At 37.5% G+C, this 49,645-nt stretch carries 46 protein-coding genes; 14 read left to right on the forward strand and 32 right to left on the reverse strand.

The annotated features are described in order from the left end of the window. Window positions 1–87: 87 nt before the first annotated feature. Genes ACR65M_RS13725 through ACR65M_RS13745 form a run of 5 tightly spaced genes read right to left on the reverse strand, consistent with a single transcriptional unit; the run spans window position 88 to window position 4,009 of the window. On the reverse strand, window positions 88–336 hold the full coding sequence (locus tag ACR65M_RS13725) for a DUF2573 family protein (protein ID WP_121446237.1): 249 nt from the start codon (window positions 334–336) through the stop codon (window positions 88–90). Further along, window positions 308–1,114 carry an IucA/IucC family C-terminal-domain containing protein gene (locus tag ACR65M_RS13730; RefSeq protein ID WP_440273595.1) on the reverse strand — a complete coding sequence of 269 codons (807 nt, stop codon included), beginning with the start codon at window positions 1,112–1,114 and terminating at the stop codon, window positions 308–310. Before ACR65M_RS13730 ends, ACR65M_RS13725 begins: the two co-directional genes overlap by 29 nt. A 1-nt stretch (window position 1,115) precedes the next feature. Next, window positions 1,116–1,925: an ABC transporter ATP-binding protein gene (locus tag ACR65M_RS13735; RefSeq protein WP_121446238.1), complete on the reverse strand. Its 810-nt coding sequence runs from the start codon at window positions 1,923–1,925 to the stop codon at window positions 1,116–1,118. A 24-nt stretch (window positions 1,926–1,949) separates the two neighbouring features. Next, window positions 1,950–3,008, reverse strand: coding sequence for a FecCD family ABC transporter permease (locus tag ACR65M_RS13740; protein WP_341330476.1), 1,059 nt, complete (start codon window positions 3,006–3,008; stop codon window positions 1,950–1,952). Beyond that, the gene (locus ACR65M_RS13745) at window positions 3,005–4,009 is read right to left on the reverse strand and encodes a FecCD family ABC transporter permease (protein ID WP_341330475.1); all 1,005 of its coding nucleotides are present in this window, start codon (window positions 4,007–4,009) and stop codon (window positions 3,005–3,007) included. The genes ACR65M_RS13740 and ACR65M_RS13745 overlap by 4 nt, the downstream gene beginning before the upstream one ends. A 400-nt stretch (window positions 4,010–4,409) precedes the next feature. Between ACR65M_RS13745 and ACR65M_RS13750 the strand changes: the two genes are divergently transcribed. After that, window positions 4,410–5,384, forward strand: coding sequence for an ABC transporter substrate-binding protein (locus ACR65M_RS13750; RefSeq protein ID WP_440273596.1), 975 nt, complete (start codon window positions 4,410–4,412; stop codon window positions 5,382–5,384). A gap of 225 nt (window positions 5,385–5,609) precedes the next feature. Here ACR65M_RS13750 and ACR65M_RS13755 read toward each other — a convergent pair whose 3' ends face one another. The 5 genes from ACR65M_RS13755 to ACR65M_RS13775 form a co-directional block, all read right to left on the reverse strand. After that, window positions 5,610–6,560, reverse strand: coding sequence for a Gfo/Idh/MocA family protein (locus ACR65M_RS13755; RefSeq protein ID WP_440273597.1), 951 nt, complete (start codon window positions 6,558–6,560; stop codon window positions 5,610–5,612). Between the two features lie 103 nt (window positions 6,561–6,663). Further along, window positions 6,664–7,419, reverse strand: a complete 756-nt coding sequence (locus tag ACR65M_RS13760) for a (S)-benzoin forming benzil reductase (protein WP_341330472.1) — start codon at window positions 7,417–7,419, stop codon at window positions 6,664–6,666. Window positions 7,420–7,521: 102 nt separating this feature from the next. Next, entirely contained in the window at window positions 7,522–8,604 is a 1,083-nt protein-coding gene (locus tag ACR65M_RS13765) for a Ger(x)C family spore germination protein (RefSeq protein WP_440273598.1), read from the reverse strand. After that, window positions 8,601–9,689: a GerAB/ArcD/ProY family transporter gene (locus tag ACR65M_RS13770; RefSeq protein WP_341330470.1), complete on the reverse strand. Its 1,089-nt coding sequence runs from the start codon at window positions 9,687–9,689 to the stop codon at window positions 8,601–8,603. The genes ACR65M_RS13765 and ACR65M_RS13770 overlap by 4 nt, the downstream gene beginning before the upstream one ends. Before the next feature lie 43 nt (window positions 9,690–9,732). Further along, on the reverse strand, window positions 9,733–11,217 hold the full coding sequence (locus ACR65M_RS13775; RefSeq protein ID WP_341330469.1) for a spore germination protein: 1,485 nt from the start codon (window positions 11,215–11,217) through the stop codon (window positions 9,733–9,735). A gap of 314 nt (window positions 11,218–11,531) precedes the next feature. Here ACR65M_RS13775 and ACR65M_RS13780 point away from each other — a divergent pair, with 314 nt between their 5' ends. From ACR65M_RS13780 to ACR65M_RS13795, 4 genes are all read left to right on the forward strand, one after another. Continuing rightward, window positions 11,532–12,902, forward strand: a complete 1,371-nt coding sequence (locus ACR65M_RS13780) for a S8 family peptidase (RefSeq protein WP_341330468.1) — start codon at window positions 11,532–11,534, stop codon at window positions 12,900–12,902. A gap of 138 nt (window positions 12,903–13,040) precedes the next feature. After that, on the forward strand, window positions 13,041–14,732 hold the full coding sequence (locus tag ACR65M_RS13785) for a DUF6044 family protein (RefSeq protein WP_440273599.1): 1,692 nt from the start codon (window positions 13,041–13,043) through the stop codon (window positions 14,730–14,732). 506 nt (window positions 14,733–15,238) lie between these two features. Then, a complete protein-coding gene (locus ACR65M_RS13790) occupies window positions 15,239–16,270 on the forward strand; it encodes a glycosyltransferase family 2 protein (RefSeq protein ID WP_341330466.1) in 1,032 nt (343 codons plus the stop codon). Then, window positions 16,239–16,685 (forward strand): GtrA family protein, encoded by a 447-nt coding sequence (locus ACR65M_RS13795; protein WP_341330465.1) that lies wholly within the window; start codon window positions 16,239–16,241, stop codon window positions 16,683–16,685. The genes ACR65M_RS13790 and ACR65M_RS13795 overlap by 32 nt, the downstream gene beginning before the upstream one ends. Here the strand turns inward: ACR65M_RS13795 and ACR65M_RS13800 are convergent. Together ACR65M_RS13800 and ACR65M_RS13805 are read right to left on the reverse strand one after the other, a co-directional pair. Then, on the reverse strand, window positions 16,682–17,857 hold the full coding sequence (locus ACR65M_RS13800) for a D-alanyl-D-alanine carboxypeptidase family protein (RefSeq protein WP_440273600.1): 1,176 nt from the start codon (window positions 17,855–17,857) through the stop codon (window positions 16,682–16,684). The two genes, ACR65M_RS13795 and ACR65M_RS13800, sit on opposite strands and share 4 nt — an antisense overlap. Window positions 17,858–18,050: 193 nt before the next feature. After that, a complete protein-coding gene (locus tag ACR65M_RS13805) occupies window positions 18,051–18,764 on the reverse strand; it encodes an ASCH domain-containing protein (RefSeq protein WP_440273601.1) in 714 nt (237 codons plus the stop codon). Between the two features lie 722 nt (window positions 18,765–19,486). On the opposite strand from ACR65M_RS13805, the gene ACR65M_RS13810 reads away from it, so the two are divergent. The 3 genes from ACR65M_RS13810 to ACR65M_RS13820 all read left to right on the forward strand — a co-directional run bounded on the left by ACR65M_RS13810 (window position 19,487) and on the right by ACR65M_RS13820 (window position 21,199). Continuing rightward, window positions 19,487–19,834, forward strand: a complete 348-nt coding sequence (locus ACR65M_RS13810) for a gamma-type small acid-soluble spore protein (RefSeq protein WP_246006388.1) — start codon at window positions 19,487–19,489, stop codon at window positions 19,832–19,834. 144 nt (window positions 19,835–19,978) lie between these two features. Then, on the forward strand, window positions 19,979–20,128 hold the full coding sequence (gene ypzF, locus ACR65M_RS13815; RefSeq protein ID WP_165918145.1) for a protein YpzF: 150 nt from the start codon (window positions 19,979–19,981) through the stop codon (window positions 20,126–20,128). Window positions 20,129–20,233: 105 nt separating this feature from the next. Continuing rightward, window positions 20,234–21,199 carry a ring-cleaving dioxygenase gene (locus ACR65M_RS13820; RefSeq protein ID WP_341330462.1) on the forward strand — a complete coding sequence of 322 codons (966 nt, stop codon included), beginning with the start codon at window positions 20,234–20,236 and terminating at the stop codon, window positions 21,197–21,199. Window positions 21,200–21,248: 49 nt separating this feature from the next. On the opposite strand, the gene ACR65M_RS13825 is transcribed toward ACR65M_RS13820, so the two are convergent. The 5 genes from ACR65M_RS13825 to ACR65M_RS13845 form a co-directional block, all read right to left on the reverse strand. Further along, a complete protein-coding gene (locus ACR65M_RS13825; RefSeq protein ID WP_440273602.1) occupies window positions 21,249–21,452 on the reverse strand; it encodes a CLC_0170 family protein in 204 nt (67 codons plus the stop codon). 25 nt (window positions 21,453–21,477) lie between these two features. After that, window positions 21,478–22,710, reverse strand: a complete 1,233-nt coding sequence (locus ACR65M_RS13830) for a Ger(x)C family spore germination protein (RefSeq protein WP_341330461.1) — start codon at window positions 22,708–22,710, stop codon at window positions 21,478–21,480. Beyond that, entirely contained in the window at window positions 22,691–23,797 is a 1,107-nt protein-coding gene (locus ACR65M_RS13835) for a GerAB/ArcD/ProY family transporter (protein WP_341330460.1), read from the reverse strand. Before ACR65M_RS13835 ends, ACR65M_RS13830 begins: the two co-directional genes overlap by 20 nt. Then, window positions 23,745–25,472 carry a spore germination protein gene (locus ACR65M_RS13840; protein ID WP_341330459.1) on the reverse strand — a complete coding sequence of 576 codons (1,728 nt, stop codon included), beginning with the start codon at window positions 25,470–25,472 and terminating at the stop codon, window positions 23,745–23,747. The genes ACR65M_RS13835 and ACR65M_RS13840 overlap by 53 nt, the downstream gene beginning before the upstream one ends. 514 nt (window positions 25,473–25,986) lie before the next feature. Beyond that, window positions 25,987–26,592, reverse strand: a complete 606-nt coding sequence (locus ACR65M_RS13845) for an alpha/beta hydrolase (RefSeq protein WP_440273603.1) — start codon at window positions 26,590–26,592, stop codon at window positions 25,987–25,989. Between the two features lie 170 nt (window positions 26,593–26,762). Here ACR65M_RS13845 and ACR65M_RS13850 point away from each other — a divergent pair, with 170 nt between their 5' ends. Both ACR65M_RS13850 and ACR65M_RS13855 read left to right on the forward strand, forming a co-directional pair. Continuing rightward, the gene (locus ACR65M_RS13850) at window positions 26,763–27,251 is read left to right on the forward strand and encodes a hypothetical protein (protein ID WP_440273604.1); all 489 of its coding nucleotides are present in this window, start codon (window positions 26,763–26,765) and stop codon (window positions 27,249–27,251) included. 69 nt (window positions 27,252–27,320) lie between these two features. Next, window positions 27,321–28,328 carry a DUF3231 family protein gene (locus ACR65M_RS13855; RefSeq protein ID WP_341330456.1) on the forward strand — a complete coding sequence of 336 codons (1,008 nt, stop codon included), beginning with the start codon at window positions 27,321–27,323 and terminating at the stop codon, window positions 28,326–28,328. A gap of 30 nt (window positions 28,329–28,358) precedes the next feature. On the opposite strand, the gene ACR65M_RS13860 is transcribed toward ACR65M_RS13855, so the two are convergent. The 4 genes from ACR65M_RS13860 to ACR65M_RS13875 all read right to left on the reverse strand — a co-directional run bounded on the left by ACR65M_RS13860 (window position 28,359) and on the right by ACR65M_RS13875 (window position 34,040). Further along, entirely contained in the window at window positions 28,359–29,207 is an 849-nt protein-coding gene (locus tag ACR65M_RS13860) for a MurR/RpiR family transcriptional regulator (protein WP_341330455.1), read from the reverse strand. A gap of 1 nt (window position 29,208) precedes the next feature. After that, a complete protein-coding gene (locus tag ACR65M_RS13865) occupies window positions 29,209–30,597 on the reverse strand; it encodes an aspartate aminotransferase family protein (protein WP_341330454.1) in 1,389 nt (462 codons plus the stop codon). A 170-nt stretch (window positions 30,598–30,767) separates the two neighbouring features. Continuing rightward, complete coding sequence (locus ACR65M_RS13870; RefSeq protein ID WP_341330453.1) at window positions 30,768–32,774, reverse strand: TRAP transporter permease; 2,007 nt, start codon at window positions 32,772–32,774, stop codon at window positions 30,768–30,770. Between the two features lie 258 nt (window positions 32,775–33,032). Further along, a complete protein-coding gene (locus tag ACR65M_RS13875; RefSeq protein WP_341330452.1) occupies window positions 33,033–34,040 on the reverse strand; it encodes a TAXI family TRAP transporter solute-binding subunit in 1,008 nt (335 codons plus the stop codon). Window positions 34,041–34,420: 380 nt separating this feature from the next. Here ACR65M_RS13875 and ACR65M_RS13880 point away from each other — a divergent pair, with 380 nt between their 5' ends. Continuing rightward, window positions 34,421–34,849 (forward strand): DUF4064 domain-containing protein, encoded by a 429-nt coding sequence (locus ACR65M_RS13880; protein WP_121446265.1) that lies wholly within the window; start codon window positions 34,421–34,423, stop codon window positions 34,847–34,849. Window positions 34,850–34,931: 82 nt separating this feature from the next. Here ACR65M_RS13880 and ACR65M_RS13885 read toward each other — a convergent pair whose 3' ends face one another. The 5 genes from ACR65M_RS13885 to ACR65M_RS13905 form a co-directional block, all read right to left on the reverse strand. After that, window positions 34,932–35,903, reverse strand: a complete 972-nt coding sequence (locus ACR65M_RS13885) for a pectinesterase family protein (RefSeq protein WP_341330451.1) — start codon at window positions 35,901–35,903, stop codon at window positions 34,932–34,934. A 34-nt stretch (window positions 35,904–35,937) separates the two neighbouring features. Next, entirely contained in the window at window positions 35,938–37,443 is a 1,506-nt protein-coding gene (locus tag ACR65M_RS13890) for an extracellular solute-binding protein (protein WP_341330450.1), read from the reverse strand. A gap of 205 nt (window positions 37,444–37,648) precedes the next feature. Next, window positions 37,649–38,827 (reverse strand): MalY/PatB family protein, encoded by a 1,179-nt coding sequence (locus tag ACR65M_RS13895; protein WP_341330449.1) that lies wholly within the window; start codon window positions 38,825–38,827, stop codon window positions 37,649–37,651. 37 nt (window positions 38,828–38,864) lie between these two features. Continuing rightward, complete coding sequence (gene def, locus ACR65M_RS13900; RefSeq protein ID WP_341330448.1) at window positions 38,865–39,446, reverse strand: peptide deformylase; 582 nt, start codon at window positions 39,444–39,446, stop codon at window positions 38,865–38,867. 150 nt (window positions 39,447–39,596) lie between these two features. Continuing rightward, window positions 39,597–40,268 carry an SGNH/GDSL hydrolase family protein gene (locus ACR65M_RS13905; protein ID WP_341330447.1) on the reverse strand — a complete coding sequence of 224 codons (672 nt, stop codon included), beginning with the start codon at window positions 40,266–40,268 and terminating at the stop codon, window positions 39,597–39,599. Window positions 40,269–40,436: 168 nt separating this feature from the next. On the opposite strand from ACR65M_RS13905, the gene ACR65M_RS13910 reads away from it, so the two are divergent. Continuing rightward, window positions 40,437–40,997, forward strand: a complete 561-nt coding sequence (locus tag ACR65M_RS13910) for a DUF1836 domain-containing protein (protein ID WP_341330446.1) — start codon at window positions 40,437–40,439, stop codon at window positions 40,995–40,997. 18 nt (window positions 40,998–41,015) lie between these two features. On the opposite strand, the gene ACR65M_RS13915 is transcribed toward ACR65M_RS13910, so the two are convergent. The 6 genes from ACR65M_RS13915 to ACR65M_RS13940 form a co-directional block, all read right to left on the reverse strand. Continuing rightward, window positions 41,016–42,074, reverse strand: a complete 1,059-nt coding sequence (locus tag ACR65M_RS13915) for a peroxiredoxin family protein (protein ID WP_341330445.1) — start codon at window positions 42,072–42,074, stop codon at window positions 41,016–41,018. Window positions 42,075–42,197: 123 nt separating this feature from the next. Beyond that, entirely contained in the window at window positions 42,198–45,335 is a 3,138-nt protein-coding gene (locus tag ACR65M_RS13920; RefSeq protein ID WP_440273605.1) for an MMPL family transporter, read from the reverse strand. 2 nt (window positions 45,336–45,337) lie between these two features. Beyond that, the gene (locus tag ACR65M_RS13925) at window positions 45,338–45,799 is read right to left on the reverse strand and encodes a MarR family winged helix-turn-helix transcriptional regulator (protein ID WP_341330443.1); all 462 of its coding nucleotides are present in this window, start codon (window positions 45,797–45,799) and stop codon (window positions 45,338–45,340) included. A gap of 147 nt (window positions 45,800–45,946) precedes the next feature. Continuing rightward, window positions 45,947–46,687, reverse strand: a complete 741-nt coding sequence (locus tag ACR65M_RS13930; protein WP_341330441.1) for a YfjL-like protein — start codon at window positions 46,685–46,687, stop codon at window positions 45,947–45,949. After that, entirely contained in the window at window positions 46,684–47,265 is a 582-nt protein-coding gene (locus ACR65M_RS13935) for a hypothetical protein (protein WP_341330440.1), read from the reverse strand. Before ACR65M_RS13935 ends, ACR65M_RS13930 begins: the two co-directional genes overlap by 4 nt. Beyond that, entirely contained in the window at window positions 47,258–47,749 is a 492-nt protein-coding gene (locus ACR65M_RS13940) for an RNA polymerase sigma factor (RefSeq protein ID WP_341330439.1), read from the reverse strand. The genes ACR65M_RS13935 and ACR65M_RS13940 overlap by 8 nt, the downstream gene beginning before the upstream one ends. Window positions 47,750–47,993: 244 nt before the next feature. Between ACR65M_RS13940 and ACR65M_RS13945 the strand changes: the two genes are divergently transcribed. Together ACR65M_RS13945 and ACR65M_RS13950 are read left to right on the forward strand one after the other, a co-directional pair. Then, window positions 47,994–49,010: a DUF1646 family protein gene (locus ACR65M_RS13945; protein WP_341330438.1), complete on the forward strand. Its 1,017-nt coding sequence runs from the start codon at window positions 47,994–47,996 to the stop codon at window positions 49,008–49,010. A gap of 345 nt (window positions 49,011–49,355) precedes the next feature. Next, window positions 49,356–49,535 carry a hypothetical protein gene (locus ACR65M_RS13950; protein ID WP_440273606.1) on the forward strand — a complete coding sequence of 60 codons (180 nt, stop codon included), beginning with the start codon at window positions 49,356–49,358 and terminating at the stop codon, window positions 49,533–49,535. Window positions 49,536–49,645 lie beyond the last annotated feature (110 nt).

A 49,645-nucleotide genomic window follows, 5' to 3' on the forward strand; every position in this document is an offset into this window, starting at 1 on the left:
ATCAAATTAATGAAAAAGTGTTAAATTTAATATGGATAGGTGTTTTATATATGTCTCATTTGGCTAGGTCAGTTCATGCCTCATCTCTTATTTATTTTTTAAGCGGTGTTCTTCATTTAGTTTTTTGATTTCAGCGATGATTTCCTTAATGCCTTCTTTTGCATCTGGGTAGGTTTCGTTCCAGTGCTTTGCAAGAGGCGGCATTGACTTTGAAATATGCATGTATAAGGACCATAGCTTTACTTTTTCCTTTAGTTCTGGGGAACTTTCTCCAAGTAAAAGCTCTGTGTATTTTTCTAGTAATCCATCAACTTGTTCTTCTATTTTTTGATCCATTTTTATTAACTCCTATTTTGCAGTTTAGGGGACATGTTTTGCAACGGTCTCCGGTACTTTTGGTTTTATAGTAAAGACAACATGTTGTTCTTGTTCGAATGTTCTGTTCGTATTCTGGACGATACACCTTTATACCGTAGTATCGTGACAATGGGTTAAAATCTACTGGACCAAATAGTTCCCCTTCCGCATACTTTACAAGATACTTAAAATCATCCCCAATTGTCTCTCGTTTTTCATCAAACTTCGGTTTTGCTAGTACAGATTCATAGAGCCAATACACATAAATCGCGATATTTTCCCAAAGTACTTTTTTCGAGAGGCCGGAATACTCAGAAAGAGCAATTAAGACTTTATGGATATTCTCATGAAAAATAGCCCGAATTGTTTCGTTACGCCATTGCTCTCTAGATTCAGAAGGACCAGATACAGTATGCAGGTTAAAAAAGTAGAACTTCGGATTCCAATACCAGATTTCCTCTTCATTACTTGTCTCTAATGAAATATTAGTCAATGAAACATCTAATCGCTTATTAAAAACTGTCATTGCATACAAATTCAGGACAGCAAAAAATCCATAACGTTTCATGAACATGGATGCCGCTACTCGCTTATCTGGCGCAGATATCTTCTGCTGGACATTCTCCAAATATTGTTTAATCTTCTCTTCCTTTAAAAGCTCTATCACAGGACTTGATAGGTTTGATCGAAATTGTTGACTACTAAAACGAAATTCCTTTAATTGTTCGATTTCTGTTTCCAAAAGGAGGTTTGACATATTAAACTCCTACCTTTTTTAGTATACGTCTTCCTTTGCCGTGAGGAATGCATAGAGGCGTTCCAAACAATGGATCAGTGGCAACATCACAATCCATGCCAAACACATCTTTGACCAGACTCTTATTGACAACAAATTCAGGCTTGCCCTGTCCATAAATTTGTTTGTTTTTAATCGCGACAATATGATGGGCATAGCGGCATGCTAAATTCAAATCATGCAATACCATGATGATAGTTCGTTGTTCTGTTTCATTAAGTTCAAATAACAGGTCTAAAATTTCGATTTGGTGTGTCATATCGAGATATGTTGTTGGTTCATCAAGTAGGATAATATCGGTTTCCTGTGCAAGTGTCATTGCAATCCAAGCACGTTGACGTTGACCACCCGAGAGAGAGTCGACCGTGCGTTCTGCGAAATCCTGCATATTGGTAGCTTCTAGTGCGTGATTAACCATTCTTTCATCTTCTTCTGTCCATTGCTTAAGCCAATTTTGGTATGGATAACGACCTTGTTTTACTAACTGGAGGACGGTTAATCCTTCTGGTGCAGTTGGTCCTTGGGGAAGGATGGCAAGCTTTCTAGCTATTTCTTTTGTCGGAAGCTTAGCGATTCTTTCCCCTTCAAGGAGAACAGCCCCATGTTTTGGTTTTAGTAATCTTGCTAAAGAACGTAACAAGGTTGATTTACCACATCCATTTCCACCAATGAAAACGGTGATCTCCCCTTTTGGAATTTCAAGATGCAAGTCTTCTATGATAATGGAATCTCCGTACGATAGTGTTAAGCTTTCCGTTTCAAGTGCATTCATCCCAAACGCCCCCTTTTACTTTTTCTAGCTGTTCCGAGTCTTGTATAGCAAGTAGATAAAATAAGGTGCTCCGATGGCAGCGGTAAACACGCCTGCTGGTACTTCGGTTGGAGAGAAAGCAGTTCTACCAATTAAATCCGCTAGCATGACAAGAATCCCCCCTAAAAGGGCAGCTGTGGGGAGCAATGCTCCAAATGCTGAACCGACTAATCTCCGTGCCATATGTGGTGCCATTAATCCAACGAAACCAATCCCTCCGGCAAACGCAACTGCACTACCTGTTAATGCAGTACTTACTAACAATAAAAGAAATCTATGTTTTTGTACCGCACTTCCCACTCCGGTTGCTAACTCTTCACCTAGTTCTTGAATGTTTAGGTGTCGTGCAAGCATGAAGCAGATAATCAATAAAATAATGACAACAGGACTAAGTATTTGTACATTTGCCCATGTTGACCCATTAACAGTACCTGTAATCCAAATATTCGCCTGGCTAGCTTGATAGATTGGTCCCATTACCATAAGTGTTGTTGTCAATGCTTGTGTGAGTGCAGAAACACCAATTCCGATCAGCACAAGGCGTATGGGCGAAACACCATTCTTCCAAGCCAACACATAGACCAAAAATGCGACAACAGTTGCACCAATAAATGCAGCCACAGGCATCCATTTTATACTGACGGTTAGTGCATTACTGGAATTAGAAAAAATGGTTAAGAAGGCAACGACGGCAACAGACGCACCACCTGTAATTCCTAAAATATCTGGTGAGGCTAATGGGTTTCGAATAATTCCTTGTAGAATACTCCCAGCAGCTGCAAGGGCCATTCCCACTAAGAATGCAATGATAATCCTTGGTAAACGAAAGGATGTGACAACCAACTGTTCCATTTTTGAGCCATATCCAAACAATGTTTTTACAACAGTAACGGGGTCTATCTTCATTTCACCTAACCCTGTACTGACTAAAAATAAAATAATTGTTATTACTATTAGAACGAATACCGTTATTAGTGATTTATGATCGATTAGATAAGAGATGTTTCCCTTTTTTCCAAATCGAATGGATCGATATTTATTCACGCTTTATGAAACCCCTTTCTTGCCACATAAATAAAGAAAGGTGTTCCAATTAAAGCTGTCATAACACCGACTGGCACCTCTTCTGGCATGACAATATATCTGGCAGCTATATCAGCCAGTAGAAGTAAAACACCACCAAGGATTCCGCAGTATGGCAGGATCCATCGATGATCAATTCCAACTAAACTCCTAGCAAGGTGTGGAATAACTATCCCAATAAATCCAATTGGTCCGGCAACTGCCACTGCACCACCAGCTAGTAGAATAATCGTAAAGGCTGTTAATAGCTTGACAGTTCCAGTTCGCTGTCCTAAGCCTTTTGCAACATCCTCTCCCATTGTAAGAACGTTGATTTTATTGGCTAATAAAAGGGATGCTACCCATGCCACTGCTAAATAAGGAAGAACACTCGTTAACATTTCAAGCTTTCGTCCTTGAATAGAGCCCGCAAGCCAAAATAATACTTGATCTAATGCCATTTCATCAATAACTAGTAATCCTTGTGTAAAGGATGAGAACATCGCAGCCATTGCAGCACCTGCTAATGTTAACTTCATTGGAGTAAGGCCTTCTCTACCTAGTGAACCAATAAAATAAACGATAAACGCAGCAATCGCTGCTCCTAAAAAAGCAACCCAAGTAAATGCTTGTAAGGAGTTTATCGAGAATATTGAGACACCTGCTACTAAAAAAAATCCCGCTCCTGCATTTACGCCGAAGATACCTGGTGATGCCAATGGATTTTTCGTTAAAGCTTGCATGAGTGCCCCTGCTATTCCTAAACTTGCTCCTACAGCTGTAGCAATAAGTGCGCGAGGTAAGCGAATTGTTTCAATGATAATATGTTCATTTGAACCATCAAATGCCGTGAATGTTTGATAGGCCATTTTCCAAGATGTATCGGTATATCCATACACAATACTTGCACACATTGAAAAAAGTAATAGTAAAATTCCGATTATAAGGCCTGCAGATTTAGCTTGATTTGATTTCAAAACCATTATAGTAAGACTCCTTGAATGATTAGAAAAGCGCAAGGTGCACAGTATTAGGCGACAAGCATAAGACGACCCCAACCTTATGAAGCGATTGACTTATGGCCTCGAGCCGATGGCTTCTTGGGCTAGACGTTGTGAAAAAGTCATGTATGACTTTAGTTAAACATGTTTATGTTATATATTAGGTCGTTTTTTGTTAGGCTTTACTATTCATATGTCTTCTTATTCATCTTAATAAGAAAGCGAAATTAGTAAGTTAGTTCTCTTTTAGTCTATTTGAATTGAGAATGATTGTCAATGGGATGAAAACCATTCTCAATTTTATATTGACTAAAGATTTAATTCATTTTATCATCATAAGTGAATAATTGAAAATCATTATCAATTAATAGGAGGGTACATAATGAACTTTAGAAAGAAAGCTTATCTAGGATTCCTAACATTGGCTGTATTATCACTTCTTTTAGCTGCTTGTGGTGAAGCAGATAATACAGACAAAGGCAATAACGAAACTGAGGGAGCTAATACATACACGGTTGAACATGCCATGGGTACAACTCCAATCAGCAAAAATCCTGAAAGAATTGTCATTTTAACAAACGAAGGGACAGAAGCCCTATTAGCAATGGGAGTTAAACCAGTTGGCGCTGTTCGTTCTTGGATTGGCGACCCATGGTACGACCATATCGAGGACCAAATGGAAGGTGTCGAGGTTGTCGGTGAAGAAAGCAATGTAAATATCGAAGCTATTGCTGCACTAGAGCCAGATTTAATTATCGGTAATAAAATGCGCCAGGAAAATATTTATGAGCAACTAAAAGCGATTGCTCCAACTGTTTTTGCTGAGGATTTACGTGGAGATTGGCAAAAGAACTTTACCCTTTACTCAAAAGCCATCAATAAAGAAGAAGAAGGTAAAAAAGTCCTTGCTGAATTTGAAGACCATTTAAATCAGGTTAAAGAAAATATCAATACCGATGCTGAAGTGTCAGTCGTACGCTTTATGGAAGGAAGAACACGGATTTATTATACTGATTCCTTTTCAGGTGTGATTTTCGAACAATTAGGCTTGAAACGTCCACAGCATCAGGTTGATTTATTTGCTGAAAATCCTGAAGATCAGTTTGCAAGAGAAGTGGACCAAGAAAAAATCCCATTAATGGATGCTGATGAAATCTTTTATTTCACATACGAAACCGGTAATGGGGAAGCTACAAAGGTCGAGGAAGACTGGATTAACAATCCGTTATGGCAAGGTTTAAATGCCGTGAAGGAAGGCAAAGTGCACAAAGTAAGTGACCCTATTTGGAATACTGCAGGTGGCGTTCTAGCAGCAAACCTCATGCTAGATGACATTGAAAAATACTTAGCAAAGTAAAAACACAAAGTGTAAGTGCCTTGAATGCGGAACATTGACTAACTGCTGCCACGTCCTGTGGCAAACGTCAATGTCAGCACTTCCTGTGTTAGTCCGACCAGCATAACAAAAGACAGCGAGAAGGATGCATTTTATCATTCTTTTGGATTGGCTAGACCAGATAGGCGCTAGGCGCTGGAACTGGACATTAGAAAAGCTCCCACCTTTTTGGCGGGAGCTTTTCTTTTAGTTATGTCTTAGCTTTTCTAAAATAACTTGCGCCTCATATCCATCCTTAAAGGTATAGAGTCGGTTTTCTTTACCTTCAATAGCGGAAAAGAGATTGTCAATGAGTGTGGCTGTTTCAGTCGTTTCAATCTCAATCTGTTGAATTTCTTCTCCTAGCTTGCCGCCCTCAAGCTTTGCCCAATCTATTAGTTTTAGTGTTCCTTCTGTACCATATGCAGTATAAGAGATTCGTTCAGCTCCAGCAATTTGGCTGATTCCATTTATTAAAAATGGGGTACCACCCTCTAGTTCTAATGAAGCAATGATCCCTGTTTCACACTTTGTCTTATCTTCAGGAAGTTCCAATATACTATTTTGATAAGTAATTGAACCAAAAATTCGTTGGGTTAATTGAATAAAATGAACCCCTACCTCCAGTACAAATCCACCTTGTTCTCGACCTGCAACCCAATCATTCTGTTGCCATAAACGTGGCCAGTTTGGAAAATTCATTGAAAGTTCAAGCTTTCTTAATTTACCTATGTACCCTTCCTTAATCAACCGATCAAAGCTATTAGCAGGGTTGCTATAATTTAGCGGGAAATTCATAGCATGAATGATTCCTTCTTGCTCTGCTTTTTCTAACATTTCCCTCGCCTCTTCAACTGAATTTGCTAGAGGCTTCTCACATAAGATATGTATTCCTTTTTCAATGACATCCATTGTAACAGCATGGTGATATTTAGGCGGGACCGCTACATAGACAAGGTCCAAATCCTCATTAACTAGCATATCGTTGTGGTTATCATACCAATTGATATCACCTGATTTTTCAGCCATTTCTACAGCTCGTTCTTTTTCCTTATCAACGACTGCTGTTACTGTTGTATGTTTGTTCGCATTAAAACCCTGGATTAATCTTTCTCCAATTGCACCAAGGCCAACTACTCCTACTCTTACATGTTTCATCATATCTCTCCTCCCCTTTCCCCATTATAATTCTAGCCAGTAAAATCGTCTATCACGACAAAAAAATCCCCCCTGAAATTCACTCAGGAAGGTAGGAGTCCTCTTATAAAAATGATTTTATATCATAGATATGACCATTGATTAATTCTTGGTTAACAATGAGGTCTAGGATAACACCTGCAATAAAGTCTGGTGATCGTAGCATCCCTTTTTCATTATATTCGATGAATTGGTCAACCTCAATAAAGTCCTCTTTGTTTGTCTTTCTGATTATCTCCTGCATCTCTGTATCCATAACGCCTGGTGAGAATGAGATCATAGTTACTGGATTTTCAGTGGTTTCCTGCTCAAAGCCAACTGATTTTGTGAACATATCGATTCCTGCTTTTGATGAAGAGTATGCAGTCCATCCATGTCTAGCCCGGTTTGCAGCACCTGAAGAAATATTCACAATTACCTTTTTAGTTGAAAACGATGCCGTATGGCGAATGAAGTATGAACTTAACAACATTGGTGCCAACAGATTCACATGCATATTTGCGGTTAGTTCTTTTGGACTTGCCTTTCCAATTGGTTTAATTGGATCAATCATACCAGCATTGTTTACTAAGTAAATTCCTTCAGCATTTGAGAAGTCAATAGATGAAAAAATTCGCTCCATCACTTTTTCGATTTCTTCACTCTTTTGGAGGTCACAAGAAAAATAATAAAGATTGATGCCCTTTTCAAACGCTAATTCTTTTAACTCATTATTTTGCTTTCTAGAGATACAAAATAAAGTATGATCCTTGTCCAAGATCTGCTTAACAATGGATTCTCCTAATCCCCTAGATGTCCCAGTTATAATAAAATATTTCAAATAAGACACTCCTATTACCTTTATCTTTGCCACTATTTACTAGTAAGTATATCATACACTACCGAAAACTGGTTGCTATAAAAGAAGCTCTTTGTCACAAATTTATTGCGTAATACCAGTCTCAGTAATCGTTACCTCTGAATGAACCTCTATATTTATATTTGGGTAATTTAGTTCCCATTTTTCAAAGTCTAAACCACGAGTTGAGTGTCTAGCCATATATCCAATCCCAACTGGGTCAATATTTTTTTCTTGAAAATCTTTTAACATTGCTTCGGATTTATCTTTTATTGTGCCTTCGAGTTCTTCTACTATCTTTTGAATCAATTTGGGATTTGTTGTTTGTCCAGAAAATTCACTCAATATCCCTTGAAATTTAATGGTAATGTTTACCTTTGGCTCCCCATTTATTTCCTCGATCTTTATTTTTCTTTTTGATTTAATGCGCCTGATAGATGCATACTCATCTGTACCTTTTAATCGTATAGTATATGCACCTTCACCATAATCTTCGACCAGCGCCTTAAAAAAGAACAAATCAGGCTCATCGATTTTAGCCACCATTTTACCATGCTGAAACAGTCCAAGCCCTGTTATCTCCATCTTATTAGAAAGCAGTTTCATAGTTGGGAGATAGGGATCCATACCCTCCATATAATGTCTATACATAAAAGTATGAAGATCAGACCTAGGTAAATCTCGTTTCTCGATATTATGTTGTAACATGATTGATAAATATTCCCCAGTTCCCCTGTTTCCTAAACTCTTTTCTAATACGTCACTTGTCTTTCCTTCAACAATCGCTAGATTGATTTTCGATCCGATGCTTGCATCACGTTGAAGGGCGTCAATATATCGTAGTATTCCGTTTTTTGCAAGCTCATTTTCATACAAAACAACGCGGACAGCACCTGTCACTAATGGATCCGCTGACTTTTTTTGTAGCACATTAATAATTTCTTTGGCTAACACTGATTCCCCAGTGAAGCTAGCATTGTCGATGCTTTTGTCTGCTTTAAAAACAGGGATAACAGCCGTACCTTTAATTTTTTGACCCTCAGCTCTATCAAATCCAACTGCTGCCACCATATTAATTTCGTCTATTATTTCTTCAGATATTCTTCCATATAAGATTGTTATTAATGTAATGGTACAGAGCGCAATTCCTGTAAGTACTTTTTTCATTTTTTCTCCCTCATTTTACGAACAACTAGTGTAATTATGAAGAGGATTGGAATATAAGCAAAAATATAATAAAGTCCAAAATTTGCCATATATCCACTGAGCATGTCTATTTGTTGACGAGATTTAATAAGACTGCTAGCAACTAATACGATTGGTAAAATCCAAAGTAACGATTTTCGTTGTTGCACCGAAAATACTTTTTTGATTCCTCTGCCAGCTCCCCACAATGCAATACAAATATTGGGTAGGATTACAAGAAACCATGATGCGATTCCAACATACTCAAATCGCTCTACGAACGGCATGTTGATACTTTTAAACATGGTTAGAGTTGCCCAGATTATTTTATCTATTTGGTCAGCGCTAAAATACATGGTTGCTGTAACGCTAGCAATTAGATATAAACTCGTTGTTGCTAAGACACCTAGGTGGGCCCATTTTTGGGACTTTGGCGGATTTTTAATAAATGGATAAAATAGCAAAAGCGCTTCAAAACCCATGATGCTTAGGGACATATCCTTTGTTCCTCTTGCAATTTCTGTTACCGAATGATTCATAATTGGTAACAAATTGCGCACATGGCCATAATCCAAAGGAAAGAAAACTAAAAGAAGTATATATAATGGGAGGACAATACTAAAAAAACTAATGCCCGTTACCGTTCTAAAACCACCTAAGATAATATAGTACGCTAGCACAATAGTGAAAAAACCAAAAACCCAACTATTGAATTCTGGGAACATCCATACCTGAATGACCTCAATATAACTTCGTAAAACGGTTACCGCTAATGCCATAAGGTAGAGAATAAATAATAGGCTAAGAAGGCCCCCTATCCACTTTCCAAAAATCTCTTTATGAACATCAACAACGTCTCCCCCTGAATAATCTAAGATTTTATAAATAATCCATACAATGATGTGTACAGCCACCCCGGCTAGTATGACGGAGATCCAACTGTCATACCCTGCTGATTTCGCTATGATCCGTTGGAAACCGAGCATTCCTACCCCTACTTGCATGGAATGAATTAAGAAAAAGACAAAAATAGGAGAAACTAAAAATGATTCTTTGATCCTTTCCATCGTTGCAACTCCTTGGAATCAAATACGCATGAATACGGTGAAGCTATTCATCAATATCTTTTTTTGTTTCTGCTTTCTTTTGATTAAAACGTTTTTTATCTTCCGGACGTAAATAACCCGGACGTTTTGCAAGCTGAGAATATGGTAGCCGAATAAATGCATCCTTTAAATCTCCAACACGTAGTGGGTAAATTGGTTCTAAGAATGGCCGACCTAAAGATGTTAATCGTATTAAATGGGCTAATAGAAAACAAAAACATAGAACAATTCCGATTAATCCCCATAACTGAGAGAAGATAAGAAATGGAAAACGAATGATACGAATTGTATTACCCATCGTATAAACGGGTGTTGTAAAAGATGCTAATGCAGCCAGTGCAACCATAATCAACAATACATTACTCGTAAGACCTGCTTCAACAGAAGCAGTTCCTATAACGATACCGCCCACGATACCGATTGTTTGACCAACTTTTGCAGGAAGCCTTGCTCCTGCTTCCCGAAGGAGTTCTATGACGATTTCTAAAAACAATGCCTCTAGAATCGGTGGCAAAGGAACTTCACGCCTTGAGATAACTAAAGTGGCCAGTAGATCCCTAGGAATTAATTCATGATGATATGTTAGTACAGCGACATAAATCGGCGTTATTAATATTGAAAAGATGACCGAAAAAAGGCGAAGTAACCTAACAAAGGAAGCGATGTACCAGTTCAAGAAATAGTCTTCAAATGATGAGAAAAACTCAACAAGTGTAGTTGGAGTAATGATGGCTTGTGGTGATCCTTCTGAAAGCACCACTACCTTCCCCTCAACTAATACAGACGCAACCCTGTCAGGCCGTTCCGTTTCAAGCATTTGTGGGAAGGGTGAATTCGTATTATCAACAATCATTTGTGATATATAAGAGCTATCACTTATTTGGTCAAAGTCAATATCGCTAATTCGTTGTAATACAGTTTGTACATTTTCCTTCTCAACAATATCTTCAATATAAACCACTGCTACCTTAGTTTTTGATAATTTACCAACAGTCAGTTCCTTTACCCGTAATTCAGGCACAGGTAGTCGCTTTCGGATTAGGTTTAAATTGGTATCAAGTGATTCAACAAATGCCTCTTTTGGTCCAGTAACACTAAATTCCACTTCAGGGGAGTTGACTGATCTTTTTTCAAATTTCACTGCATCTACAAGTGCACAATAACCGTCACTTTTGTGAAATTGAATCATAATACTACCTTGTAAAATCTTATCTTCAATTTCCCTAGGATTTTTTGAAATCACAATTTCCTTATTTGGAATAATTGCTTTAAGGTCTCGAATTGAATAGACTTTCGCATAAAGTAAATAAGGTAGTATTTGTTCGTTAATGGTTTTTGTATCAATAATATTTCGTTGATAACAAATCCAATACGGGCGAATTGCTTGTTTATTGAATTGGCAAATGAAATCTTCTGATTTTCGAAAGGTTTGATATATTTCCTCCGTTAACCTTGGTTTCTTATCTTCCTTTTTGAACCAATTTGCCATTGCTATCACCCTTTTGCTTTTAACATGTTTCTTGAATTTCTACTTCTTTCCCTCCTGTTAGTTATTCCATGAAATGTATGGAAATTATGCATACTATTTCTTCTTACTTTCAATTTATTGGAATGAAAGTAAGGCATGAAAGTATGTTGTAAGCAAGATACTAAGAGGAAAGTGCAAGTGCCTGCTTATTGGCGACAAGCATAAGACAAGCCACTGACAGAAGGTGCTTTTACCTTCCGAAGAGACTCGAATGAACCTGAGAGCCAATGCGGCCAGGAACTAGACAAGAAAAGTGTGGTTGAGGTGATATATCAATGTGGAATAAAAAGAGACTTGCAATAGTAGCATTAATAATTGCTGTTGGGTTATCGATTTTCGTTTCTTTTAGATTATTTGACAATAATGGGGATCAAGCTAATTCAAAAACATCTTCAACTCATAGCGCTCTCCACCCATTAAAAAATGAAACAATCGATACGTCCCCACAGGTGATGAATGTAGACTCCATTCAACTGTACAACAATGTGCAAAAGCAATTAGATAACCATGAAGAAATCGATGTAATTGACCATAACGGCAAAGAGAAAAGCCATTACCATCATCACCAAGTTATTGTTGATTTTAAACATCTTTTAAAGAAGGATGAAATTAATCAAATCGAAAAAGATATCGAAGGAAAGCTACTTCGCAAACTAGATTCTTCTTATATTTTTGAATCAAATAACATGAAAACACCTGAGATGATTTCTTATTTCGATAGAAGGAAGGACGTTGAGTTTGCCGAGCCTAACTATATAATGATGCAAAATCAGCAAGCACCAAATGACCTCCTTTATAACGATTTCCAATGGAATCTACGTATGATTGATTCCGAAAATGGCTGGGGTATAACACAGGGATCAGATAAAGTTAAAATAGCCATAATTGATACAGGGGTAGATTTGGATCATCCCGACTTAGTGAACCGAATTACGGAGGGTTACAACATCCTAAAAGACAATAATGTCCCAGATGATGACAACGGGCATGGTACACATGTTGCCGGAATCATTGCTTCGCAAACAAATAATCACGAAGGAACTGCAGGAGTCACGTGGTTTAACCCTATTATGCCAATAAAAGTAATGGGCTCAGATGGATATGGATCAACCTTTGACATTGCTCGTGGTATCATTTGGGCAACTGATCATGGGGCTGATGTAATTAATCTTAGTCTTGGTAATTACCAAGGATCAAAATTGCTGAAACAAGCAGTTGATTATGCATATAGACATGACGTTGTGATGGTGGCTGCTTCTGGCAACGATAATTCAAGCCAACCGAGCTACCCATCTGCGTACCCACAAGTATTAAGTGTTGCAGCTGTTGATTTAAACGGTGATAAAGCAGAATTCTCCAATTATGGAGATTATATCGATGTCTCAGCACCAGGAGTGACAATACCGAGCACTTATATTGATGAGCAATATGCTGCATTGTCTGGAACTTCAATGGCAGCACCACATGTTGCTGCGCTGGCTGCCTTAATGCGCTCCATTAATCCAAACCTTTCTAATAAAGAAATCATGGAGATGATCAAGGGAACAAGCCTAGATCTTGGTAAAGCGGGGAAAGATATTTATTTTGGCGAGGGATTAATCGATATTGTTCAAGCTCTCGAAAAAGCAAAAGTAGGAACCAGTTAATTGTTGATCAGTAGTAAATAACCGTGAAAAAGTGGGGCTTCCCCACTTTTTTCTTTTCACATTCATATTACATCCGATTATGGATACGATAAAAAATGGAAATCCAATAATGGAAATTTTGTTAATGGAGGGAGGACATTGTCGCAAACTAGAACTCAACAACGAAGTGAGTTTCGTCTCATCATAGCTGCCTTCCTACTTATCGTCATTTTTGTATCTCCTTATTTTATCCTTGGTGAGAATGCTCATCTACGAGTTCACGACAACTTAGATTCGAATCTTGCATGGTATAAGGTTCTTTCAGAAAGCAATCAAATGCTCGGGTCAGTTGATGCCACAATCCCTCAAATTATTAATGGTAATCTTCAACGAGGTGCATTTGGAACCGAATTTAGCGGAATTGTATGGCTACATGCCGTTTTTCCACCAATGATTGCCTATGGACTGAGCCAGTTTATCACGAGAATCTTTGCGTTTTTAGGCATGTATTTATTACTAAGAAAGCATTTTCTCACTCGTCATGAATGGTCTTGGATTCGTGTTGGGGTTTCACTAGCCTTTGCCTTAACACCTTTTTGGCCGTCTGGAATGCTGAGTACACTCGGGATGCCACTTGCCTTATGGGCACTCCTAAATATCCGAGCTGGGGAGAAATCATGGGTAAACTGGTTGACACTGACCTTACTTCCCTTTTATGCGAGCATTGTTCTTGGATTTTTCTTTTTTATAAGCGCAATGGGGATTTTATGGCTGATCGATTGCTTCCGCGGCAAGGGTTTGAACCTTCGCTTTTTATGGGCACTCATCTATTTCACATTCATTTTTATGGTAGTTGAATATCGTCTTGTATACTCCTTTTTATTTATGGATGAACCAAATAGTCGGGATGAATATTTTCATGCACGATTATCATTTTTACGTGCTCTCCGTCTATCTCTAAAAAATTATGTACTTGGTCATACCCATGTAATGAGTGTTCATGGCTTGGTTATTTTGCCAGTTACCATACTTGCATTGAATGTTGTTATCATGAAGAAAAAATGGAAACAAGAGAAAGTTTTCCTTTTCTTACATGTTCTTAATGCTGTATTGTCCGTTTGGTATGCCTTTTGGTTTTATAAGGGGTGGGTTCCTTTAACGGAACGATTTCACTTTTTAGACACCTTTAATTTTGCAAGATACCATTTTCTAAGGCCTTTGGTTATTTATGTTTTGTTTGCTATTTCGTTAAAAATTTTATGGGAATACCGGAGTGGATGGAAGCGTGCTAGTTTGTTATTCTTGGCAGCACAGCTAGTAATTGTGGCTTCTTTTAATGAAGAAATTGTTTATAATAACAAGCCTTCTTTTCAGCAATTTTTTGCGGAGAAACAATTCGAGGATATCAAGGACTATATTGGCTTGCCACAAGAGGATTATCGTGTAGCCAGTATCGGTCTTCATCCCGCTATCGCTCAATTTAACGGGTTTTATACACTCGATACATACAATAATTTTTATCCCCTTTCTTATAAACATCAGTTTCGGGAAATTATCGCCAAGGAGTTGAAAAAGGACAAGAAACTGCGACAATATTTTGATGAATGGGGTGGCCGGTGCTACATCTTTTTAGATGAACTTGGCAAGCACTATATGTTTAAAAAAACGTCGAAAAAAGAGATTAAGAAAATGGAACTAAACATGCAAGCATTTTATGACATGGGTGGTCGGTTTATCATTTCATCTCTGCCTATTCAAAACGCAGACAAAAATCATTTAGTCCTTGAAGAGACTTTCGATTCTTCAGAATCTGCATGGAGGGTTTATTTATATCGAGTTTCGATTGATTAAGGAATATCCCGTATAGAAGGGTTTTCTGCAAATTGGTCAAGGAAAGTATTGGGACACAAGTGTTCTTTAATTAAAAGTTTGTGTCGGAATCATGGGCTGATTTGGACTTATTAGGATCGGTTGGCTATTGCCTGTGTCGCAATCAGGGGTTCATTCCGACACAAAGGGAACGGCGTGACATGCTCTGTGTCGCAACCAAGGGCTCTTTCCGACACTAGGCGAACGGAAGGACATACTCACTGTCGCAATTAGGGGCTCTTTCCGACACAAGCGAATGGAGTGACATGCTCTGTGTCGCAATCAAGGGCTTATTCTAACACAAAGCGAACGGGGGGACATGCTTTGTGTCGCAATCTTACAATCATTTCAATAACACAATTGATCTGGTTGGACAGGACTCTTAAATATCAACCAATTACTACCGTTTAACCTCTCAATTTAGATTTTTGCCAATAACAAGGTTTCAATAAACATTATAACCAAACTTTTCTTAAGGGGGATTCATCATGAACATACCTTTACTTACAATTGTTGTCCCTTGCTATAACGAAGAGGAAGTTCTTCCTGAATCAATGAAACAACTTAGAGCCCTTCTGGATGATCTTATCGAGGACAAGTTAATTTCCGAAAAAAGTAGACTCTTATTTGTTGATGACGGAAGCAAGGATCAAACATGGTCAATCATTTATAAACAAGGCCTTGTAGATAATAAAATAAAAGGGTTAAAGTTATCCAGAAATGTTGGCCACCAAAATGCCCTACTAGCAGGATTGTTTTCCGCAAAGCGTCAGTCAGATTGTCTCGTCTCCATAGATGCCGATTTACAGGATGATATTGAGGTCATACGTCAATTTCTACATCGCTTCTCGGAAGGCTATGAAGTTGTTTATGGTGTACGTAAAGAACGAAAGACTGATACTTTCTTTAAGAAGCATTCTGCACAAGGGTTTTACAAGTTAATGAAATTCATGGGTGTTAACCTTGTCTATAATCATGCCGATTTCCGCTTACTGAGCAGGCGGGCCGTGGATGCGCTCGAACAATTCGATGAAAGTAACCTATTTTTACGAGGAGTGGTTCCTCTAATCGGCTTTCAATCTACATCTGTCTTCTATGACCGTAAAGAACGAATGGCTGGGGAAACAAAGTATCCATTACAAAAAATGCTCTCCTTTGCTCTCGATGGGATTACATCGTTTAGTGTAACTCCGATTCGCTTAATTTCATTAATGGGGCTGCTTTCATTCTTTGTTAGCTTATTTTTTGGGGGTTACTTTTTTTACTTGAAATTTAGTGGACAAACCCAGACAGGCTGGACTTCCCTTATTACCTCGATTTGGTTAATTGGTGGATTGCAGTTAATTGCTTTAGGCTTTATCGGAGAATATATCGGAAAAATCTATAAGGAAACAAAGCGTCGGCCAAAGTTCGTTGTCGATATCGACACGTTCAATCTAGCAATACCTGAGGAAGAACCAGAAGCTCCGAAAGAGGGTGGACACTTGATTGATTACAGCCCATTATCTGAAACCAACTAACACATTCATCCGCTTTCTCCTAGTTGGACTTATGAATACCATTGTTGGACTATCAAGTATTTTTTTATTTTTGCATGCGGTAGGTCTCTCTTACTGGCTTTCAACTTTCCTAGGAAATTCAGTTGGTGCGATCGTCAGTTATCTCTTAAACCGACGCTTTACATTTAACAGCAATGCCACATTTGGAAGAAGCATCCCTTTATTTATTTTAGTCATTCTGAGCTGCTATTTTCTTTCCTATTCAGCAAGTAAATTCATAGTAGGTTTCATTTTACTACCCTACACAAACGAAATAGCTGTCTTGCTTGGAACAGGACTTTACACAATGCTAAACTACTTCGGACAAAAGCATATTGTGTTTGCGGGACAGAGGGACAAGTCCCTCGTCCCACAAAAAAAAAGCACTTTTGATTAAGTGCTCTTTTTTATGTTTTTTATTGTTTTTCGTAGATAGACAAGGCTAACGCCAAAAAACAGGACCATTAGGATGGCTGGTACTGGAACCTTAGGATTGATATTTGCTGGATTGATTTCAGCGCGGGTATTTAACGCTTCCTTTGGGATATCCATTTTCATCTGTTTTGTTGCAAGAAGTCGGCCATCATCCCCAAGTACCTGTAATACACCTTGGTCGTTCATCGCAAGTTGAACTTTTTCATTTTTCATTTGTTTAAATTTCAGTGGCTTGTTCAAATGATAGCTTTCTTTTTTGTCACCGATAAAGGATTTATCTGCAGCTACTTCTTTTATCTCAAAATTTTCAAAGCCGTAATCTAAAAGCTCAATTGTATCCTCATAAGCAATTTCATTTCGATCTGCTTTTAATACAATCGCTATTAAAGACATTTCACCTTTTTCCGCAGTAGTTGAAAGAGTGAATCGCGATTCCTGGACAAAGCCTGTTTTTCCACCTGTGATTCCTTCATATGGGATTTCACCTCTAAGCATTAAATGGTGGCTATAGAGAGTTGTATCCCAGCTTTCACCATTCCAGGCTAATTCCTTCGTTCCAAAAATCTCACGGAAAAGTGGATTTTCCAAAGCATATTTCGTTATTAAAGCAAGGTCATATGCAGTTGTATAGTGATTTTCATCAAATAGACCATGTGGATTAGTAAAATGGGTCTGTTTGACACCCACTTTCGTTTGCAGGTATGAGTTTAAGGATTTAGCAAATTTCTCCACACTTCCATCAAGATGCTCCGCAATTGCAACACCAGCATCGTTGCCGGAATTAATCAGCAGCCCTTGGATAAGATGTTTTAGGGTAACCTTTTCCCCTTCTTCCAGGTAGACGCGAGTTCCACCCGTTTCATAGGCATTTTCAGTAACTGTGACAATATCGTCTAAATTTCCTGTTTCAATTGCATAAACAGCAGTTGCTATTTTCGTTAAACTTGCAGGATATAATTTCGTATCACTATTTTTCTGATATAGAATTGAACCTGTATTTGCATCTAGTAAAATGACTGAATCACTCTTTATCGTTGGTGCATCAATTTGTTGAGACATTTGAGCAAAAGCTTGAAAAGGCGCAACAAAAGCCATCACAACTACTAGAACCAAAATCATATAAAGCTGCTTCATTTCATTTCTCCCTTTTGGACTTAATGGACATATTTCGTTGCCCCAATATTGTATTATCTATTAAATAGGACAAGAAGTGAGTCACCTCGTCCCACGATTTTACATTTACAGGTATTCGAAAGTCAAATTGATTTTTTGGCGGCATCTAAAAAAGACACTCTGCGTATATTACGCAAAGCGTCTTTTTGTATTCTTATTTATGATAGGTGTAAATGGAGCTCCATTCATGAATCAACTGGGTTGCCAATAGGTTATCTTTGGCGTACTTTTCAGCTTTAATCAAGAGTTCTTTTTCGTCCACTTTCCCTTCAAAGTCGGGATTTACTTTGTAGTATATAAATGTGATTTCTTCATTTTGTCGAAAACGAACAAATGCCACAAAATCTTTCTCTTTATATACGGAATAAAAGTAATCACTAGCTATCCCAAACAACTCAAAATCTGTCCAATTGGCGACCTTAAACCGTTCCGCCTCGGACATTGGGACAAAGTGTAAATCTATCTTAACATCTATAAAAACGTCCTTAAGTGTAAAATGTTCAACGACTATCACCGTATCTTCATTCAGTTCGTAACCATCCATTTGTAGTGGTTTCTCCCAGCTGAAAATATGATCCTCTATAAATTCATCAAGCGTGGAATTTTCGCCCTGCGCGATTCTTCTACCCACATCACCTTGAATTTCACCAAATCGTATTTCATAAAAATCGGTAATTTGGATGTTTGCCACATGTTCATTCCGCTTCGTAAAAGCTTGTATGATATCGCCTTTTTCGCTTTTTTCTTCATCTGGCAATTGATCATACCAAACCTTTGGGGTACAGGTGACTGTCTTCACACCACGTAGTACTTCTTCAAGAAGTCTTTCATCATATTCATCTCTACCCCAAAAATCGATTCGTTTCATTCAAATCACCTCTTCCATTACTTGAATTATATAATGGATGGTTTGAAATGAACAACAAAAAACTCGGTAAGCCTACTATAGATGTTTTAAAAAAGGCTTTTTCTAACAGATTGTTGTTTTTAAATGTAGGGTGATTTCCGCTCCTGGCACTCGCTTTCCGCGGGCGATCCACAAGCCTCCTCAACGAAATGTGAAGGCGGCTTGCACAGAAACGAGAAAATTGGCCGACTAAAGCGCCACGTCCTGTGGCGAAGTCGGCACTAGCACGTCCTGTGCGTCGGAGACTCCGACAAAGAGGCGTATTTTGCCTCTGAAGGAGGAGTTGAAATTTCTCGAGTTTCTAGCCGCTGCAACTGGACAAGTCGTTATGTCGCAGCGGGGTCTCTTCTTTCTCGCTATTCCCGCAGGACGTTGAATTTGCTTCCTTGAACATACATCTAACGAAGAAAATGCCAGCATTTTCGAGGATCTCGTACCATCAATGAAATCAGTGAATGGACAATAATAACCCCTTGCATAATCGGATCAAAAAGCAACAAAGTTTATGATAACAGCCTTAAAAAATGAGAACAAACAAATCTCCTTATATTCACTGAAAAATGTCACTCTTTTAACATTCTTTTCAATACATTAAAAAGGTTAGTAAGACACAAATTAAGAAAGGATTTTTGAAAGGGAAGGCCTTTTGAGAATCCACAAAAATTCGTCTGGGAGGGTTCCGAATGCAAAACAACAACAATCAACAAATTCCAGCACAGGCTCAAGCTGCACTTAATCAAATCAAACAAACAGCTAAGCAGTTGGCTCAAACAGAGCAAATGAATGCACAGCAGTTCCAACAAAGCTCACCACAAGTGCAACAATCTGCCCCTGGATTTGCTGGACGTGAATTGAATGCTGCTCAGCAGTTAAATCAGATAGAGCAGTCCGCACAGCAGCTCCAACAATCTGTTGGGCAACAACAATTCACTTCAACCGGTTCCTCTTTCAGTACCGAATTTGCTAGCGAAACGGATGTTGCTGAAGTTCGTAAACAGAACCAGCAGTCCCAGGCTAATAAAAATCGCTAGTACACCTACCAATAAAAATACCCTCACACCTGTGAGGGTATTTTTAGCAAGTTAACTGGCTAAATTTCCTACTTCAGGCCTTACATTATAAGAGGCAAACTACTCATACTACAAAATGAAATATTAAGAATGGAGATGAACGAATTGGGAAGGACAAAGCGTGGAAATGCAAATGCACAACGAAATAATAATGCAAAAAAAGGAAATAGAATTAGTGAAGAGCTTGTTGAATTCGCATCCTATACGGAAGTAGAGGCAGAAAAACAAAACGTTCAAAAGAAGAAAAAGAAATAATCAACTTAGGCCAGGGGTTTCCTTTCCTTGGCCTTTTCTATATCATCTATTCTGTGATATAATTACCTTGAATTCAAGATAATTTATTTTATTGGGGGAATGGGCATGCAATTACTAGGCTTACATCATGTTTCGTTACTTACTGGCAAAGCGGAGCGAAACTTTGAATTTTATACAAAAGTATTAGGAATGCGCCTAATCAAGAAAACAGTTAACCAAGATAATACGCAATCCTACCATCTTTTCTATGGAGATGCAAAAGGAAATCCGGGGACCGAAATTACATTCTTCGATATACCTGGGCTTGGACGAACACACCCTGGAGTTTCAAGCATTTCTTCTACTTCACTACGTGTGAAGTCATCTGAATCCTTGCAATTTTGGAAAAAGCGTTTAGCAGAGTATCACATTTCAACTGAAGAAATCACGAAGCGAGCTAGTCGTGATACTATGGCATTTCAAGACTACGAAGGCTCAAGAATCATTCTTGTTGCAGATAATAGCGAAGCGGGAGTTCCTGCAGGTGAACCATGGGAAATAAGCGGTATCCCAGCTGAACATGCGATAATTGGGCTTGGACCAGTCACATTAACCGTTGCCAACGCTGCACCTACCGTGGAAATTTTGACAGATGTAATGGGCTTTCGGAAGGTTGGCAGCTACCCATCGCTTGCAGGTGATTATCCTGAAATCCTAGTCTTTGCAACTGGTGAGGGTGGATCTGGAGCCGAACTCCATATTGAAACACGACCTGATCTACCAAAAGAACGTTTGGGTCGTGGTGGTGTGCACCATGTGGCCTTCCGCATTCCGAACGATGAGGAATATGAAGATTGGGTTACAAAAATAAAACAAACACGCCTTCCCAACTCCGGTAAGGTAGACCGCTATTACTTCAAAGCATTGTACTTCAGAGAACCAAATGGTATTTTATTTGAGCTCTCAACTGACACTCCTGGGTTTGATATAGATGAACCATTGGAAACGTTAGGAGAAAAACTTGCACTTCCTGCATTTTTAGAACCAAAGCGAAGTGAAATTGAATCAAATTTACGACCGTTGGAAATCTAAATGAAGATAGCCCCTAAAATATTTAAAGACTAGGGGCTTGTTTTGATTTTCACCAGAAAATCTGCTGATACGCCCAATTTATTAAAAAGGCAAATATCCCAGCAGTTATATTGAACCATCCTAGAAACGTGCTTATCTTCTTTTCTTTTTGCATGTTCTTAGTTTTATATCCCTTCACATCAAACATGAGTATAAAGACCCCAGTCATGACACATAGTACAACTACGTAATTTAAATACCCAATAAAGATCATATAGTACTCCTTCGGTACGATTAGGCTATTTTGCCTTTGTACCCACTCTTCGAATTTTTGTTGTACAATGAATATCAAAGGTTAAATCCTTGTATACTTCACGCCATTTCTCTTTTGTTTGAATCTTTTTATTCCAGTAAGCAGGTTGTTTTGCTCGGAAGTATTCACCAAATCCAAAAATATCTGATTGTTCATCCTGCATTTTCTTAATTAACCTATTGGTTCCTTCAATTACTCCCTTTGTAGCCTCTTCCTCGATTTTTCGAACAATTTCCGCATTGTTTAAATCGATTCCAACCGCTCCTTCGGCGATTGTACTTTCATAATGAATCTTGATGACAAAATGAGGTTTCCCGTTTCGTAGGGTTGGTATTATTGATGTCCTGCGATGTTCTGCCCGCACAATCACCTTAACATCTGTATCAGGTACTTTAACAAAGACCTCATAACCACCTCTTTTCTCTCCTGTTACAGCCATAAATAAGCCTATTTCAACTGGTTCTGTACGACCTATCATTCGATCATCTTTAAAATACGCTAAACCGGAAATTTGTATATTATCCTCTTTTTTCAATTCAAGATATGGAAGAAACGTATCTTGCCCTTTGCTTTGTAGCCTTGTCCAAAACAAACCGATAAAATCTTCCGGAAATGTACCTAATCTAACAGCATTTTCGACCATTGCAGATAAATATAGAGTAGGGACCCGCTCTAGTTTTGGTGCCACCTCCATAAATTTTTTCGCTTCCCCTTTCGATACCACCATCCAAGCAGTCCTTCTAATCTCAGGATTTCTTCGAAGATAATCGTTAAACCTTTTTACCCCATCCTTCGCAACTTCTTCACTAATGACAATGGTCCGTAGGTGGCCAAAAAAAAGCCGGTCAGCCACTTCTTGTTGAAGCACAGCTATCGTGTCATCTAAGGTATATCCCACTACACTGATTACCCAAAGTGGATTTTGATCTACTCCAGCCCCACCCGTTTGCGGTCCCAGTGGAATTCTTCCTGGAACAGCAATTTGAGCACTTAATCTAATTAGTCCTTCTTTCGGCTTTGGAAATTGATTTCCTAAACCTGTTATTTGAGCAAGGTCTGCACCGTCTGCATCATCAACCTTATCAATTGAAATACCTAAAACCGTCGCTCGTTGTTCAATGTCATCACTATCCCAGCAACCTGTTAAGAATAGACCAGGCACCAAAGCGATAAGTATAATTTTTAAACAAGTTTTCCAACTATGCTTTGATACTCCCACTTTTTTTCACCTTTTTCTTTACAAGGTCTACACTAACTAACAACAAAGGATAACCCACTGTTAGAATCAGTCCTAATCTACCAAATATTTCAATTACATCGTATAAATGCAATATATTTTGTGGAATCATCGCAATCACGAAAACAATCGGCAAAATAAAAAAGGAAAGCATTTTATGATCACGTAATCCAGCCATCTGGCTAATCGAATGAACCGTGAACATATAACTAGAAAACAATGTAGTGAATACAGCTATTACCCACACAGATAAAAAAACAATATCTAATCTCTGAAGAATATTACCTGGTATTGAGGTCGTACGAGCTAATTCAAGGGTCGGCCATAGAAGGTTCGTTATTTCAACAGGGCCAAACACCGCAACAGTTGCAATTACAATTAACAAGTATAAACCACCAGCAATAACCATTCCCCAAATACTAGCCTTGAACGCTTTTCGTGGATGCCGCATAAAGGGAATAATCATTGTAAAAATAAATGAACCCTGAAATAATGCCGCAATGGTAAGGCCTCCAACTAAGTAACTTCCAGGTTCATTTCCTACTACCGGAAGTAAATATAAGCTATTTGCGTTTTTTAAAGACAAAGCAACGATGATTAAAGCAGGTGCCAAAATAAACGGGACATAAAAATTATGGATATAAGCAAAGACATTCATGTCATTCCTTGTAGACAGTGCCGCGAGTATCAGCATCACAATTACAGTCACTTCTAGCGGAGTTTGCTTTAAAATGGCAGTAATAACTACAGCTCCAAACTCCCTCGAAGTTAATCCAGTTAATATTGCAAAAAAGAGAATGATAACAATGTTCGGCACCCTACTTAACCACTTCCCCAGGATGTCTTCTCCATACAAAATAATAGATTTCCTCGGGTGACGAATTCCAAGAAATGTAATCAATCCAAGCCCAGTAGATGCTATCGCTATACCAAATAATGTTACAAGCGGGGCACCTGTATCCGCTGTCCGAACTGCAAAGAGTGGAAGTGCCAATAATCCCACTCCAATTATGGTACTAATTAGAATCGTTGTTGCTTGAATGACTGTTATCTCGCGTGGATATTCCACTAGACTTGTCCTCCTCCCATTTTTCATTCCCAACCATTACTGGATCCAAAGTGTTACTTGTTCCCTTTTTAGATTCTCCCTTTGTTTTTCCTAAACGATCAGAGTTTTGAGAATGTAGCATTTGTGGCCTTTTTGGCATCCACCAGAATGGTGCTCTAATAATGACATCCTTTAAACCCTGGAAATTACCAGGAGTTACTGGGCTCATGTAAGGGACTCCGAAGGATTTTAACGAAAGCATATGATTAAAAATGAAAATTACGCCAATAACAACTCCATAAAGTCCAAAAAAGCCCGCCATTATGACAATTGGAAATCTAAGCATGCGTAGAGCAAACGCTGCATCATATGCGGGAGTAGCAAATGAACCAATCGTAGTCATCGCAATTACAACAACTGTTATTGGACTTGCAATTCCCGCTTCAACCGCGGCTTGCCCGATAACAAGTACCCCTACAATGGAAAGAGCCCCGCCTACCTGCTTAGGTAGGCGAACAGTTGCTTCACGGAGGATCTCCATCGCGACTTCAATGATTAATACTTCTACCACTGCAGGAAATGGTACACCTGCACGTCCACCCGCAACGGCTACAGCAAACTCTGTAGGAAGCAACTCTGGATTAAACGAGATAAACGACACATATAGAGATGGAAAAATTAAAGAAAAAACTAATGCAATCATACGTGCAATTCGTACAAAACTACCCATTAAAAATCGAGAAGAGTAATCCTCAAAGGTTTGATAAAATTGATTAAATACAACCGGAGCAATGATCGAGAACGGTGATCCATCAACTAGAATAGCCACTCTTCCTTCTAGAATACTACCTACTGTCTTATCTGGGCGTTCTGTACTTTGAATCTGTGGAAAGGGAGACATATGATTATCTTCTATAAATTGTTCGATATAGCCTACATCCAAAATGGCATCAATATCAATTTTCCCTAAACGATCCTTCACTTCTTTTACTAAGTCATCAGTTGCAATCCCTTCAAGATAACAAATGGCTGTGGTAGATTTTGATATGCGACCTATTTCCATAATTTCAACGCGAAAGTCAGCAGTTTTTAATCGATTTCGCAATAATGCTATGTTCGTTTGTAATGATTCAATAAAACCCTCTCGCGGTCCTAATATAACCTGTTCTGTTTCTGGCTGAGAGATTGATCGTTTTTCAATATTCTTTACAGCAAATTGAATACCAGAATTAACCCCATCGATAAAAATAAAAGTTTCTCCGCGTAATAGCGCGTTTATGATATTTTCAATACTATCTTCTTTTTTTATTTCAGTATGAAACATGGCCTCATTCAAAATGAAATCCAACACATTTGTTACTGTAAGCTTTTCAAGGTCTGTTTGAACTGGAACATACATTAGTGGCTTCATAATGCCACTGTTAATTGCGTTTTTATCAACAATACTAGAGAAATAAATAATCGCCGCATTAAATTTACCGTACATTTGAAACTTTCGACAAAAGAAATCAGCGTTTTTCCCTAATAGATTTTTCAGTAATTCAATCGTGGTATCAAGGTTTCTACCCAGCTGATCTGTTGGCAGTTCTTCAACCAATTTATGGGGAATCATATTGTCATTTGCTGTCGCAGCTGGTTGTTTTGAAAGTTTTGTACTTCTTCGTTTCGGACTTCTCTTTATAGTAGACCAAGACATTTCGATACCTCTTTCTATCAAATACGCCTTGGCGTATTTGCGCCCGATTTTTTTTAGGCCCACACGATGTGTATCACAAAGACGTTGCCCCAGGACGTAGCGTTCTTAGTCTTTTGATCCTACACTTGAAAAATATCCTTCGAAAAATCGTGACATCCGCCGGAGGCTTTAACTTTATACAGCACTTGGATAAACTCCAAAACATTTTTATTACTCTTTTTTCAATAAAACCCCACTTAGAGAAGTAGAACATGCTGTTTAAAGTTAAAAGAGACATTTTTATATATAATCCTCCATAAATGGTATTTTATTCTTGTAGGAATATTTTGTATGGGATAAGGGAGTAAGGGGCGAGATAGTTTGGCGAAAGTGCGTTGCTATAGGCAATACAATAAATAAGATTTTAAACGCAAATAACCCAAGATTGGTGTCTTCGCAACACAATCTTGGGTCTTAGATCTGTTATTACGCAATTACATACATTAACACGCAATCAAAAAGAAACTACCCAATCTTAGATTTGTTTCTTATACCACTTTGCTGCTGCAGCAACCTCTGTGCCAGTCAGCATATGTCCATTATTTTCCCAATGTACCTCAACGTCTGCGTTTGCTTTCTGTAAAAGGTCTTGTAGGTCAATGGTTTCCTGTGCTGGACAAATTGGGTCATTTTTACCTGCTGTTATGAAGACAGGTGTACCAGTAAGGTCGGGTAACTCTATCCCTCTTCTTGGTACCATTGGATGGTGCAGAATGGCCCCTTTTATGGCATTTTTGTAATGGAACAGTAGGCTTCCAGCAATATTTGCTCCATTTGAATACCCTATTGCAACAATATTATTTCGATCGAATGAGTAAGTTGCTGCAGCCTCGTCGAGGAACTCATTTAATTCTTTCGTACGGAAAATTAGGTCTTCCATATCAAAAACCCCTTCGGCTAAGCGACGGAAAAAACGTGGCATGCCATTTTCAGATACATTTCCTCGTACACTTAATACGGATGCATCTTCATCAATATGTGGTGCTAATGGCAATAAATCTGACTCCGTTCCTCCTGTACCATGTAATAGCAGAAGTGTTGGTTTTGTTTTATCATTACCTTCTCGGAAAATATGCTTCATCGTATTCCTCCTAAACAAAATGCTTGTTCTAGTATCTCCTAACGAGAACTTAATAATAGAAAAATTATCTTTAATTCAAGATAATATACTAGAATCTATTTGTCAAACCGCAAGCATATAACAAGGACAAGTCTCATATCTTTTTATATACGTTACTAGGGAGGGACGATATGAGTCAAAAAATCATTCTACCATTCATCATACTTACATTATTAATAGGATGCTCCTCACCTTCTAGAGATGCTTCAGACCTATATAGTACCCTTGATCAAAATCTTTCAAAAAAGGATCAGGATATTTTAGAAAGTCTTCAAAGTCATGTTCAAAAATTTACTCAACTTAATAAGGAATTAAATATGCTTTTAGAAGAAATGAAAAAAGAGGATGAATTAGAGGCAGCAGTTGAAACCATGCAAATTGCGAATGAGGAAGCGATGTACATTTTTAATCTAATTGAGCTTGATGATAAACCGAGTAATAAAAGTTTGTACGAGTTAAGAGTTCGCATTCAAGCGTCGATTGAACGATATATGGAAGGCATGAATACTCTGCTTCAGGGGATCATAAATGGGGATTCAAACAAAACAGACGAGGGTTATGATCAGATCAAATCCATTAACAAAGAGTTTGATCAATTATTATCCTATATGGAAGGTTGAATTGTCAAAGAATAGAAATTTTCATTTAACCAATACTACCCATATATGAAGTATTGGGGAGGGTGCCTCATGGAGAAACATAATATTCGTTTATCCAGTGCTGAAATCAGTGGATTATGGACGACTTTAATACAGGCCAGTATGACGATTTGTTTGATTAAATATTTCCTACACCACTTAAAAGATGAAGAAATTAAACCGCTATTAAATGAATCTTTTCAAATATATAGTGGGCAAATGAAAGAGATAAAGCAAATATTTTCGGATGAGAACATACCATTACCTGATATATTTTCGGATGAGGATATTAATTTGTCAGCACCACCACTGTTTTATGATCCTTTTTCTTTAACCTTTGTTTATTCTATGAGTCGAATGAATATGATCAATTTTAGCTTTATAACTTCAAGTGTGGCTAGAGAGGATATTCGATTATTATTTTCTAAATGCTTATCAGATGCTACAACACAATATAATAAAGCGACTGAGTTAATGCTTAATAAAGGATTGTATGACCGACCGCCTATGGTTGTCTATCCTACTGAAAACGAATATATTGAAAAGAAAAGTTACTTAACAAGATTAATCGGTGATAAAAGGCCATTAAATGTCTTGGAAATCACGGATATGTTTTTTAATATCGAACGAAATTATTTTGCGATTGTTCTTTGCATGGGATTCCTGCAGGTAGTAAAGGATAAAGAAATCTTTGACTTTATTAGTGAAGGAAAACAAATATCAGAAAAACAAGTTACTTTTATTAATGACCTTCTAAAACAGGAAAATCTAATGGGAACAACGTCCATTCCAATGGAGGTAACAGGTTCTACGGTTTCACCATTTTCTGATAAACTCATTGTTACACTCTTTCATGCTCTAAATAGTATCGATATTACTCTGCTTGGACATGCCCAAGGATTATCCATGAGGGCAGATTTGGTTGCATTTTACTCAAAAACCATTGGTGAGATTTTCCTTTACGCTGCTAAAGGATTTGGTATTCTTGTTAATCGTAAGTGGATTCAAGAGCCGCCAGCTACGATTGATCGGCTTAAATTACAAAAACATTCAAAGTAAACGACGTGCCCATTCGCACGTCGTTTCGGCTTACCCATAAAAAATTTGAAACCTTTCCCACACTTCCTCTATATCGGTAAGATGTTTTTCAATTTCTTTCCGCTTCTTTCGACCTACTGCTGTTAATAAAGCATTAAGTAAACTTAACGGAGCAACAAATGAATCAATATACGATGGCATCTCACTTGGTGAACAAAGAACAATGTTTGCATATGGAATCAACGGAGAAAGACTCGTATCTGTTATCGCAATTACATTTGCGCCGCGGTCTTTGGCAAACGAAACCGCATCAATCGTATTTTTTGTATATCTTGCGAAACTCAGTCCGATTACAATATCCTCTTCATTGATTCGAAATAACTTTTCAGAAATTCCATTCGGGTTCCTTATTAATTCGGTGTTTTCGAATAATAAATCTAAATAAAACTCCAAAAAAGATCCTAGAGATACTGCACTACGATTTGCGACTATAAAGATTCGTTTTGCATTAATAATAGCCTCGACTGCTTGATGGAATGCCTTTATATCAAATTGGTCTGCCATCTTTTGAATCCGTTTAATTTCGGCCTGAAACATTTCATAAACAGCTTTATCCTCTGAATCATAAATATCCTCAGTAATCTTTAAACGTTCAACGGTGGTAAGCTGTCTTTTTACAGAATCCTGCATGGCTTTTTGCCATTCGGGATACCCACTATATCCTAGAAATGTGGAAAAACGGACAACAGTTGCCTCACTGACACCCGCCATTTTAGCTAGCTGTCCAACAGTAAAAAATGGTACAGATTCCGTATTTCCTAATACGTATTTTGCAATTTTACGTTGTGATTTACTCATTTCAGGTAATTTATTCGTTATATTTTGATACACCTCTTGCATCTTATGAACCGATTCCTTTCACAATTTTAATCGCCTTTTCATGCATTCTAACAGTTTCTTCAATGTCTTTATCTGTATGGACAATAGACATTGAATATCGATTTAATGGTTTTGTATAAATCCCCATCTTTAATAATTCATAATCGACTTTTTCACGGAGTTTCATATCCGCTTTTAACAAGTCACGATAATTTCTAATAGGATGATTTGTATGGACAATATTAAAAATGCTTCCCATCCCAACAGTTTGCATTTCAATCCCATAAGAATGATAAAGTTTTTCGAGGCTTGAACGAAGGTTCTTCGTTTTTTGTAATAATCCTGGGTACACATTATCTCCCTCAAGAACTTTAATCGTCGCTAATCCCGCTGCTAATACAATTGGATGACCATTATAGGTCCCACTATGAAATAGCACATGATCTTTCTTTATAGCCTTTCCACCTGCAGATAATATATCTCCGCCTTTTGTAGGGTCCATTATCTCCATGATTTCTTGATGTCCACCTACTGCTCCAACTGGAAAGCCACCTCCTAAAACCTTTCCCAAAGCTGTAAGGTCTGGCTTTATTCCAAAAATAGATTGTGCACCTCCAAGCGTTAGGCGAAAACCGGTTTTAACTTCATCAAAGATTAAAACGATCCCAAGTTTCTGGGTTAGCTCCCTAAGCCCAACCATAAAACCCTCTTCAGCTGGGATAAATCCACCTTGAACAGGTTCAATAATTACAGCTGCAATTTTATCCTTGTATTTTCTCAATATTTGCTCCGTTGCTTTTAAATCGTTAAAAGGTAGAATTATTGTATTTTCGACGTGATGTGATGATATCCCTTTCGATTCTGGTACAGAGTTCGGCCTGTTTTCATCACCCGCTTCATCAATGGTGGGATTCACACTTACCAAAACCTCATTATAGCCTCCATGATAATGTCCTTCAAATTTTGCTATGGTTGCTTTTCCTGTATAAGCTTGTGCCAATCGAATCGTTAATAATGTAGCCTCTAATCCAGAGTTTGTATAGCGGACCATTTCAATACCGGGAAAATACTCAATTAATTTATTTGCCATTTCAACTTCTAATCTGTGTGGAGCACCAAAAACTGCTGTTCCTGCTGTGGTCAATTGATTATTTACAGCAGCCGTAACCTCTGGGTGACCGTGGCCAAGTAGAAGTGCTCCATAGCAAAGTAAATAATCGATATATTCATTTCCATCGACATCAACCAATCGACTTCCATTTGCTTTTTCCATAAAGATGGGATGAGGTGGAAAATATTTTATGTTTGCTGAAACTCCTCCAGGAATTACAGATTTTGCATTCGTAAATAAATTTGCAGACCCGATAACTTTTTCAGAAATATCACCTTTGTTAGATTGAATCAATGTCAATCGAAAAGCCCCCTCTAATGAAATTAATATATCATATTTAAAAATAAAGAAATATTAATTTCATTATAAAATGAGACAAGCTTTGAAGTAAATAGGTTATTCAGAGTAAACTCAATTTCTCTAAACATAGCAGAAAAAAAACCACCCTTTTCTAAACGGGTGGTAATAAATTAGTTAAAATACATCGTTGGTGCTTGAATATTTTCTTTAGGTCGGCGAGATTGAATAAATAGAATTGCAAATAATGCAATCACACCTGCAGCTCCAAAATAAATACTCGGTGACACAAGACTTAAGCCTGCAGCGAATAGAATAATTCTCTCCCATACAAATGCCTTGCGTATAAAAAATCCGATCATTGCTGTACTAATGCCAATCATACCAATGATTGCCGTTATGACAGAAATGACCAAGAATGGAACCTTGACGTCAATTAATAGCATTTGCGGATTGATGACAAAGATAAATGGAATAATATAGGCAGCTGTCGCAAGCTTTGTTGCTGTTACTCCCGTTGTAAATGGATTTGCCCTCGCTAAGCCAGCCCCTGCATAGGCGGCTAAGCAAACCGGAGGAGTAATGTCTGCTACGATTCCAAAATAGAAGACAAACATATGAGCTGCGAGTACTGGTACATCTAATCCAAGGATTAATGCGGGAGCAGCCATTGTAGCTGTAACAACATAGTTTGCTGTTGTTGGCAAACCCATTCCAAGGATTAAGCAAGCAATCATGGTAAAGAACAAAGTAAGGATTAAGCTTCCTCCACCCAATGCAATAATACCATCAGCAATACGTCCACCAAGACCTGTTTGAACAACTACTCCAACAATAATCCCCGCAGACGCACAGGCTGCGATAACCGGCAAAGCAACTCTTGCACCTTCCTCAAGTGTTTTAATGACACTTTTTAACGACATTCTTGTATCTTTACGAACAAGACTCACTAAAAATGAGACAAGAATCGCAAGCAATGCAGCACGCATTGGCGTCTTTCCTGTCAGTAATGTATAGAAAATAACGATAAGAGGAAGCAATAGGTAACCACGTTCAAGCATTAACTTCTTCGCTTTAGGTAATGTCTCCTTTGGAACCCCCACAATCCCAATCTTTTTAGATTCGAAGTGAACACCAAAAAATACGCCAAGAAAATAAAGGGCTGCCGGGATTATTGCAACCAACATGATTTGGCTATATGGGATATTTGTATAGGAAGCCATGATAAATGCGGCTGCCCCCATGATTGGTGGCATAATTTGACCACCAGTTGATGCAGAGGCTTCCGCTGCTGCAGCAAACTCTGGTTTATAACCTGCTTTTTTCATCATTGGAATCGTAAACGAACCGGAACCAACTGTATTTGCTACAGAGCTGCCCGAAACCATCCCCTGCATGGCACTTGCTACGACTGCTGCTTTTGCTTGACCACCCGTAAACCGACCAGTGATCGCAAATGCAATATCATTAAAAAATTGTCCAACACCAGTTCGAATTAACATGACACCAAATAATAAAAATAGAAAGATAAATGTCGAGGAAACTTGGATTGGCGTACTATAGATTCCTTTTGTCGTTAAATATAAATCAGTAACCAATGTATTCCAAGAAAAACCACGGTGAGCAAATAGTTTCGTAGGAATCAAGTTACCATACAATGCATAAAGAATGGCCACACTCGATACGATTACAATCGGAAGGCCAACACATCTTCTGGCCGCTTCAAGGACAAGTAATACTCCTAATGTTCCAACAATATAATCTGGGGTTGTATATCCGAATACAATTCGCTCTGAAACCAATTCCTCATAGAAAATAACATTATAATAGCCAACACCTAATGAAATAATGGCTAGGATCACATCGTACCAAGGAATTCCTTTTTGTTTACGATGAAGTCCCTTTTTAATTGGATAAAGAAGAAAGATTAATCCCAATGCTGTCCCTAGATGTATAGGACCCTGAATTCGAGCTTCAAAAGCACCGCGATACCCTGTATAAAGATGAAATAGCGTCAGGCCAACAGCCAAAACGAGTACAATCCATTTCCATTTTCCAAGATTCCTTCGATAGGTACTTTCCCGATCGTATTTTTCTAGGATCTCTTCTGCAGACACACTTTCTTTATTTTGAGTAGGCTCGTTCGAATCCCTCATCTCCTTTTTCTTCCACCAATTCATTCTTACCACCACCTGTAAATCTATTTTATTTGAAGAGTAGGACTTGTTAAAAAAAGGGCCAGAACACATAGTGTTAAGCCCTTCTTCTAATCAAATTCGCCTTGGCGTATATGCGCCCGATTTTAGGCCCACACGATGTGGGTCTTAAAGACGTTGCCACATGATGTGGCGTTCTTAGTCTTTGATCTTACTGCTCAAAATTGCATTTGTCCCCCACTTATAGAAGTAGGGGACTTCCGCTGAATAAAGATAAAGCTATTAATCTAGTATTCCAACTTCTTTATAGTACTTTTCTGCACCAGGATGAATTGGTAAATCTCCTAATCCACTAAGTGCGTTTTCTTTTGTCATGTGGGCTGCTTGAGCATGTGTATTTTCACTTGCGTTTTCCAGCATGACTTTTGCAAGTTGGTAAGCTAATTCATCATCCACTGTGTCTGTATTTGCAACAAGAACAGCGTATGCGGATACAACATTCGCATCCTCTTTTAACCATTCGTAAGAACCTGCTTTAATTGTATAGCCAGTGTATCCACTTGTTTCTTCTACCGTTTTTAATTCATCACCAGTTACCTCTAAGAACTTCACATCTCCAACTGAAGCTTGAAGCTCATCGATACCTGCATCTGGTAATCCAAGTAATCCGAATGAAGCATCAATTGTACCGTCTTGAAGTTTCGATTTTGCATCACCGAATCCTTCTTGGTAGGCATCATAATCGCCATCGTTGATTCCATAAGCGGCTAAAACCGCTTTTGTTGCAGTTTGTGTTCCACTTCCAGGAGGTCCAATCGCAATTCTTTTTCCTTTTAAATCTGCAATTGTCTCAACACCAGTGCTTTCACGTGTAATGATTTGAAGAACTTCAGGGTAAATATGCCCAATAAATGCGAAGTTTTCAACCTTCTTACCTTCGAAATCACCAGTCCCATTAAGTGCATTGTAGGCAGGTAGATTAACAGTCATTCCAAGGTCAAACTCACCATTTGAAATTTTGGCTAGGTTCTCAACAGAAGCGCCTGATTCTGTTGATGTCACGTTCACGTTATCAATATTCTTGTTCCATACATTCGCCATTTCGGCCCCAAGTGGAAAATAGGTCCCTCCTTGGCTACCTGTACCCATTAGAAGATCGACTGTTCCGGATTCAGCGCTGCTTCCTCCTTCATCATCCTTGTCGTCACCATTCGTGTTATCACTGCTACACGCAGCAATGAGTAAAACCAATGCTAGCAGCAAAGTTAGAAATGAGTACTTTTTCAGCATTTGCATTCCCCCTAGTTATATATTTATTATGTAGACCCCCAGAACGAGGTTTACTACCAAACTACTATTTTGTCTTAAATTGGTATATTTACCAATTACAAACCTATAAATCTAGGTTAACATAAATCGTCTCCCGTTTGCAAATTTTTTTTAATATTTCTTTAATACAATGGTAATAATACTTATTAAATATATATCCCTTATTTATTTATGCGTAAATCGTATGAAAAAATTATTTTCACCATTTTGAAACCTTTTTTCTTCTTTTTCGTAAATAAACTAATTCCACTTTTGGAGAGGATTAGGAAGAAAATCAGATTGTATACTATATACTGTATAGTACAATCAAAATGAAACTTTTTTTTAAGGGGGAACTATGTATGAAACGTACTGGTGAATTTGTTTTAACCATTATTGGAGCTTGTTTCTTTGTATTTTTAACTTTATTTGGAATTATGTTTGTAGGTCTTGGTGACAATAATGAGTTCACACAAGAAATGGAGAGTATTGCCGCAGAAGATCCAGCTCTTGAAGGAGTTGATATGGGAATCATTACAGATATGGTTACATCCGGAGGCTGGTATTTCATTATTGTAAGTATTTTAGCCATCATACTCGGAATTGTATCTTTATTTCTTCTTAAAGGGAATAAGCATCCAAAAGCAGCAGGGATTCTTTTAATTGTGGTTGCTGTACTTTCGACACTTGCAACATTCCTAATCTCCATTATTGCGAGTATTCTATACCTTATTGCAGGAATCCTTTGTTTAGTACGCAAAGAAAAGGAAACATTTAACCCTGAATTTTAAGTCTAAAATGCGTATTAACTAAATTAAAAAGGGGCTGTCCAAAAGGTCATGAAAATTGACTTCCGGACGGCCCCTTCATTTGTTATTTACTTACTAGTTCGCTAATCTCCCAACCTTTTAAAACATTTTGTATCGACCAATCTTTTACTGTTTCCTCAAATAATTGTCTTCTTTTCATATGATTAACTGCACCAGGACCGAAGTTTTTATATTCATATAATCGGGCATCCTCAGGTTCTAAGCGCCCGTTCATTGAGGTCCATCCTTCGATGTTAATATGTTCGCCTAGTTCACAATCCTTTATTAGAACACTACCAATGGCATCCGGGTTCCCGCCAGCTGGCCAAGGTCTTCCTAAATAAACAGTCTTTGGTGGTGCATCGCTTGTAAATTTGCTATTCATAATCATTATCCCAAATGGTTCTGAAATTAATGTGCTAGCTGCTGTTACGTACCCATTATCAATCTTTGATCCCCTATCAAGAGAATGGATTCGACATTGATTAAATACAGCCTGAGCTGCACCAAAAATAAAATCGACATCCCCTTCAATATAACAGTTGTAAAAGTACATCGTTCCTTTGTGAACGTATAGGGTATCTTGTTTTCCTAGAAATCTCACATTATTGAAATATACACGTTTGCCTGATGTAAATACAGCAACAGCTTGTCTACCATTAATCTTTACAGGATCAATTTCAAAAGAATCATCATATGAATTTTCCAAAGTAATGTTTTCTACACGGGTGTCATCGGCGAGGAGGTACACTGATGCGCTACCACTTGTACCGATTTTTTCTCCGTTTTCCTTTACTTTCCCGGCAAAATTATCATAGGTAATAATGGTGTTTAACGAACTCTCTCCAACAAGTGAAATTAACCTCCTGTTTTCTGAAATCGTTACCACTTCTTTGTAGGTGCCATTTTTGATATAAATAATTACCGGAAATAGATTATTCTCTGGAACAGAGTTAATGGCTTCTTGAACAGTCTTAAAGTCACCAGTTCCGTCCTGTGATACTACAATTTTATTAGTTTCAACGTTATTTACCAATTTAGTTTCCACCCCTTCAATATGGGTATTTAAACTATTTTTTAATATTTTGATAGGCTTCATTATATTCCTTGATGATCGCGTCTCCGCCTGACTTTTTCCAATCCTCTATAGCAGCCTTAAAGCCATTTAAGTCAATATCTCCAAGAATATACTTATAAGTTGCATCATTTATTTTTTGGTTCAGCATTTCACCTTTTTCAATATAGGTTGCAGAATCCAGGGCAGCTGTTGGATCCATGATTAAATATTGATCATTATCAACCGTTAGTTTTTCTGCTTTTTCTTTAATATCTAGCGTATAAATACTATCGTATCTTCCATTAGTTGTAGGTTCTCCAATCTCGATAGACTGGTATGGTTTTACATCACGTGTTGACAGATCAGTATCTAGACCCAGTGCTTTTCCGTCTTGTAATTCATAATGTTCTCCCTCGATACCCCAGAAAACTAGGTTAGAGCCTTCAGGGCTCATTAGATAGTCAAAGAATTTAAGAATCTCTTTTAATTCTTCTTCTGTTTCTACAGATGATTTTGGGAATAATACAACATTTCCATATCCAGGTAATGCCCAGATACCATACTCTCCATCTGGCCCAGTGATTACATTCGTGATATTAAATGTTGCGTCAGGATTAAGTTCAGTAGTATCAGCGTGAATACTGCTTATATCACCCATCGGTCCAATTACAATACCCGCAGTACCGTTTTTCACCAATGCCCTGTGGTCGTCTTTACTTGTAACAGGAAAATCGCTGTTCATATAACCTTTATTTCGTAAATCTTTCATATAGTCCATTGTTTGGATATATTCATCGAACATAAATTCAGGAAGAAGTTCCCCGTCTTTAACTCTCCAGTTATTTGGAGTACCGTGCCAAGATGAGATAATTTTAAAAGCTCCCCAATATAAATCAGCGAAATCGGAAAGTCCAATTGTGTCATCCTTACCATTCCCATCTGGATCATCTTCAGTAAAGGCACGTGCCATTTCGTAAACATCTTCAATGGTTTCAGGTGTTGAGAGACCTAGTTTATCTGCCCAATCTTTTCTATAGATAATACCTGAACGAGCAGCCGGTCTCCCTTGATAAAGTGCATAAATTTTACCATCAACTGCTGTATTTGCTAGAGTTTGTTCATATAGTTTGCTCAGGTTTTCGTATTCATCTAAATAAGGTCCAATCTCCCAGAACTGTCCATCACGTATGGCTTGTTTAAATTTAATGAATAATGCCTGGTTTTTCAAAAATGTTGCTTCTGGAAGTGTTTCTGTTGCAAAAGCAGTATTAAGCTTTTCTTCATAGTTTGAATCCGGTGTCCAGCTGAAGGTTAAATCAAAACCAGACTTTTCTTCTAGTAGTTTTTCAATCTTGTCTGAAGGTACCTCTGGAGTATGCAGGTTGGCCATCATTGTGATGTTCTTTAAATCTTCAGGATCAGCTGAGGATTCTTTACTTGAACACCCTGAAAAGATAATCGCAACTACTAAAAGCAAACAAGTAATCATGTAAAACTTTTTTACAGCTTTTTTCTTCATTTTTTTCCACTCCTTTTCTAAAATATTTTTTGGGAACGCTTTTAAATATATATAAAACGCTTTATTCTTTTAATAATCATTATGTAACACGTATACATTCAATAGAAAAATCACCAGGTAAATCCAACAATATCTAAGAAGATGATTATTATTCGAATATTAAAAAAGTGGAAAAAGAATAGATCTTTTTCCACTTAGAATCTCTTTATTTAATTTTCTGTTTAACCGCTTGGCTAAATCGTTTCAATCCTTCTTCTAATAAAGCTCTTGGGCAAGCGATGTTGATTCTGGTGAAGCCTTCTCCTTCTTTTCCAAAAATATAGCCTTCGTCAAATGCGACTTTCCCTTGTTTTTGAATGACATGCTCTAGTTCCTTGGCTTCTAGGCCAAGCTGTCGACAATCCAGCCACACGAGATACGTTGCTTCAGGTTCAATCACTTTTACCTCTGGAACATGGGTCTGAATATATTCCTTAAGGAAATTTAGATTTTCTTGTAAGTAGTCCATGAGTTGATCAAGCCATTCGTCACCTTCTTCATAGGCAGCAATAAGGGCGGTTACTCCAAATGTATTGGTCATACTAATGAATGCGTCTTCGACTGCTTTCGTAAATTTCTCTCGGTACTCTTTGTTCGGAATGATGATATTTGATGTTTTTAATCCCGCGAGATTAAAAGTCTTACTTGGTGCCGTACATGTAATAGAATTCTCAGCAAATTCATCAGAAATCGCAGCAAATGGTGTATGCACATTCCCTTTATAAACGAGGTCAAAATGAATTTCATCTGAAACCACAAGGACATTGTGTTTCAAACAAATTTCACCTAGCTTTGACAATTCATCTTTTGTCCACACACGACCGACCGGATTATGTGGATTTGAAAGTATAATCATTTTTACACTTGGATCAATTTTTTTCTCAAGGTCATCAAAATCCATGGTATAACGACCATTTTCAAATTGTAGAGGATTATAGGCGATTTCCCTTCCATTCTTTTCAATTACGCTCATGAACGGATAATAAACAGGTGGCTGTATCAAGATTTTATCGCCAGGGTTAGTAAAGTTTTGAACAATAATATGTAATGCCGGGACTACGCCAGGGCAAAAAGTAATCCAATCCTTTTCAATCGTCCAATTGTGACGTCGTTTCATCCATCCAACTGTTGCATCATAATAGGCATCTGGTCTTGTTGTATAACCATAAATCCCATGCTCAGCTCGTTTTATTAAAGCATCGATGACCGGCTTTGGAGATTTAAAGTCCATATCTGCTACCCACATCGGAAGCATTTCTTTATCTCCAAATAGGTTCTCTACCTCATCCCACTTTATTGAATTCGTCTGCAACCGATTAATTGATTCATCAAAATTATATTTCACGCCTATCCCTCCAAAATTCTTTGGAATTACCAATGGTTTAATAGAGGCTCTTAATTTCTACATTGTCTGGAAGCTTAAATGGATTCTCTTTGCTGATATGATCATAAAACATGATTCCGTTGAGATGGTCAATTTCATGTTGAAACACGATAGATGCATATCCTTTAAGACGAAGAACAAACTCCTGTCCGTCGATATCATATGCTTTCACCTTAATCTTTTCATACCTAGGAACATAACCTTCTACTGGGCGATCGACTGATAGGCACCCTTCTCCCTCTGGCAAATAAGTCATGGAAACCGAATGACTTACGATTTTCGGATTCACTACGTGGTATTCATACAATTTGTCATCAAAGTCAGTAAAATAGGCAACAAACATTCGCTTATTGAGACCAACTTGGTTGGCTGACAAGCCAACTCCAGGGCGTAAACCGTACTTTTTCGCAAGTGCTGGGTCCTGGCTGTTTTTCAAATAATTCATCATGCTTATTAGTGATTCCTTGTCCTCTTCTGCAAGCGGCACAGGAACTTCCTTTGTTTTCTCAGCTAAAATCGGATGTCCCTCACGAACAATATCCTTCATCGTAAGTATGTAATCAGATTTAAAATAGTTCATTTGTTTTCATCTACCTTTACTCATTTTCATGTTTTTATCTTAACTTTACTATTTGCTTATGTCCATTGATATACAGTTTTTCACATTCCTTTTGTTGTATTCCATTTTGAATAGAAAAATGCCACCTATTATACAAGTGGCATACTCCTTTTATTTCGTTTTCACTAGAGAAGAGAAAATGGTACTACTCATTGTTTTATACCCTTCACCTGTTAAATGAATCCCATCATCACTAATAAAATCTTTTAAGTTACCAGATTGCTTCAAAGCTGTACGAACATCAATTTTTAAGACATTTAATTGCTCTGCTAAACTATTCAAGCTTCGATTATAGAGACCGTGCCAATGCTCGATGCCTCCTTGAAGACTAATCCAATGACTGATTGAGCTCCCATACGTTTGAGCAAGTAGCTTGTAATAACGAACAGGGTCAAGTGGTGGTAAGTTCATCAAAATTGGAGTACTATTCGTTTCTTGGATTCGAAGAATTAATTTTTTCAGATTTTCCATATATCGTTCAATTGGAACTATTGGCTGATGCTCATCTTCAGGATTCTTAGCCACTTCGTCCCATTTGAAATTGCAATCATTGCCACCAATATTTATGATTACGTAATCAGGGTGTTCGGCCACCACATCTTTTTCAACTCGGGACAACAGTAAATCTGAGTTATCATTAAAAACACCTTTATTTATAATAGTGAAGTGATCAGAAGCAAATTGCTGTAAAAATGCTGGATAATTTTCTTTCAAGATTCGCATGCGACCTTTCACAAAAGAAACACCCCTGGTTAAACTATCACCAAAACATACAATTTTCATATTTATCACCGCTCATCTAATTTTAATTTATTAAGGATACTATTTCACGTAGTTTCTAATACTACTTATAATCATATACACATTCCACCACGTAGTCAACATTTACTTTCTGATGGTTATAGAGTAAACTAGATAACAAATAATATCGTTATAAATGAGGTCGTTACCATGAATATAGATATTGATAAAAATATCTTTTTAGAGGATATTCCACAAATTGATTTATACATGGACCAGGTCATCCAACTTTTTGAAAATACGTTTAACACCACAAAAAGAAATGAGGATGAAAAGGTCCTCACGAAAACCATGATCAACAATTACGCAAAAGGTAAATTGCTTATTCCGATTAAAAACAAAAAATATTCAAGAGAGCATTTAATTTTACTAAGTTTGATTTACCAACTAAAAGGTGGGCTATCAATCAATGATATCAAGTCAACACTTGATGGTGTAAATCACAAAATCATGAATGATGAGGGGTTCGAGTTAGAAGAATTTTATAAGAGCTATCTTGCTCTTTATAAAAAAAATGCAACTGAATTCAAAGAAGATGTGGATACAAAAATGAAAGATGTTTCAGAGGAAATCGGTTCTTCCGAGGATGAACAGCTGAAAAAGGTGCTTTTAATTCTATCTTTTATTACAGCAAGCCAATTTTATCGTCGTGCGGCAGAAGGCTTGGTGGACGAACTCATTCAAAATCAGGGCGAAAAAAAAGAAAAGTGAACATCTCACTTTTCTTTTTTAATTCACACTTTTGATTAACTCTGTCATCATTTCCTTATCCATCGGCCCGACAATTTTTTTCCGGATGATACCTCTGGAATCAATTAAATAACTTGTCGGAATGGCGTAAGCTTGATAGATTTGTCCAATATGACCTTCCTCATCAAGTAAGACTGGAAAGGTGAGCTCATATTCATCCACAAATTTCGCAACATCTGAGCTCTTTTTTTCTGCAGTTGTCAGATTTACAGATAACAGAGCGGCATTTGATTCTTTATTTTCCACATAAAATTCTTGCATATGAGGCATTTCCGCTTTACATGGCGGACACCAACTTGCCCAGAAGTTTAAAATAACTTTCTTCCCTCTAAATTCAGAAAGCTTCATTTCCTTTCCACTTGTTGTTTTCAAGGTAAAATCAGGTGCTGACTGTCCTTCCGAAATTCCAACCTCGACTTCTGTTGCTTTTATATTCTCTTGCGGGTTAGCGAAAGAAAAATTGCTATTGACCGTCCACACTATGAGTCCTGTTAAACCTACGATTAACGCTGCTTTTTTCATATCATGAAACACTTCCTTTTTTTGTTGTCCTTTATTATAGAGTGTCAACAATAAAAGAAAGAATGCACCCATAGATTTTATAAAATGAAAAACGCTGTCATCACTAAGTAAAAATAGCGCTAGTAAATCATATATCATAGAGGTTGTGAAGACGACAATAAGCATTGAGCGAATGAGGTGCACTGTTGTTACGCTCCTCTTTTTTATATGATATAGAAAATAGACTATGATAATAACAACTGCAATCGCTAATCCTTTGGTTCCTCCAGTAAAATAGAGTAAAGACATCGGACTTTTTATGACGAGTCCAGGTTCTAAAAGGAATAAACTTCCCTTCCACGCTAAAAAGCCAATGAAAATGCCGTTAGTAAGTAGATTGATAATACTTTTTGTATTGTCAGTTGTTGTTGTTTTTACTAACCTAACCCGTGCAACGATAAGGCCTGCGATTATGCCAACTCCAAGGATGATCCATTTTGTCATGATGGCTAGAGAGCCAATTTGTATGAAATGCATCTTGTACCTCCACTGGGTCTAATACAATCATTGTACCATGCAGAAGAAATGTAGTTTTAGTTAGTGATAGTAAATTTCATTCTAAAAAACGAGGCCCATAAAACAGGGAGCCTCGTTTTTTGATTAATTGGTTGGTCGTTTGAATGGCCACCAGTTGGCGATTCCAAAGTTCTTGACCATTACTGGAATAAATAATGGCAGAATCACAAATGCGTAGAGCATGAGTCCAACGAGTGTGATCGATGCAATCTGAAGCAAGGATAACATTCCAGACGGCATCATGGCTGCAAATGTACCTCCAAGGATGATAGCAGCGGAAATAATAACAGTTCCCATCTTCTTCATGGAAAGAAGCATTGCTTCTGCAACTGGGATGTCACGGTATTCGTTGAAGCGATCCATTAGGAAAATACTATAGTCGACGCCGAGTGCGACTAAGATAACAAATCCAAAGAATGGCACCGCCCAGCTGATTCCAGAATATCCGAGAATATCGACGAAAATCACTTCATTAATGGCCATTGATGTGTAATAGGTTAATATTAATGAACCTATTAGATAGAGTGGCATGATTAACGAACGGAACATGAATATTAAGATGATCGCAATACCAATAAACATTAACACGATTGTACGTGAGTAATCTTGGTCAGACATTTTACTTAGATCCGTATTGGTACTTGTGATACCTCCAAGTGCGACATCTGCATTTTCAAGCTTAGTATCTTTTGTTGCTCTTGCAACAGCTGCTTCAATTTCCTCTATTTGTGACATTGCTTCGTTGGAATAAGGGTTCGCTTCAAAGATGACATCCAATGTCATAACTTTGCGATCTTTTGACATGTATACATTAAGGACTTGTGCGAAATCTTCACTCTCTAGTACTTCTTCTGGCATATAAAAAGCATTTAATTCTTCAGAGTTTGAAAGATTTGATAAATATTCTTGAGCTGATCCTAATCCATCTGAAACCTGTTCTAGACCATCAGCACTTTGAGTCAGTCCATCCGTTAATTGTGTTAATTGACCACCTAAACTTCCAAATCCATCAAGGAGCTGCTGTTGGCCATCATTAATGCCTGTTAAGCCATTTGTGATTTGTGGCATACCACGAACGATTTGACCTTGGCCATTTGCGGCTTGAACAAGCCCAGATTTTAGTTCTCCTAGTCCTGCAATTAACTGCTCAAGACCAGCTGGAAGTGCTGCTTGTTCTTTAAGCAATTGTTCAAATCCTGCATTAGCTTGAGTCATTCCGGTATTTACCTCAGAAAGATGACCGTTTAGTTCTTGAATCCCCGCTGACAATTGTGGGATTCCTTGTAAGGATTGCTTCATTCCATTATACACATCATCGCCAGCGATACTTTGGCCACTCTCTGCATGAATATAGGAGCCTTCTAAATAAGCAAATCCACCTTCATTTAGTTGGTTCACACCAATGGTTAATTGTTGGAGCGCATTTGCTATTTCAGAGTAGCCAGTTTGCAAACCTGCAATTCCACTTTGGGCATCTTTATAACCGACTAATAGTTTCGTATTATAATAGTTTAATAATTCTTCTGATCCAGCCTTTGCTTTGTCAACTTCAGCAATCATCGTATCGATTCCAGCTGTACCGCTACGGATACCCGACTCAATCTTTGAAAGGTTTGTTTGGATCTCTGTTAGGCCGGATTTTACCTGATTAGTTCCAGTAATTAATTCACCGATTCCATCTGTAGCGGTTTTAAGCTCTGGCTCTGATTTTGCAAGTTCACTACCAGCCTCTTCAAGCCCATCTTTAATTTGAGTTAATCCGTCTTTTCCTTCACCAAGACCTTCCTCAAGCGTTTTTGCTTGGTTTGCAACGAATAAATCCTCAATTGGTTCACCAGTTGGTCTTGTGACAGAGCGAACAGCGTCAACAAGGTCCACTGTTTCCACTTCGCGGCTGATTTTTTCGGCTAATTCGATATACTCTGTGGAGTCCATTGCCTCATCATTTTTCAATACGATTTGAGTTGGCATGGATTCACCGGGTCTGAAGCTATCCGAAATCGCATTGAATGCTTTAATCGAGTTTACATCTCCACTTAATTCTTCTAAAGAGTTATAAGATAGCTCTCCATCATACACAACTAAGAATGGAACAATGATAGCAGCAACAATTAATAGAGATAAGAGTGGTCGCTTTAATGAAAATCTTCCAGCAACTGCCCAGATTTTACTATCTCCATGTTCTAAATTCTGCTTAGAAGGCCAGAATAATTTTTTCCCTAAAACGGCCATAAAGAATGGTACGACCGTGAATAATGCAACTAGTAAAATTGCAACACCTACCGCTACAGCCACAGCCGATTGGTATAAAATGAACTGAGAAAAACCTATTGCAGCAAAGCCGATCATGACGGCAACGCCACTGAAAAATACTGTTCTACCCGCATTCTTATACGTTGCAACGATTGCTTCTGTTAAGCTTTCTCGATGTGATAGTTCTTCTTTAAATCGACTTAAAAGCAAAATACAGTAATCTGTTCCTATTCCAAACAAAATAGCGACTAGGAAAATCTGTGTATAAGTTGAAATTGGAAAATCAAATTTATCAACCAGCATCGCAACGATCGATTGTGACGCAAGATAAGTAAAACCAACTGTCACCAGTGGAATAATCGGTGCTACGAGGGATCTAAAGACAAGTAAAAGAACGACAAGAATAAAGACAACTGTAATACCTTCAGTCTTTTTCAACCCTTCTTGTGAACTAGTCACGAGATCTTCACTAATGAGCCATTCACTTGTATAATAATGGTCAACCTTTACATCTTTAATGGCTTGATACAAAGCATCACTGAGCTCTTTTGGCTCCCGGTCATTCCAGCTAACTGTTACAGAAGCAAGTATTGCTTTTCCGTCCTCTGAAACAAGCTGTTCCTTTAGTGTTTCCTCATTAAAATGAGTAAGTATTTCAGTAATACCGATTTCATCCTTCTTTTCTTCAAGAAGTCGGATGGCTTTTTCAGCTTCTTTGATTTCGTCATCAGTTAACTTCTTTTTATCATGAAACACAAGTGCCACCTGTGTTTCATCTCCGCCACCCTCTTGGGTCTGTGCATCATTTAATATTTGACCTGCAATGGAGGATGAGTACTCATCAGGTACAGTTATCTGGCCTTTTTCACGCACAAGATCTCCCATATTTGGAGCTGCTAGAAATAGTCCAGCTACGATCACAACCCATGCTAATAGGACAAACCATTTCCGTTTAATGATAAAATTCATACTTATTCCACCACCTTGTTCTGTTTTATCTTTTGAAGGATTCCATTAAGCTTTTCATACGTTTTTAAAAATTGAACAATCTCTTCTTCAGAGAATTCACCAATAATAGACTCTACAAGTTTATTAACTCGCTCCTCTGTCTTTAAAAACAGCTTTTCCCCTCTATCTGACAATGTTAGATAGACAAGTCTTCGATCATTTTCATCACGTGATCTATCAATTAACCCTTTTTCAAAAAGGCGATTTATGATGGCAGTAATTGCGCTTTTTTTCACTTCAAAAACCTCAGCAAGTTCAGTTGAAGTACACGAACCTACTTTATTTATGTAGCGAAGTGTATAATGCTGTTCATTGGTTAGTTCGGTTCCAAGTTGTTCCTTCACAAGCGAATCTGCAATGGTGTTCACTGAAAATGATACATCTACATATAAATCAACCAATTCCTTAATGTTTGTTTTAGCCATATTTCACTATCACCTCACAAAATAAGATTCATACACTTTAAATAGTTAAACACTTTAACTATTAACATGATTAACTATAATTCCGACTATCCTAAAAGTCAATAAAAAACATCCCTCTAAAAAGAGAGATGTCAGTTATTCTTTCCACTATTCAAACACTTCAATATTCTGTACGTTAATTTCTGTATCTTTTTCAAATGAAACAGAATATTTTACATAGCCCGTATCATCTTTTACATATTCAGCATTTGGATTATCAATAATGTTCCCATTAATTGTGACCGATTCATAGGTATACTCATTTTCGTTTAACATCTTTTGAATGACTTCAGCCTCATTAAATACATCTTCTACCGTTGAATTGGTTGAATCCAGAACAATATGCAAACTTATTGGACGTTCAAGCTCCATGTCCTTGTTCCAATTGGTATTTGAATTGTACTTTCCTTTCAAGACCTCTAAGGAAACTCCAATACCTTTCACTGCAGGTACTGATTGCATTAGCAAATCTGTTATTTCACTTTGGGCTTCTCCACTTAATTTTTCCATTAAAGGTTCGTCAAGATTTTCTATATAAATGGTATCTAAGTTTACATATGGCTTCAAAAATCCTCTAACAGTAAATTCATACGTTTTTGGTTCATTTCCATTTGGACTGGCATTGCCGATTTCAATTACTTTAAAATCATATGTTGAAAACTTAAAATTATAAAACACTTCTTCCATACGGAAATCGCGTTCTGGGTAGGTTTCTTCCAAATAATGTTCCAGAACTTTTGTTGAATAAAATTTACTTACTGGATTCCCATTAAAAGCATTATAGATGAAAAGGACGAACACAACGAGTACTCCGATAATCACACCATAAATAACTTTTCGCTTTTTCATTGATCCTCACCGTTCCTTATTTTTAAATAGAAAAAACCAATCAAGCTACCAATGAATGCAAATAAACAATGAATCAGTGTAACTAAGGTAGAACCCATTACGGATTGATACAAGAATCTGCCTAAAGAAACTGTAGTATCTATTTGACCATTCATATAATCAGCTATATTGCCTCCAATTGACCAAATAAAGATTGGTATAAAAGAGACATAAAAAACAATTTTTATATCTTTATAAAACAAGTAAGTGAGTAATCCTAATACCGCGTACCATAAAATAAAACCAAAACTTTCATTAAGTAGGGATGTCTGAATAGCTAAATAAAATGATAGCCCAACAAAAATGAGTTGATAAAGCGCAAGCCTTCTTTTGATGGTAGTAATCATTTTATCGTGCTGGACAGGTGAATCAATCTCTTCTTTATCAAGCGGTATTGTTGATTGAGTAACCAGTTTCTGAAGTTCTTCACTTTCTTGTATTTGCCCTTCTAGCCATGTTGTTGTTTCTGTACTTAGAAGGCCCTCATTGTATAATGGAAGCAAATCTTCAATAATGGCTTGTGTAGGATGCTTATCCATGGTATCCCTCCATTTCCTTTTGAAGCTTTAGTTTTGCTCGATGAAACGTGACTCTTGCAAAGTTCTCACTTTTTCCAAGCAGGCTGCCAATCTCTTTAAACGACAATTCACCGTAGATTCTTAGTGTTACAACCTCTTTTGACAATTCATCTAGTTGATTCAGATATTCGATCAGATTTTGTTTGGCTTCATTCTTAAGTACTTCTTGCTCTGGTGTAATTGATTCTCCTGTTTCCTTTTTAAGCATTTCGTTAAGCTGATTTTTATATTTTTTTGACCGATAATGCTTTAATAACCGATTTCTTGCAATAGAGAATAACCACGTTTGGATACTCGATTGCTGTGAAAAGGAATGCATGCTTTTAATGGCTTCATAAAATACCTCTTGTGTTAAATCCTCCGCAATCTCTTTGCTAGAGGTTTTTATAAAGAAAAAAGCATATATTCGTGGTTGTATTTCTTTATATAGCTCCTCTAGCTCCATTTTCCTCTCCCCACTATTTTATTTTTGTTTGTTCAATGTATTAGTACCTTGAGGTTCGATTTCGTTACAGTCGATTTTTAAATTTTTTTGTTTCTCCAAAAGCTTAATCTAGTGTTTATATTCTGTAAATCAAATACATTGATAAAACAAGATAAAAAATTGTTTAGCAAGTTTGTCCGAATTTTGCATATGAATATAATACTTGCTTCTAGGCGCATCAAAAAGAAAAGTTGAGGTAATGTGAATGATTATCGGACTCTTAGTAATTCTAATCTTTGTGCTATTTTTACCATTTTCGGTCAGGATTGTTGAGAAAAATCTGGAGTTATTCCTGTTTGTTATGGGGCTTCTTGCTGCGGTTGTAGGTGGTGTATTTAGCAGTCAGCTATTTATACGGGCAGCTGTTGATCCCATCAAGATCACGTTAGCTGTTTTTATAGCTGGGTTGCTATTCAAATGGTTTCATACACCATTGCAAAAATCCATTGTTGGACTGAGTCGGAGAATCCCATTCCGCTTATTTATTGGATTAGTCGTCATTATCCTAGGGCTTATTTCAAGTATCATAACTGCCATCATCGCAGCACTTGTACTTGTTTTGGTTGCTTCTTCACTTAGACTAGAACGTGCATCTATGATTCGCTTTGTCATAATTGCCTGTTTTTCAATTGGCATGGGGGCAGCATTAACACCCATAGGGGAGCCCTTATCAACAATCGCAATCAGTAAGCTTAATGAAGAGTTTTTCTTTTTAATAAGCTTAATCGGTCCTCAAATTTTTGCAGCACTTCTTCTATTTGGGTTATTAGCCACTCTTGTAGTGGAACCACCAAATCGTAAAAAAGGAATGGTTGAAAAGGAATCAAATCTTGAAACGTATGAAGAAATTCTTGTACGAGCGTTAAAGATCTATTTTTTCGTCATGGGGTTAACCTTACTAGGTGCAGGCTTCGAGCCAATGATCAATCGTTATTTCATCGGGCTTGACCCGTTACTTCTTTACTGGCTAAATATGATTTCAGCTATTCTTGATAATGCCACTTTAGCAGCGGCCGAAATCAGTCCAGCAATGGACCATTTTACGATTCAATCGATACTCTTAGGATTATTAATTAGTGGCGGAATGCTTATTCCTGGTAATATCCCTAATATTATCGCAGCAGGGAAATTAGAAATTACTAGTAAAGAGTGGGCAAAGTTCGGAGTGCCAATGGGGCTTTGCGTTATGATGGGATATTTCATCATTATTTACTTAATGTAAAAAATGCCTAGTCGTATAACGGATTCTGTTTTCGAGTACAAATGGTTAAATAACACATTAAATAGCAGTCGAATTCGTATATGACTTTGACTGCTTCCTTTTGTTGATATAATGGGATAATTAGCTTGTTTATAAGTAAATTAGTAACCTAATTCGCACCTCTTTCAGTAAAGCGACAGAAGTTTGTGTTTCTTTGCTAATCCATTTGATAAAAAGGCACTAATTTTCTTATTTATTATATTGGGTTGTTGGATATTTCTGTTAAAATAAAAGGAGATGTTATTTAACTAAGGGTGTAGTAGAGTTAAAGTACGGATTTAATTTTCTACCAATGAGGGTGGTTGAATGAAACCCAACAAAATAAATGTCTTAGGCTGGTTAATTATTATATTTTTGGGTATAAGTGAGTTCATTTTTAAAGAGGAATTATCTATAATTACAACAGGATTAGGTGGACTTATTTGTTTAATTATTGGTTTAACGTTAGCTTTCTATAAAGTTAAAAATGGAAATGCCAAACAGTAAAAACATATATGTTCTTCTAGGTTTGTGAATAAGTGTACTTAAATGTAGTGTAGTGCTTTAATAAATTAATGCTAATTCCTAAAAACACAAAATCGCCTATTTTTTTGTTT

The organism is Ferdinandcohnia sp. SAFN-114 (assembly GCF_059415045.1).

Coding starts and splice junctions, on each gene's coding strand:
- ACR65M_RS13725 (WP_121446237.1), bottom strand. CDS start 336: ATGGATCAAAAAATAGAAGAACAAGTTGATGGATTACTAGAAAAATAC.
- ACR65M_RS13730 (WP_440273595.1), bottom strand. CDS start 1,114: ATGTCAAACCTCCTTTTGGAAACAGAAATCGAACAATTAAAGGAATTT.
- ACR65M_RS13735 (WP_121446238.1), bottom strand. CDS start 1,925: ATGAATGCACTTGAAACGGAAAGCTTAACACTATCGTACGGAGATTCC.
- ACR65M_RS13745 (WP_341330475.1), bottom strand. CDS start 4,009: ATGGTTTTGAAATCAAATCAAGCTAAATCTGCAGGCCTTATAATCGGA.
- ACR65M_RS13750 (WP_440273596.1), top strand. CDS start 4,410: ATGAACTTTAGAAAGAAAGCTTATCTAGGATTCCTAACATTGGCTGTA.
- ACR65M_RS13755 (WP_440273597.1), bottom strand. CDS start 6,560: ATGAAACATGTAAGAGTAGGAGTAGTTGGCCTTGGTGCAATTGGAGAA.
- ACR65M_RS13765 (WP_440273598.1), bottom strand. CDS start 8,604: ATGAAAAAAGTACTTACAGGAATTGCGCTCTGTACCATTACATTAATA.
- ACR65M_RS13770 (WP_341330470.1), bottom strand. CDS start 9,689: ATGGAAAGGATCAAAGAATCATTTTTAGTTTCTCCTATTTTTGTCTTT.
- ACR65M_RS13775 (WP_341330469.1), bottom strand. CDS start 11,217: ATGGCAAATTGGTTCAAAAAGGAAGATAAGAAACCAAGGTTAACGGAG.
- ACR65M_RS13780 (WP_341330468.1), top strand. CDS start 11,532: ATGTGGAATAAAAAGAGACTTGCAATAGTAGCATTAATAATTGCTGTT.
- ACR65M_RS13790 (WP_341330466.1), top strand. CDS start 15,239: ATGAACATACCTTTACTTACAATTGTTGTCCCTTGCTATAACGAAGAG.
- ACR65M_RS13800 (WP_440273600.1), bottom strand. CDS start 17,857: ATGAAGCAGCTTTATATGATTTTGGTTCTAGTAGTTGTGATGGCTTTT.
- ACR65M_RS13805 (WP_440273601.1), bottom strand. CDS start 18,764: ATGAAACGAATCGATTTTTGGGGTAGAGATGAATATGATGAAAGACTT.
- ACR65M_RS13810 (WP_246006388.1), top strand. CDS start 19,487: ATGCAAAACAACAACAATCAACAAATTCCAGCACAGGCTCAAGCTGCA.
- ACR65M_RS13820 (WP_341330462.1), top strand. CDS start 20,234: ATGCAATTACTAGGCTTACATCATGTTTCGTTACTTACTGGCAAAGCG.
- ACR65M_RS13825 (WP_440273602.1), bottom strand. CDS start 21,452: ATGATCTTTATTGGGTATTTAAATTACGTAGTTGTACTATGTGTCATG.
- ACR65M_RS13840 (WP_341330459.1), bottom strand. CDS start 25,472: ATGTCTTGGTCTACTATAAAGAGAAGTCCGAAACGAAGAAGTACAAAA.
- ACR65M_RS13845 (WP_440273603.1), bottom strand. CDS start 26,592: ATGAAGCATATTTTCCGAGAAGGTAATGATAAAACAAAACCAACACTT.
- ACR65M_RS13850 (WP_440273604.1), top strand. CDS start 26,763: ATGAGTCAAAAAATCATTCTACCATTCATCATACTTACATTATTAATA.
- ACR65M_RS13855 (WP_341330456.1), top strand. CDS start 27,321: ATGGAGAAACATAATATTCGTTTATCCAGTGCTGAAATCAGTGGATTA.
- ACR65M_RS13860 (WP_341330455.1), bottom strand. CDS start 29,207: ATGCAAGAGGTGTATCAAAATATAACGAATAAATTACCTGAAATGAGT.
- ACR65M_RS13870 (WP_341330453.1), bottom strand. CDS start 32,774: ATGAATTGGTGGAAGAAAAAGGAGATGAGGGATTCGAACGAGCCTACT.
- ACR65M_RS13875 (WP_341330452.1), bottom strand. CDS start 34,040: ATGCTGAAAAAGTACTCATTTCTAACTTTGCTGCTAGCATTGGTTTTA.
- ACR65M_RS13880 (WP_121446265.1), top strand. CDS start 34,421: ATGAAACGTACTGGTGAATTTGTTTTAACCATTATTGGAGCTTGTTTC.
- ACR65M_RS13890 (WP_341330450.1), bottom strand. CDS start 37,443: ATGAAGAAAAAAGCTGTAAAAAAGTTTTACATGATTACTTGTTTGCTT.
- def (WP_341330448.1), bottom strand. CDS start 39,446: ATGAACTATTTTAAATCTGATTACATACTTACGATGAAGGATATTGTT.
- ACR65M_RS13905 (WP_341330447.1), bottom strand. CDS start 40,268: ATGAAAATTGTATGTTTTGGTGATAGTTTAACCAGGGGTGTTTCTTTT.
- ACR65M_RS13910 (WP_341330446.1), top strand. CDS start 40,437: ATGAATATAGATATTGATAAAAATATCTTTTTAGAGGATATTCCACAA.
- ACR65M_RS13915 (WP_341330445.1), bottom strand. CDS start 42,074: ATGCATTTCATACAAATTGGCTCTCTAGCCATCATGACAAAATGGATC.
- ACR65M_RS13920 (WP_440273605.1), bottom strand. CDS start 45,335: ATGAATTTTATCATTAAACGGAAATGGTTTGTCCTATTAGCATGGGTT.
- ACR65M_RS13925 (WP_341330443.1), bottom strand. CDS start 45,799: ATGGCTAAAACAAACATTAAGGAATTGGTTGATTTATATGTAGATGTA.
- ACR65M_RS13930 (WP_341330441.1), bottom strand. CDS start 46,687: ATGAAAAAGCGAAAAGTTATTTATGGTGTGATTATCGGAGTACTCGTT.
- ACR65M_RS13935 (WP_341330440.1), bottom strand. CDS start 47,265: ATGGATAAGCATCCTACACAAGCCATTATTGAAGATTTGCTTCCATTA.
- ACR65M_RS13940 (WP_341330439.1), bottom strand. CDS start 47,749: ATGGAGCTAGAGGAGCTATATAAAGAAATACAACCACGAATATATGCT.
- ACR65M_RS13945 (WP_341330438.1), top strand. CDS start 47,994: ATGATTATCGGACTCTTAGTAATTCTAATCTTTGTGCTATTTTTACCA.
- ACR65M_RS13950 (WP_440273606.1), top strand. CDS start 49,356: ATGAAACCCAACAAAATAAATGTCTTAGGCTGGTTAATTATTATATTT.